Here is a 57,013-nt window from a genome sequence, read left to right as displayed (position 1 = left end):
GAACGCCCGGCAGCTGCCGAACGGCATACGGCTGTGCGACTTCATGAAAACAGTGGCAAAGCAACCGGTCTCGCCGAAGACGCGATCGATCCCAAACACCTGCTCAGCGGAAACCCTGCGGATGGTCTCCTCCGTCAGGAAGGGTGCGACGGCGGCCTGACCGCCTGCCGCCAACCCCGTCACCGCTGCAGCGTAGATCCTGGCCATCCCCTCAGCGCTGGAAACGCCCGCTACCGAACTCATACCCGCGGCGCGGACTTCGCGGATGTTCGGAAGATCCAGGATGTCGCCCTCTGCAGCATTGGCCGCCAAACCGAAGTGGCTGGCAGGGTCTACCCAAGGCAAGGCGGGGTCGGCCGCCCAGCGGAAAGGCGCGAAGCGTTCTTCCTCAGCATCCGGTAGGCCAAGGTAGAAGTGGGCACCCGTCACGGATCGGATCCGCTGTTCGAAGACCTCCTGGAGCGTGGAACCCGTGATTCGACGGCACAGCTCCTCCATGAAAACTCCGATTGTCAGTGCGTGGTAACCGAATGCCGCCCCGGGCTTCCACAGGGGCGGAAGTTTGGCGAGCTTCGCCGCCGCGAGCTCCGAATTGTTGACTTCCTCAAGGCTCACGCCTCCCTCGACGCCCAACAGTCCGGCCTGGTGCGAAAGGAGTTGGGAAACAGTGATGGAGGCCTTCCCCTCAACCCCGAACTCCGGCCAATATTTGCCCACTTCCGCGTCGAGATCCAGTTCGCCGTCTTGAACGAGCAGAGCCATCACAAGGCCTGCCATGCCTTTGGAGCACGAGAAAACACCTGTCACCGAATCGGGACGAATGTGGGGCCCACCGCTGATATCCAGCACCTTGACACCCCGATGGTACGCCGCCACCTGCGCAGAATAGTCCGGGTCCTGTTCAAGGAAACGGCCGAACAGTTCGGCTACGGATTCGAAACCTGGGGCGATCACCTGTGAATGCATCCAGACAGCCTACTTTGCCTGCACTCAGCCCCTGGGCGTTTTCCACACCCAGCGCTCCCTTGGAAGCCTTCGGGGGTCGAATTCCGGCACGGCATCCTGCAAGGAACCAGCCGGTAGTCCCAACGACTCAAGGAGGAGGTCGCGCACGCTCACCGCTGTTACTCCGAGGGCGGCGAGGTCGCCCAGGGTTACTGCACCGTCGCGCTTCGCCAGCCTCACGCCGTCGTGGTTTACAACCAGTGGAACGTGGGCATATTCCGGCACTGGCAAGCCCAACAGGGTGGCCAAGTACGCCTGCCGCGGAGTGGACGGAAGGAGGTCATCGCCCCTGACCACCTGGTCGATTCCCTGGGCGGCATCGTCCACTACGACTGCCAGGTTGTAGGCCGTGACGCCATCGTTGCGGCGCAGCACAAAGTCGTCCACCACACCGACATAGTTGCCGTGCAACTGGTCCTCAACAGCCCACTCAGCGACCTCCGATCGGAGGCGGATCGAGGCCGGACGCGACGCCCGGCGGATCTCGCGCTCGGCCTCGGACAGCGTGCGGCACGTACCCGGATACGCGCCTTGTGGAGAGTGCGGCGCAGACGGCGCTTCCTGGATTTCCCGGCGCGTGCAGAAGCATTCGTAGGTGCGGCCCTCGGCAGCCAGGCGCGCAATTGCGTCCTCGTACAGCGGCCCTCGTTCAGTCTGACGCACGACGGCGGCGTCCCAACTGACGCCGACGGCCTCCAGGTCGCGGAGCTGCTCAGCCTCCGCGCCGGACCGGGCCCGGTCCAGGTCCTCAACGCGGAGCAGGAAGTCGCGGCCAGTGGATTTAGCGAAGAGCCAGGCGAGGATCGCCGTCCGGAGATTGCCTACATGCAGTTCCCCGGAAGGACTCGGGGCGAAGCGGCCTGCAGACGTCATGATCCAAGCCTATGCGTCCGCGCACAACACAAGAGCCCCTCAGCTACCGCAACGATCCGGTGGCTCAGGGGCTCTTGCTGTGCTGCCCCTTAGGACAGGCGGGTGCAGAATGACAATGCTGTGAACAAGAGTCAATCAGCGGCTGCTTCCTTGCGGGAAACCTGTACAGGGGTCCGGGTGGTGTTCCAGGTGCCTGCTGCCTGCGGGATCCGGCGGTAGCCTCGCCCTGCTTCGTTGTCACCATTTCAGCAGTACGCATACAGTAGGTGCAATAGACATGGCATTGAGTAGTCGATCTGACTAATCAGAGTTGAAATCGCAGTCAGGAAGTGGTCATTTTGCAGGAACTCGACGCGACGGACCGCAGGATCATTGCCGCACTTGATGAGGATCCCCGCGTCCCCATCATGGTTCTGGCCCAGAAGCTGCACCTGGCACGCGGCACCGTCCAGTCCCGACTGGAGCGGATGACGGCATCGGGAGCATTGCGCCCCAACAGCAGCCGCGTGCTGCCCTCGGCACTTGGCCGGGGTGTGGCCGCTGCTGTCAGCGCCGAACTCGATCAAAGCCACCTCAATGAAGCCATTGCCGCGCTACGGGAGATCCCTGAGGTACTCGAATGCCACGCTCCCGCGGGCGATACCGACCTCATCATCAGGGTGGTAGCCAAGAGCCCGGATGACCTGTACCGCGTCTCTGAGGAAATCAGGCTCTGCCCGGGAATCGTGCGTACGTCCACCAGCATGTTCCTGCGCGAAGTGATTCCTTACCGGACTACCGGGCTGCTGAAGGAGGGCCCAGCGTAGGCCCCTGGACGTATCGAATTATGCACATAGGGAGCGCCTGCGGCACCCACCTCGTATGAGGGCAGATCAATGGGCTTACAACTTCTGGGGAACTGAGGCGGGCGCTTACTACGGCGCGGACGCCGCGACCGGTTCCGTCACGACTGGAACACCTGGCACCTGCGCGCGCTCCAATGCGCGGCTTCAGCTATGAGAGCCGCGCCCCAGGGACTGATGAAAAATGCGAGGAGCAGGATTGAGCAAGTTCGGGAATCGGCGGCGCGGGTGGCCCGGACTCCGGATGGCCACCATCCGGCCGCGGAGGACAGGCATTCCAGAACGCTGAACTTGGACGTTGACCATATCCGCTGCCTCATTGGCGGCTGGCAAGAGGACTTCCAGGCAGCTGGGAATCTGGTCCACCCCATCGCCTTCAACATGGCTGCCACGCACCTAGCAGCAGTGCATAACGTGATCATGCAGCAATTTCTCGACGTCGACGACGAAATCGGATTGTTCCGCGACATTACTCAGAAAGTAGTCGCGGGCTTTCGGGAGGTCGTCCTTATGGACACTCAAGAGGTCCTGGTCGTTAGTCGAGACCCTTGCATAACCGATTGAGATTCCAGTCACGCGGAACATGGTTGCAGTAATCCCCCGTCACCGTGCATTTCATCGTGCGGGTCTTACGTACATGCAGCGATTCAGATTCGACGCGGACCCAGATGCCGTATCGCTGATGTACGGTGAGGGACCGGCTAACGGCAAACTATCGACATATTCTTCGCAGCTAGTTCGAGGCTGCAAGCACGCCACGGTCAGACCGGGAACGGCGTCGCGATGTTCGTTTCCAGTTTGCGCCGCGTCGGCGGGTTGGCATATGATCAACTCAACATTCGGACCCACTCGGCGACAGCCGGGTGGGTTCTTCGTTTCTTTGGGGGCACCAATTGAAGGACTGGATCGACCTAAACGGTCAAGTGCAAAAGCACGTGGATCGAGGACTCGATCTCGGTGGCATTCAAAACAGCAAGTTCGCCATGTTCCTCTATTCGAGCAACTACTACCGCGTGAGCGGATACGGGCGTTGCTTCTACGAAGCCGGGGCGGAAAGATATGTCGCCGGGACGACTGCGGTGCAGCTCATGGATATCTACGATCTTGACCGCGTTCTCCGGAACCTCATACTCGATGGGGTCGGGGTGGTTGAACCGACTCTACGCAGCCGTGTCGCTTTCCATGTCGCGAAGGTCGTAGGTGGCGGAGACGCATACCTCAAGGAGGACCTTTACCTTCCGATCGGTCCGGAGCCAGCTGCTTCTGATGTGAATGGGCGAAAGCGCTGGCAGGCGGAGGTCAGGAACCGCGACAAGGTTCTGGAGAGTTTTCGAGAGATTCAAGCACGCGACGAGATCTTCATAAGGCACCACGTCAACAAGGGAGACCCCGTTCCGTTCTGGGCAGCCATCGAAGTGGTCTCGCTCGGGACTTTTTCCCGGTTCTTACGCGCGCTGCGCGACAAGAGCGTCCTCGAACCCGTTACTAAGTCGCTACAGCTTGAAGACGAGCCGAAGCTGCTCCAGGCTGTTCAGAACATCACCTTCCTGAGGAACATCGCCGCACATCATGGGAGGCTATGGAACCGACGTTTTGACGGTCACGTCACGCTTCCTGCGATCGCGCTCAAAGTGAAGAGACAATACCTCGCACCCAAGACCCCCGCCGCAGCACTAACGCTCCTTGCCGGCTTGGTCGACCAAATCGAAACAAGCACTGACTACTCGAAAGGCTTGCTCGATTTAGTTCACTCTGAGTCGGCGTTCGTCGACGGCTACTACCGTCCGATCCTCTGAGTCATCCTGTTCATAGGGGAACGACGGCCTCCTCAAGATGTGATCGCTGAGGACCACTTATCGAGAAGGCACCTTTATGTTCTCGCCGCCACGCGGACACGTCCGTAAGCCGGTGGATCACCGTGCCAACGAAACGTGTTGACGCGTTCCTTGCAGTTGCCGACTTGGAGGATGCGCGTATGACCCGCACGGTGGAATGCACGATGACGGCGGGGGATTACTGCAACCATATTCCTTAGAATCAGGGGGTCTCGGTGGGCCGCGTCCGGGCTCCAGACCCTGTCTGACCCTATTCTGGAGAGCATGGATAGTCCTCAGACACAGTCCCCGGTTCAACCCCTCAAGTCGCTGCTTTACTGGCGCAAGAGCAAAGTGAATGGGGCTGCGACAGTTCCCGTCATTTTGAGCCTGGATCCCTCCGGCGTCTTGAGTATGCAGAACGCTGAGCTGCGGACGATATTCGCTCTGCCGGTAAGCCATGCTTCGGTCCGCTTCACCAGTTGGGGAACCATGGTGGTGCAGGCTCATGGCCAACAACACGACATTGTCGGCGTTGGAGCATCAATGTCTCCCAGTCCTTCCAGGGCACAGTTGGCTGAACTTGGCACGGCCTCAGGCGGGAACTCCGGTAATGACAACCTGGGTCGGTTGGGTTCTGCTGGTGCGGCCATGAGCGCCGCGGACGGTATAGGAGCAGCCGCCGGCGTCGCTGGAGGTGTCGCCATGGAATACGCCTACTACCGGGGGCTCGAAGCAATCAAGGCTTGGCAGGAGACGTTGCCTTTGGCCGGCGCCACCGTGAAAAAGAGCTCCATGGAAGCGATGAAGTATTTCATGCTTGCTGTCATCGCAGCCTTGGCTATCGCCCTAGTAGCTGGTCTCCTTATCAGGTAGTTTTGGAAGTCATTTCTGCGGTGGGACGGAGAAATCCCAAGGCTGGACGACGATCAGCACCAGCAGAACCCAGCCTAAAAGCGCTACTGCGTTGAGGATCAAACCTGCGATGGGCATACCTTTAGCGGTCCGGGCAGACGTGATCCCTAAGAAGCCCAGCACCAGACCGACTAACGGAAACAGAACCGTCCAACCAAGAACGAGCGATGCCAAGCCTATGACCAGGCTGGCCACACCCATCCCCTTACCCGATGGACGGGCAGGCGACCATACCTCTTGGTGCGTTGAGGGCGGTGGCAATTGCCGCCGGTTCTCGTACCATTCCATGGCTCTAAAGCTACAGCCTTCGTTCAAGTGCAGCACCGACGCGAATGGCACCTCCTTCAAACACGTCCGTGGTCGATCCAGCCAAGATCGAGCATGCTGTCACGCTCCAGGACAAAGGGAGCAAGCATCCACGAAATCACGGAATAGACCGGCCTGAAGCGCACCACCCTGTCCAAGGCACCTGCCGCCTCGGCAAACAAAGCAGCATCCCCATTTCCTGCCGGTTCAGGTAATCTTGATTTAGTCAGGGTGCTTATTTAATGACTAGTCTGCTCGACAACGCGAAAGGAAAGAAATGATCGTCCTGGGACTTGTTCTTCTGATTGCCGGCTGGTTACTCAACATTGGCATCCTCGTCACCATAGGCTGGATTGTGCTGGCCATCGGCCTCATCCTGCTTATTCTCGGCGCGCTCAATCGCCCCATCTTGGCTGGGCGCCGGTACTGGTATTAGCTAGGACGCCCGCACGCGGGGCCTTACGAATACAGCGGAAACACCCGCTCCCCGGCCGTAGGTAGTGGAGAAGTCCAAGCGCGCCCAGCGACGGCGGCCAAGCTTACTTTGCGGAGTCGCCGCTCTGCCGGTTTCACAGGCAGTCCATCCGCTGTGTTGCCATCAGACCGGTGGACCTACGTTGGTTTTCAGATTCTTCATCACCAGGGTGGACGTGAGACGCTCAACAGCCGGAAGGGCCGCGAGTTCGTCGTCGTAGAAGCGCTGGTAGGCAGGAAGGTCCGCCGCGATGACCTTCAACAAATAGTCGGGAGAGCCGAACAGCCGCTGTGCCTCAACGATGTTGGGGCTTGAAGCCACACGTTCCTCGAACTCCGCCATGATGGTGCGTTCCACCTGACGGAGCGTGACGAACACGATTGCCTCGAAACCAAGCCCCACCGCTGCTGGATCAATGTCCGCACGGTAGCCCCGAATGACCCCGGAAGACTCCAGGTCCCGGAGTCTTCGATGGCACGGAGCCACTGTTAATCCGACCTTCGATGCCAAGGCAGTGGCGGTCATTCGACCATCCTCTTGGAGGTGGCGCAAAATACTTCTGTCAATGTGGTCAATCACGCAATGATCTTACCCAGATAACAAGTTTCTGGGATAAATCAGGGAACACTTATCAGGCGATTTTCCCTAGAGTTTTCCTACCAACGAAAACTCTGGAGAGACCGTGAACCCGCAATTGTTCTTCGCCTTCCTGCTTGTGTCAGTCACCTTGGCTTGCACCCCCGGCGTCGATTGGGCCTACTCGATTTCAGCTGGACTCAGGAAGCATAGTTTCGTGCCGGCCGTAGCGGGACTCTGCAGCGGATATGTGATTCACACGGCGCTGATGGCGGCCGGACTGGCAGCCCTGCTGGCGGGAGTACCCGGCCTGCTGGGCTGGCTCACGATTGCCGGTGCTGCATACCTGCTGTGGCTCGGCTTCACCACCATCCGGTCATGGCGAGGTGCGAGTTTTAGTGCGGAAGGCGCCGTCGTGCAGTCCGGAAACCAGGTCCGGACGTTCTTCCAAGGCATGGGCACCAGTGGCATCAACCCCAAAGGCCTGCTGTTCTTTGTGGCGCTGGTGCCGCAATTCGTCAGCCCCGAAGCCGCACTGCCTGTTCCTGTTCAGTCCGGGTTGCTGGGACTAACGTTCGTGATCCTCGCCGGCCTTGTGTACACCGGGGTCGCGTTGACCTCGCGGAGGCTGCTCGCTTCACGTCCAGGCGCCGCGCGCGTGGTGACGCTGGCCAGCGGGATCATCATGATTGGGCTGGGAGCAGTGTTGTTGACGGAGCAACTCCTTCCCCTCGTGGCGAGCCGGGCTTAGGCGGCAAGTACCTCATCCAGTCGCTCGTACCCTTCGATCACGCCGTAATTCATCCCTGTGGCGAGGGCCATGTCACGCGCTTCCACCGATGGGTAGACCTCGTGGGCGACGATCCTGGTGCGACCGTCAATTTCCTCGAACCTGGTGGTGCTGATGCCCACTTGGCCCGGGGCGCCGTCGAATTCGAAGGTCATGATGATCAGCTCGTCGGTGTCCACGGTGTGGAAGACCCCACGGAATCCGTACATCGCGTTTTCGTGGCCACTTTCGTAGTGCCAGCTACCGCCCGTGGTGGCGTTGTATTCGGTGACATTCAGTCTCGCGTCCCGCGGACCAAGCCACTTGGCCAGGAGATCCGGGTCCACGTGTGCCTTGAACACTGCACTGACTGGTGCATCGAATTCGCGGACAGTATCGACGAACGGAACGCCGTCATCAGCAGTGATTGCCGTTGGATTGCTCATTTCAATTCCTCTTCATCTTGTTGTTGTAGCCCTGGGAGGACCCCGGGGCGGGACTCAGCCAGGAGTTCGTCGAGCAGCCGGAAGCGACGCTCGGCGATCAGTCGATATTGGTCTATCCATGCCGTCAGCTCTTCGAGGGCGGCTGCATCCAGGTGCACCGGCCTGCGTTGGGCATCACGGGACCGGGTCACCAGCCCTGCGTGCTCCAGGACCTGGATGTGTTTTGAAACTGCCTGCTTGGTGATCGCAAAGGGCTCCGCCAGTTCATTGACCGTTGCGTCTCCCCGGGACAGCCGGGCAACAATTCCCCGTCTGACGGGATCAGCAAGGGCCATGAACGCCTTGTCCAGAGCGTCTGAATCCATAACCCTGCGCGACCTTTCCTTGTCAACCAAATGCTTTATCAATCACTTGGTTGATTACAAGGCTACGCTTGCATCAGCTCCTCCACAATGGTCTTTATTCCCCGCTGAGTTCCCTGAAGTCGTTCTCCCACAAACGACGCATCTCGGCGTCCTTGCGGATCACTTCCAAGGCTTCCAGCTCGGCTGGCGGGGCAGGGCGTTTGGATCGGGGAGTCAGCGTCCGCCGCCCCTGGTCCAAGGCGAGAAGGGCGCGATCGGTCAGGGCGTCATTTCGCAAGGCGAGGCTGGTCTTCCTCCGGCGAAGGACCTCCTTCAGCGCCGCCTGGGCCGATTCAAAATCGCCACGAGCCCGTTGCGACCTAGCCCGGATCAGAAGCAAGGCTGCCGAGAGATCATCCGTATTCAACAACCCCTCCGTGCACATCACTACGTCCCTGTGCCGGTCCAGCGCAAACGCTGCGGTGCAGCGTGCCAGGGCTGAAGGCAACGACGGCGGCAAACCCACCACTGCTTCCAGCGCCGACTCGATCATTCCCATCTCGCGAAGGCAATGGGCCAGCGCGAGGAACACAGACTCCTCGCTGAACAAGACCGGAACTTCAATGCGTTCGGCTACCTCAACCCGGGTGACCACCTGCCCAAGGTAGAGGGCCGAGAACTGGCTCGCGTCGTCGTCGATCCTTGTTGTTAAGCCGCGCCGCAGCAACTCGGAGGCCCGCAGATAACCGCCGTGCTTGTACGCCAATAGTCCCGCCATCACGTAACACAAGCCCGCCCACCCCGGGTAGACGCGACCCAGGGAGATAAGCCGATCAGGCTCGGTAGAAGTGAAGACGGCCTCATGCATTGCCTTGGCCTGCTTGGTGGACAGGCGCTTCAACCGGGGAACATCGCCCAGCACAGAAAGGCGGGCAGGATCCCGGCCAGTCAGGACACCGGACAGCACTTCACCCACGCCGTCGGCCAATCCGCGGACGGGTGTGCGAACGTATCCATCGCGGAAGGGAGTGAGATCCCGTGTGTCATGGAAGATCGATTGGAAATCGCCGTTGGGAGCCTGGCTCATGAACCCATGCTAACTGTCAGCTGACTGGCCATTCCCCTGCAATTGGAGGCATTTCAGGAGTATTATGGCGGCGTCGGCAAGGTTTTCCGACACCCCTTGCCGCGGGACGGTTCTCCATGAGAAGAGCCGTTTAACAGCGTGAAAGGGAGGACTTCATGACCACCGCTTCGCACCCCACCGAACACCATCATGCGATGGGGTTGACGCTTCACAACACCGCCATGGGCGTTGGCATTGTATTTCTGCTGGTGGGTGTCCTGGGCTTCATCCCGGGTATCACCACCAATTACGGCGCCATGACCTTCGCGGGACATGAATCCGGCGCCATGCTGCTTGGAGTATTCCAAGTATCCATTCTCCACAACATCGTCCATCTGCTGTTTGGCGTAGCCGGTTTGGCCATGGCCAGGACAGCTCGTATGGCTCGCCTGTTCCTCATTGGTGGCGGCGCCGTATATCTCGTTCTTTGGATCTACGGCCTGATCATCAACCAGGAAACGGGCGCCAACTTTGTTCCGTTCAACACCGCTGACAACTGGCTGCACTTTGTTCTTGGCGTGGCCATGATCGGCCTCGGTGCTTGGCTGGGCAGGGATGCCATGGACGAGACAACGACGGCACGGCGGAGGATGTAACCTCGCGGACGTCGGTTCAACGAACGACGGCGGTCGTCCCCTTCGCGGAGACGGTCGCCGTTCTGTTTCCGCGAGATGGCTCAGCGCGGGGGAGGCTCAGCGCGGGGCGCGGCCACCAAGGCGTGTGGTGACTTTGGCGGCGGCCTCGGCACAAGCTTCGCCGAGACTGGTAAGCGTGTCCTGCGAGACCCGGAACTTTGGTGCGGGGATGAGCACGGACGCCACAATGTTTCCCCTGTGGTCATAGACAGGCGAGGCCACGCCCACTTCCTCGATGGACGTCTCGCCAAAGTTCACTGCCCAGCCGCGCTTCGTGGAGTCCTCCAGTCGCTGCAAGTACGCCTCCATGGCTTCCTCGTCGAGGCCCGGAAGAGTGATCGTACCGCTCCGGAGCAGATTACGGACGCGATCCTTGTCCTCCGCGGCCAGGAAGACCTGAACAGAAGAGCTGAGTGCCTCGTTGTAGCGGACACCCAACGGGGCCAAATGTTTGACCTGGTGCCGGCTGGGAATCTGCTCCACACTCATGGATTCGGTGCCGTTCCAGACCATGAGCGCGCTGGTCTCCCCCGTCCGTTCGGTCAATTCGCGTAGCACCGGATACGCCACGCGCCGCTCTTCGAGTTCCGCCAGGAGTGGGCCCGCCATGGCGATCATTCCCAGCCCCAAGCGGAACCTGCGCGAATCGACGTCGCGCTCCACCAAGTGCTCCTGCTCCAACGTGGCCAGGATGCGGGAAACTGTGCTCTTGTGCAGGCCAATTCGCCCTGCGATTTCAGTGACCCCCAATAGCGGCTCTTCGGCACTGAAACTCCGCAGGACCGCGATGGCGTTGACAATGACCGAGGTACCTTTGGCTTCGCCGTTGCCTGAAACGTCGTTGGATTCCGTGGGAGTCATGGGTTCACTATATTTGGCCGAAGCTGGCGGACCGTTCCCGGGCGGGGCCGGTGGACGCCGTGCACTGCGTCCACCGGCCGCGCCACCTAGGCTCCGATGATGTTGTACTCGGGGCCGAAGGGGAACTTGGTGATGTTCTCCGCACCGTCTTCGCCCACCACAAGGATGTCGTGCTCGCGGTAGCCGCCGGCGCCTGGTTGGCCGTCCAGGACGGTGATCATCGGTTCCATGGAGACCACCATGCCCGGTTCCAGCACGGTGTCGATGTCTTCGCGAAGTTCAAGGCCTGCTTCGCGTCCGTAGTAGTGGCTCAAGACGCCGAACGAGTGGCCATAGCCGAACGTGCGGTTGGCCAGCAGCCCGTGACCAACGTAGATCTCGTTGAGCTCGGCGGCGATGTCCTTGCAGACTGCGCCGGGCTTGATGAGTTCCAGGCCGCGCTTGTGAACCTCCACGTTGATGTTCCACAGCTCCAATGAGCGCGCGTCCGGTTCGCCATAGAACAGGGTGCGCTCCAGTGCCGTGTAGTAACCGCTGGTCATCGGGAAGCAGTTCAATGACAGGATGTCGTGTTCCTGGATCTTGCGCGTGGTTGCCCAGTTGTGCGCGCCGTCGGTGTTGATGCCGGACTGGAACCAGACCCACGTGTCACGGATTTCTGAGTCCGGGAAGGTCCGGGCAATTTCGTGGACCATGGCTTCGGTGCCGATCAGGGCGACCTCGTACTCCGTGATTCCAGCCGTGATGGCGTTGCGGATGGCCTCGCCGCCAAGATCGCCGATGCGGGCGCCGTGCTTGATGACTGCGATTTCTTCGTCCGACTTGATCATTCGCTGGCGCATCGCAGCCTGGGCGACATCCACCAGCGTTGCTCCGGAGAATGCGGCCTGGATCTTGTTGCGGTTGTCCAGCGGCAGGGAGTCGTCTTCGACGCCGAGGCGGCGGGGGTTGATGCCGCGGGTGCGCAGGACTTCCTGGATGGCGTGGATGTAGTTGTCACGACGCCAGTCCGTGTACACGAGGTTGTCGCCGAAGCTGCGGCGCCAAGGCATACCGGCGTCGATATTTGCCGTAATGGTGACCGTGTCATCCTTGGTGACCACCATGCCGTAGGAGCGGCCGAAGTAGGTGAAGAGGAAATCGGAGTAGTACTTGATGGAGTGGTAGCTGGTGAGGATGACGGCGTCGAGGTCTTTCTCGGCCATGATCCTGCGAAGTCCGGCAAGGCGACGCTCAAACTCTGCGTCGGAGAAGGTCAGGGAGACCTTCTCGCCGTTGTTTAGGACCTTGAGACGCTCGAGCTTGGCTACGTCGTTGATGGGCTCGTTCTCGGTGATGGTCATGGTGGTTCCTTTCAATGGGTGGTTGGTTTCAGTCCTGCTGCAGTGGCTTCTTGGAAGTCTCGGCGGCGAACAGGACTGCGATGAGGGAAACAAGGGCGGCAGCCACGAGGTACCAGCCTGGGGCCAGTTGGTTGTGGGTCATGCCGATGAGGAGGGTTGCCATGAACGGAGCAGTGCCGCCGAACAACGCGTTGGAAAGATTGAAGCTAACGGCGAATCCCGTGTAGCGGACCTTCGTTGGGAAGAGTTCGGCCAGGAAGCTCGGCAGGGTGCCGTCGTTGAGGGTGAGCATTCCGCCCAGCAGGATCTGGACGAGGACGATGACCAGGAAGTTACGCGTATCCAGGAGCATGAACGCAGGGACGGTCAGCACCACAAACAGAACAGATGCCGTGATAAGCATGCGCTTGCGGCCGAATTTGTCCGACGCGATACCGGTCAGGAAGATGAAGCCGATGTAACTGGCCAGGGCGATCGTTGTAGCGAGGAACGATTCCGCCGCCCCAAAGCCCAGTTCAACCGACAGGTAAGTTGGCATGTAACTGAGGATCACGTAGAAGCCCACCGCGTTCAGCAGCACTGCGCCCGTAGCGATCACGAGCTGTTTCCGGTAGGTCTTGAACATCGCCAGCGCCGGCGCCTTCACAGTCTCCTTCTCGGACAGTTCACGGAAGGCAGGGGTGTCCTCGAGCTTGGTCCGGATGTATCTGCCTATTAAGCCCATAGGCGCCGCCAACAGGAATGGCAGGCGCCAACCCCATTCGTTGAGCTGCTCTGCGGTCAGGACTGAACTCAGCAGGGCGGCCAGCAAGGATCCCAGCAAGAGTCCCGCTGCGGTGCTGGCAGGTACGACGGCGGCATAGAGCCCGCGGCGATTCGACGGTGCGTACTCCACCAGGAAGGCGGACGCGCCGGCGTACTCGCCTGCAGCAGAGAAGCCTTGGACAACCCTGACGAGCAATAGCAGGATCGGCGCCATGACGCCGATAGTGGCGTACCCGGGGATCAGTGCGATGCAGAATGTGGCCACGGACATCAAGACGATCGAGAGCGACAACGCCTGCTTCCGGCCCAGCCTGTCTCCGATATGGCCCCAGATGAATCCGCCAAGCGGCCTTACGAAGAAACTGACGGCGAAAACACCGAACGTTGCAAGCAGAGCCGTTTGACGATCGGATTCGGGAAAGAAGACCGTGGAGATGATACCGGCCAGGTATCCATAGACGGCGTAGTCGAACCACTCGACGAAGTTACCGATGAAGCTTGCAGTGACGACGCGTCGGCGCGTGTCCTTGCTGACTGTGTGATTGGGGCCTGACTCGGGAGAGGTACTGCGTCCGCCATTGGACCGGTCTCCCGCGGCTGCCACAGAGGAAAGTTCATTACTCATGTGTCCACCAAGAAAATTGGGGTTGCATTAGAAGCAACGCTGTTGCATCAGACTACGTGTGTGCCGCATCACGGTCAAGAGTGTTTTTGAAACTAATTCGACGGCTTCTGGGCGGCTACGGTGGGCGCGACTCTGATTACACTTGTTGCAATGGGCGATACACGGTTGCACTGAGCGCCGAAATGCCGCGATCCTCTCTCATATCCAAACCCTTTTCCCCGGATCTTCTCTCACATCGTGCGGCCCATGTCGGAACGCTCTCTCACTTTCACGAAGAAAGGCCCGACGTCGGCACCCGGGGTGGGTGCCGACGTCGAGCCTTTAGTACGGGACAGCTATTCAGCCGGCGCGACGGGACGTGAGAGGGGACCGCGCCAAACGCGACGGGACGTGAGAGAGGACCGCGCCAAACGCGACGGGATGTGAGAGAACGTCAGCCGAAAGGCCGTTGGATGTGAGAGAACGTCAGGCGAAAGGCCATTGGATGTGAGAGAACGTCAGGCGAAAGGCCGTTGGATGTGAGAGAGGACCGTGCCAAACGCGGCAGGACGTGAGAGAGGACCGCCCAAACGCGACGGGATGTGAGAGAACGTCAGGCGAAAGGCCGTTGGATGTGAGAGGGGACCGCGCCAAACGCGGCAGGACGTGAGAGAACGTCAGCCGAAAGGGCGTTGGATGTGAGAGAGGACCGCGCCGAACGCGGCAGGACGTGAGGGAGGGCCGCGCCTAGAGGACCTTGCGGATCGTCTCCTCGAAGCTGACTACGTGGTGCAGGGCGAGCTCGGAGGCGCGGTCTTCGTCGCCGTCGGCAATGGCTGTCAGCAATTCTGCGTGCTCGGAGATGTGGCCGGAGACGGAGGGCATTCTTTCCAGCATGTAGCACCAGATGCGGGTGGCGAGATTGTCGTACCGGATCAGGACGTCTTCCAGGTGCGCATTCGCCGAGGCCTTGTAGATGAGGCGGTGAACCTGGATGTCGTAGCGCATGAGTTCCTGGGAGGAATTGTCCTGGCCTTCAAGATCACGAATTGCACCGGCGACAGCGCGAAGCTCTGAACGCATGGCAGGGCTGGCCATGCGGGCAGCCTTCCTGGAGGCGAGTGGCTCCAGTAGCTCGCGGATCTCGGAGACCTCAGCGAGCTGGGTAATGTCCACGCCGGTGGCGAACGTCCCACGCCGTGGATAGGAAACCACTAGATGATCGCTTTCGAGGCGCTTGATGGCCTCGCGGACGGGCGTACGTCCAATGCCGAGTTCCGCAGCAATCTGACCGTCGTTGATGGGGTCACCGGGCTTGATGTCCAGCATGATGAGCCTGTCGCGGAGGAGCAGGTAGGCGTTCTCCGCCAGGGACGAACCCTGCGGAGCTGATTCCAGTGCTTCCAATGCTGCGCTCATTGCTCTCTCCCGTTGTCGCCAATCCAGTTTGCTGAATGGATTGCCGCAGACCTGTTGACGACCTTGTGATCTTCAACATACTATGGCAATAGTTCTAATATATCAGTTGCCTAACAGTCGGCCACTAGACAAGCTTTCGAAGGAGAACACCATGGTTGAACCGCTGATCCGCCCGCTCGCACAGGCGGACCCGGAGGTCGATCAGGCGATCGCCCTGGAACTCATCCGCCAGCAGTCCACGCTGGAAATGATCGCCTCTGAGAACTTCGCCCCCACGGCCGTCATGGAAGCACAGGGCTCGGTCCTTACCAACAAGTACGCCGAGGGTTACCCGGGCAAGCGCTACTACGGCGGCTGCGAACACGTTGATGTGATCGAGCAGCTGGCCATCGACCGCCTGAAGTCCCTGTTTGGCGCAGAATTCGCCAACGTCCAGCCGCACTCCGGCGCCCAGGCAAACGCCTCGGCCATGCACGCACTGATCACCCCTGGCGACACCATCATGGGTCTGAACCTGGCCCACGGCGGCCACCTGACCCACGGCATGCGCATCAACTTCTCCGGAAAGCTGTACAAGGTTGTTCCCTACGGCGTCCGCGAAGACACCCACACCGTAGACATGGCAGAGGTGGAGCGCCTCGCCATTGAAAACAAGCCGCAGCTGATCGTCGCTGGCTGGTCCGCTTACTCCCGTCAGTTGGACTTCGCAGAATTCCGCCGCATCGCGGACCTCGTGGGCGCCTACCTGATGGTGGACATGGCCCACTTCGCCGGCCTGGTTGCAGCTGGACTGCACCCGAGCCCGGTCCCGCACGCCCACATCGTCACGAGCACCACGCACAAGACCCTTGGCGGTCCCCGCGGTGGCGTGATCCTCACCAACGACGCCGAGATCGCCAAGAAAGTGAACTCCGCCGTATTCCCCGGCCAGCAGGGTGGTCCACTGGAGCACGTCATCGCCGCCAAGGCTGTGGCCTTCAAGATGGCCGCCGAACCGGAGTTCCAGGAACGCCAGCGCCGTGTACTTGAGGGTTCCAAGATCCTGGCCGATCGCCTCCTCCAGGAAGACGTGGCCGCAGCCGGCATTTCCGTGGTCAGCGGTGGGACCGATGTCCACCTGGTGCTCGCCGATCTCCGCCACTCCGTCCTTAACGGCCAGCAGGCCGAGGACACGCTGCACCACATCGGCATCACGGTCAACCGCAACGCCGTCCCCTTCGACCCCCGCCCGCCGATGGTTTCCTCGGGCCTGCGCATCGGCACCCCCGCCCTCGCCGCCCGCGGCTTCGGCGCTGAGGACTTCACGGAAGTCTCGGACATCATTGCGACGGCGTTGATCGCCGCAGCGAATAGCGGCGGCACCGCAGCAGGCACCGAAGGTGACGTCACCCTGGACGAAGCCACCGCCGTCGAACTCCGCCGCCGCGTGACCGCGCTGGCCGACAAATTCCCGCTTTACCCCCACCTCAGTAACGGCAACGACGCCGCAACTGAACTCGAAGAAATGATTGGAGCAGCCCAGTGAGCGCGGACCACCTCCCCGAACACCCCGACTTCCTCTGGCGCAACCCGGAACCAAAGAAGAGCTACGACGCCGTTATTGTCGGCGGCGGCGGGCACGGCCTGGCAACGGCCTACTTCCTGGCCAAGAACCACGGCATGACCAACATCGCCATCCTTGAAAAGGGCTGGCTGGCCGGTGGCAACATGGCCCGTAACACCACCATCATCCGGTCCAATTACCTCTGGGACGAGAGTGCTGCGATTTACGAGCACGCCCTCAAGCTGTGGGAAATCCTGCCGGAAGAGCTGGAGTACGACTTCCTGTTCAGCCAGCGCGGCGTGATGAACCTCGCCCACACCCTGGGTGACGTCCGCGAAAGCATGCGCCGCGTAGGCGCCAACCGGCTAAACGGTGTGGACGCTGAGTGGCTGGAACCGGATCAGATCAAGGAACTCTGCCCCATCCTGAACACCAGCGACAACATCCGCTACCCCGTCATGGGTGCTACTTACCAGCCACGTGCCGGCATCGCCAAGCACGACCACGTGGCCTGGGCCTTCGCCCGCAAGTGCGATGAACTCGGCGTGGATATCATCCAGAACTGCGAAGTCACCGGCTTCATCAAGGACGGAAACCGGGTTACCGGCGTCAAGACAACCCGTGGCAACATCAACACCGAAAAGGTAGGCCTCTGCGCCGCCGGCCACAGCTCGGTCCTCGCAGAGATGGCCGGCTTCCGCCTCCCGATCCAGTCCCACCCGCTCCAGGCGCTCGTGTCTGAACTGCACGAGCCGGTCCACCCCACGGTGGTCATGTCCAACCACGTCCACGTGTATGTGTCCCAGGCACACAAGGGTGAACTGGTGATGGGCGCTGGCGTGGACTCCTACAACGGTTACGGCCAGCGCGGATCGTTCCACGTGATCGAGGAGCAGATGGCAGCCGCCGTGGAGCTCTTCCCGATCTTCGCCCGGGCCCACGTGCTCCGGACCTGGGGCGGCATCGTGGATACCACGCTGGATGCCTCGCCGATTGTTGGCCTCACCCCGGTGGAGAACATGTTCGTCAACTGCGGTTGGGGAACGGGTGGCTTCAAGGGCACTCCTGCCGCTGGTTTGACCTTCGCGCACACCATCGCAACCGGTGCCCCGCACAAGCTCAACAAGCCTTTCGCCCTGGAACGCTTCGAGACCGGCGCCCTGATCGATGAACACGGCGCCGCAGCCGTGGCCCACTAGTAAGGACGGGAAAAGACATGCTTCTCATTTCATGCCCCAACTGCGGGCCACGCGACGAAACCGAATTCCACTATGGCGGCCAGGCACACATCGCCTACCCGGAGAACCCCAACGACCTCACGGACCGCGAATGGGCTGAATACCTGTTCTACCGCGAGAACACCAAGGGCACCTTTGCCGAACGCTGGGTACACAGCACCGGTTGCCGCCAGTGGTTCAACATGCTGCGCGACACCGTGAGCTACGACATCCACTCCATCTACGCCATGGGCCAGCCCCGCCCGGATACAACCGGCGAGTACGGCCAGGCCGGCGGAGCAGGCCTCGCTCCCGGCGCACCCACAACCTCGACGGCCGCTGCCGCCCCCACCTCCTCGGAAGGAGTCTAGAAGTGACCAGCAAGAACGCACGCCTCGCCACCGGCGGACGCATTGACCGCAGCATCGCTTGGCGCTTCACTGTGGACGGCCAGGAATTCACCGGCCACCCAGGCGACACCATCGCCTCCGCGCTGCTGGCCAACGGCCACATCAACGCCGGCAACTCCCTCTACGAGGACCGCCCCCGCGGCATCATGGCCGCCGGCGTGGAAGAGTCCAACGCCCTGGTCAAGATCGCTCCCCGCTTCCCGGGCCACGTTGCCGAATCCATGCTCCCCGCCACCGCCGTTTCACTCGTGGACGGCATGAACGTTGAGCTGCTGAATGGTTTGGGCAAGCTTGACCCTGCCGAGGACAAGGCTGAGTACGACAAGAAGTACGTCCACACGGACGTCCTGGTGGTCGGCGGCGGTGTTGCAGGCCTTGCAGCCGCCCGTGAAGCAGTCCGCACCGGCGCCCGCGTCATCCTGATCGACGACCAGCCCGAACTGGGTGGTGCACTGCTCTCCGGCTCCACGGCCCAAGACCTGCAGGAAACCATCGAGGGCAAGCCTGCCCTGGAATGGGTTGCCGATGTGGAAGCCGAGTTGGTCTCCGCCGAAGAATGCACCGTGCTGAACCGCACCACCGCCTTCGGTTCCTACGATTCCAACTACTTCATCGCAGCGCAGAACCGCACAGATCACCTGACCGTTCCGGCCGCTCCGGGCGTTTCGCGTCAGCGTATCTGGCACATCCGCGCACAGCAGGTTGTCCTGGCACCGGGTGCCCACGAGCGTCCGCTGGTCTTTGAGAACAACGACCGCCCGGGCATCATGCTCGCCTCGGCCGTCCGCACGTACCTGAACCGCTACGCGGTCGCAGCCGGTTCACGCGTCGTCATCACCACCACCAACGACTCCGCTTACTTGCTCGCCGCGGACTTGAAGGCAGCAGGCGTGGCGATTGCCGCCGTCGTCGATGCCCGTCCGCAGATCAACGCGAAGGCCGCGGCCGCCGTCGAGTCCGGTATCCGGGTCCTCATTGGCAGCGCGGTTGCCGACACGAGCGCCGATGACAATGGCCGTCTCAGCGGGGTCACCGTCCGCAGCATCAACGACGACGGCGAACTCACCTCGGGCGTCGAGCACATCGCGGCCGATCTGCTTGCTGTTTCCGGTGGCTGGAGCCCTGTGGTGCACCTCCACAGCCAGCGCCAGGGCAAGCTGCGCTGGGACGATGAACTCGCCGCGTTTGTTCCTTCCACGGTGGTTCGGGACCAGCAGGTTGTTGGCGCAGGCCGCGGCAGCTACGAACTCCAGGACTGCCTGGCAGAGGGCATCTCGGCCGGAGCGGCAGCATCCATCGCTGCTGGTTTTGAGTCTGCAACCACCCCGGTGGACCTGCAGGCACCCGTGGCGAGCGCCCCGACCCGCCAGCTGTGGCTTGTCCCGGGCCAGACCGGCGAACCGGGCGAGTGGCACCACCACTTCGTCGACTTCCAGCGTGACCAGTCCGTGGCTGACGTCCTGCGCTCCACCGGTGCCGGCATGCGTTCAGTGGAACACGTGAAGCGGTACACCTCCATCAGCACCGCCAACGATCAAGGCAAGACCTCCGGCGTCAACGCAATCGGCGTGATCGCTGCTGCGTTGAAGTTCGGCGGCGCGGAAAGCGTTCCCGGCGTCGGCGAGATCGGCACCACCGCCTACCGCGCACCGTTCACCCCGGTGGCGTTCGCCGCTTTGGCTGGCCGCCAGCGCGGTGAGCTGTTCGACCCCGCCCGCGTGACCTCCATCCACCCGTGGCACGTCGCCCAGGGTGCCCTGTTCGAAGATGTTGGACAGTGGAAGCGCCCTTGGTACTACCCGCAGTCCGGTGAGGACATGGACACGGCAGTCCTGCGTGAGTGCGCAGCGGTTCGCGATTCCGTGGGCTTCATGGACGCAACCACCTTGGGCAAGATCGAAATCCGTGGCACGGACGCCGGCGAATTCCTGAACCGCGTTTACACCAACGCCTTCAAGAAGCTCGCTCCGGGATCCGCCCGCTACGGCGTAATGTGCACCCCGGATGGCATGATCTTCGACGACGGCGTGACCCTGCGCCTGGACGAGGACCGCTACTTCATGACCACTACCACCGGCGGCGCTGCCAAGGTGCTGGATTGGCTGGAAGAGTGGCACCAGACGGAGTGGCCGGAACTCGATGTGGTCTTCACGTCCGTCACGGAGCAGTGGAGCACCATCGCCGTCGTCGGTCCAAAGTCCCGTGCAGTGATCGCGAAGGTTGCCCCGGAACTTGCCGAAAACGGCGGCCTGGACGCTGAAGCCTTCCCGTTCATGACCTTCCGTGAAACCACGCTGGCGTCCGGAGTGCAGGCACGCGTTTGCCGTATCTCCTTCTCCGGTGAACTGGCCTACGAAATCAACGTTCCGTCCTGGTACGGGCTGAACACCTGGGAAGCCGTTGCCGCTGCGGGTGCTGAGTTCAACATCACCCCCTACGGCACGGAAACCATGCACGTGCTGCGCGCTGAGAAGGGCTACCCGATCGTCGGGCAGGACACCGACGGCACGGTCACCCCCCAGGACGCTGGCATGGACTGGATTGTTTCCAAGGCCAAGGACTTCATCGGCAAGCGCTCCTACCTCCGTGCGGACGCCAAACGCGAGGACCGCAAGCACCTGGTGAGCGTCCTTCCCGTGGATCACTCGCTGAGGCTGCCGGAAGGCACTCAGCTTGTGGAGAAGGGCATCCCCGTCAACCCGGCGTACGGACCCGTCCCCATGGAAGGCTTCGTCACCTCGAGCTACCACAGTGCCGCATTGGGCCGTTCCTTCGGCCTGGCCCTGATCCAAAACGGCCGCAACCGCATCGGCGAGACCCTCGTGGCCTCGGTGGGAGACCAATTGGTGGACGTGGTTGTCGGCGAAACCGTACTTTTCGATGCTGAAGGGACCCGCAAAGATGGCTGAAACAGCAACACCAGCAGAAACCGCACACGTCGACCGCGTACGGGGTGCCCGCCGCAGCCCGGCCGAACACCTGGCTGACGCCTTCACCTCCGGCTCAGTGCCGGGCACGGTGACGCTCAAGGAGATTCCCTACCAGGCCATGGTGGGTATCCGGGTTGAGCGAACGTCCGACGCCGGCGCCCGCGTTGCGTCCATCACCGGCGGCTTGCCGGCCACTTGCGGTGAAGTGACGGGGGCAGGCGCAGTCAACGCACTCTGGCTCGGCCCCACCGAGTTCCTCGTGGTTGCTCCGGAGGAGTCCCACGACTCACTGGGCGGTTCCTTGGTCAGCGACCTGACCACGGCACTTGGCAGCGATGAAGGTCAGGTAGTGGACCTGTCCGCCAACCGCACCACGTTCGAGCTCAACGGCAGCCACGCCCGCGCTGTGCTCGAAAAGACGTGCTCGTTGGACCTTCACCCCCGTGTCTTCAAGGCCGGCACAGCCGTCTCGACGGAGCTCGCACACATCCCCGTGATGCTGTGGAAGACCTCAGAGGAGAACTACCGGATCTTTCCCCGGGCCTCGTTTGCCGATTTCCTGGGACGCTGGCTCCTTGACGCCATGAGGGAGTACGCCTCCCCTGAGGTCCCCTAATGGCACTGAGTGTGCTTGATCTGTTTTCTGTTGGCATCGGGCCGTCGTCTTCACACACGGTCGGCCCGATGCGGGCGGCAAAGCAGTTCACGGACGGTCTTGAATCGTCCGGCCAGCTTCCGGCCACGGTGCGCGTCCAGGCAGAGCTCTTTGGCTCCTTGGGTGCCACCGGCCGGGGCCACGGCTCCGACAAAGCCGTGGTGCTGGGGCTGCAGGGCCACTCACCCGAAACCGTCGACACCAAAACGGCTGACGACCAGGTGGCAGCAGCAGCCCTCGACGCCGAACTGCGCTTGGGCGGCGACCACCGGGTGGACTTCAACTGGGACGAGGACGTGGTCCTCCACCGCCGCAAGTCCCTTCCGGCACACCCCAACGGCATGACGTTCCGGGCCCTTGACCACACCGGGGCAGTACTGCGTGAGCGCAGCTACTACTCGATCGGTGGCGGCTTTGTGGTGGATGGGGATGCCACGGGCACGGACAAAGTAGTAGCCGATGACACCGTGCTCCCCTACCCGTTCACCACTGCTGACGAGTTGCTGGCCATTTGTTCACGCGAGGGCATGTCGATTTCCGATGTCATGCTGGCCAACGAACTCGTATGGCGGTCTGAGGAGGAGCTCCGCGAGCGCCTCCTCAGGATCTGGGCTGTCATGCGTGAATGCGTTGACAACGGCTGCTCGGCCGAGGGGATCCTGCCCGGAGGTTTGAAAGTCAGGCGACGGGCGCCGTCGTTGTTTAAGAAGCTTTCCGAGACCGACGCCCAGCTGAACGGCGAATCCTCAGCGGACCCCTTGCTCGCCATGGAATGGGTGAACCTGTTTGCGTTGGCGGTCAATGAGGAGAACGCGGCCGGCGGCAGGATTGTCACTGCACCGACCAACGGTGCCGCAGGAATTGTGCCTGCGGTGCTGCACTATTACACAAAGTTTGTTCCCGGAGCCAACGACGACGGCGTCGTGCGCTTCCTGCTCGCGGCGGCCGCCGTCGGGATTCTCTTCAAGATCAACGCCTCCATTTCCGGTGCAGAGGTGGGCTGCCAAGGCGAAGTGGGTTCGGCCTGCTCCATGGCCGCCGCTGGTCTTTGCGAGGTTCTGGGCGGGACGCCGGAGCAAGTGGAGAATGCCGCCGAGGTGGGCATCGAGCACAACCTGGGCCTCACCTGCGATCCCGTAGGCGGACTGGTGCAGATCCCGTGCATCGAACGCAATGCAATCGCCAGCGTCAAGGCGATCAACGCTGCCCGTCTGGCACTGCATGGCGATGGCAGCCACAAAGTGTCCTTGGACAAAGCCATCAAGACCATGCGCGAGACAGGCGCCGACATGAAATCCAAATACAAGGAGACCTCCCGTGGAGGACTCGCCGTCAACGTAGTGGAGTGCTAGCCATGACTGCCATCCAAACCGAATCGTCTACTGATTCCTCTGCCGGAACCACCGTGGAGCACGTCCTTACCTTGGACTGCCCTGAAGGTCCCGGAATCGTCCATGCTGTGTCCGGCTTCCTGCTGGAGCATGGCTGCGACATCATCGACAACAAGCAGTTCGGTGACCGCGCCGAGGGCCACTTCTTCATGCGGGTTCACTTCGCGTCCTCCGGCGACGAGACCACAGTGGATGCTTTGCGTGCAGCGTTTGCCCCTGTGGGCGAGAAGTACAACATGAACTGGCAGCTGGAACGTCAGGGGTCCAAGCGACGCGTGTTGATCATGGTCTCCAAGTTTGGGCACTGCCTCAATGACCTGCTGTTCCGTGCGCGGATCGGTGAGCTGCCGATCGATGTGGTGGGTGTCGTGTCCAACCACACGGACCACCAGGGCTTGGCGGAGTGGCACGGGATTCCCTTCTTCCACGTCCCTGTCACCGCTGCTACCAAACCTGCGGCGGAAGCGCGTTTGCTGGACATCATCGACGAGCTGGACGTGGAACTCGTTGTGCTGGCCCGGTACATGCAGGTGCTCAGCGACGACCTCGCCCGGAAGCTCGACGGGCGCGCCATCAATATCCACCACTCGTTCCTGCCGAGCTTCAAGGGTGCCAAGCCGTACCACCAGGCTTACGCCCGCGGAGTGAAGACCGTGGGCGCCACCGCCCACTACGTCAACGGCGAGCTGGACGAGGGCCCGATCATCTCCCAGCAGGTGGTTGAGGTGGATCACACGTTCGGACCGGAAGATCTCGTAGCCGCCGGTCGGGACACGGAGTGCAAGGCCCTCAGCAACGCCGTTCGTTGGCACTGCGAAGGGCGGATCATCCTGAATGGGAACAGGACGATTGTGCTGAAATAACGCCTTGCGCGCCCCATTTCGATGGTCCGCTACGCAGTCGACGTTTTAAAACGTCGTGTGCGCAGCGGGCCGTCGTTTTGGCGTTTAAGGGTTCTGCAGCCGAGCCAGCCTCGAAGCCAGGTGCAACGCGGCGAGCCTTCCCGTTCCCCGGGGATCTCCCCCGCACAGCTCGAAGATCCGCTGCAACCGGTGGTGCATGGACTGCCGTTCCAAGTGCAGTTCGCGTGCGGCCTGGGCTGTGTTGCAGCCGGTGTCCAGCCACACGGTGAGGGTCCGTAACAGCTCGGATCGCCGCAGTTGGTCATGCTCGACGACGGCACCCAACTGCCGCTGCACGAACCCTTCGCGGGTTGCTGGGTCCAGATGTTCCTCGGCGAGGCGCTCCACGGCGAATGCCTCCGCATCCACCACGCCACCTCCCACCAGATCCAGGTCCAACGTCCGGCGCGCCTCGGCCAAGGACCACGGGGCTTCATCGATCCCCCTGCCCACCGGGCCAAGCGCTATCGCGGATCCGGCCGGCGTTTCCAATGCCCTGAGCGCGTCCATCAGGGCCACTCGGGTAGCAGCGCCATCGCCAACGGAAGCGAGCGCGATCAGCTCCGCGTTATCTGCATAGCTTGCGCTGTGCGGCACGTTCGCACGCAGCACTGCATCCAAGGCCGAGCGGAGATGCCCTGCACCTGTGGAGCGGATCACCAGCGCAGCAACCTGGCCGTTGGCGGGAAAACCCGACGCCGGCCCGAGCTGCTGGAGCTGCCACGATTGGCTGCCGGAATTGATGGCCCGCATCAGTTCAATGCCCGCCAACTCCTTCAATCCTGGCGGCATCCGCTGCAACAGGGCCAGGCCAAGGATGTCCACCGACCGCTCGCCCGCCACGCGCGCAAGGCCACTGTCGCCGTCGTCGGGCACTCGCAGCTCCAAGCGGGCGGCAAGGACGCCACGCACGGGCACATCAACAGTGATGAGCCCGCCGTCCTCCTCCGGCGACGCTGTGCCTGGGGCCGAAGCCGCTGCGGAACCCGCTGCCGAACCCAGGGTAAGGCCCGACGGCGATACCAACCGCGCGCTGGCACCTGTCCTTTCTGCCAAGACAGCCAGAAGTTGGTCAAGTCCGCCGCCATGGGCGAGTTCGGCTGCCATCGCGTGGCTGGCTTGGTCGCCGCGTTGAAGCTGTTCGACGGACTCGCTGACCAGGAGTGAGTTGATCTCCTGCATGACGGCCACGAACGGAACAACGTGGCGCAATTCAATAACGGGCAGGCCAGCGGCTTCGGCGGCTTCCAGCATGGGACCCGGAACTTCGGGCAGTGTCGGTCCGGTTTCCAGGGCCAGTGCGGCTATGCCACGGGCCGCCAGCTCCCGGACGTATTCGGCTTGCCGCCCGGGCCTCTCAAGGGCCAGCGCCTGGCCTCCGCTGAGGAGCAGTTCGCCGCCGCTGAGGAGGGGAGCGATGTCTAGAACCTCGCTGGAGTGCACCCAACGGACGGGGCGGCTCAGGGCGTCAGCCACCGAATTAAGCAGGCGCGGTTCGGCGGCTTTGAGGCTTTCACGTTCCAAAGCCTGACCGAGAAGGATGGACATGACACTCCGTACTATCGAATACAGTTTCTTTAGACACATCGTATCTTGTTGCTGTGATCTGTGGCACATACGCTGAAAGAGTCCCTTTCACACACGGAGGCTCTCCCTCATGCAAGACAACCTCTCCCCTGCCTCACAGCAGTCAGGCTCAGCGCAGTCAGACCCGGCAACGGCGCCGGCCCATGACAGCGAAGCCTGGCTGCAGCCCATCCCCGAGTCAGACCGCACGCGCAAGGTCTCAGGCCAGTTCTGGATCTGGGCCGGCGCCAACCTTGCTCCTATCAACTGGGTACTGGGCGCACTCGGAATCCACCTCGGCCTCGGCTTCGCCGACACCGTCTTTGTCCTGGTCCTGGGCAACCTGATCGGCATGTTGCTGTTTGGCTGTTTCGTCCTCCTTGGCCAAAGGACCGGCGCTACAGGCATGGTCCTCGCCCGGGCCGCGTTCGGTCGCCGTGGTAACTACCTCCCCGCCGCCATCCAGGCCCTCCTGGTCATCGGATGGTGCGCGGTCAATACGTGGATCATCCTGGACCTGGTCATGGCGCTCTTCGGAACGCTGGGCTGGGTGGACCCCACCGCAAAGAACTACGCCTGGAAGATCGGCGTGGCCACTCTCATCATGACCGCCCAGGTTGCCATCGCCTGGTTCGGCTACAAGGCGATCGCCGCTTTCGAAAAGTGGACTGTCCCGCCCACCATCATCATCCTGGCCGTCATGTCCGCAGTGGCCTGGTTCGGCATGAAGATCGACTGGGGCTATGCAGGTCCGGCCGGCAACATTCTTGAAGGATCCGAACGGATCGCGGCCATGAGTGCAGTCATGACCGCCATCGGCATCGGCTGGGGCATCACCTGGTTCACGTACGCCGCGGACTACTCGCGCTTCGTCAGCACCTCGGTTCCCAAGCGCAAGGTCTACCTGGCTTCGGTCCTTGGCCAGTTCATTCCCGTGGTCTGGCTCGGTGTCCTCGGTGCGAGCCTTGCCACGAACAGCGGCGAGATCGACCCCGGCAAGCTGATCGTGCAGAACTTCGGCGTCCTTGCCCTCCCCGTCCTCCTCATGGTGTTGCATGGCCCCATCGCCACCAACATCCTGAACATCTACACCTTCTCAGTGGCTACGCAGGCCTTGGACATCAAGATCAATCGTCGCAAGCTCAACCTGTTCGTCGGCGTCTTCTCGCTGCTCGCCGTCGTGTTTTTCATCTTCCAGGAGGACTTCGCCTCGGTACTGGACGCCTGGTTGATCGGCCTGGTGGCATGGGTAGCTGCTTGGGGCGGCGTCATGTTGGTGCACTACTTCTGGCTGGAGAAGCGCTGGCCCGGAAAGGTTGAACGGCTCTTCGACGGCGTCGGCACCAACCGCCTCCCAGTGATCAACTGGGCCGGCATCGTCTCCCTGCTGGCTGGCATCTTCTCCACCTGGCTGTTCATGTACGGCCTGATCCCAGTAATGCAAGGCCCCATCGCCGTGGCACTTGGCGGCTGGGATCTCTCGTGGCTGGCCGGCGGACTGACCAGCGCGGCAGCCTACGCAATCCTCGGGCCCCGGGCGCACCGAAAGTATATCCTTGCCGATTCGAACCACGTGTCCGTTACCCAACCCGCAACCGCCCCGGCCGTTGAAAGGACCACAGCATGAGCCAGCCCGCCTTTGCGGACTCCCTCCACCCGATCACCTGGCCGGAAGGTTTCAAAGCCGCAGCGACCTTCACCTTCGACGTTGACGCTGAGTCCTGCACCATCGCCCAAGATCCGTCCAGCACCCGGCGCATGTCCCTCATGAGCCACCAGTCGTATGGCCCCAAGATTGCCGTCCCGCGGCTCCTTCGAATCCTGGATCGCCAGGACGTCAAGGGAACGTTCTTCATCCCTGGATTCACTGCGGAGAGTTACCCCGATGTGGTGCGCAGGATCGCTGACGGTGGGCACGAAATAGCCCACCACGGCTACCTTCACGAGCCAATGCAGGGCATCGACGCCGCAACCGAAGCCAGCTACCTGGACCGTGGATTGGAAGCCCTGGCTAACGTCGCCGGTGTTCGGCCCGTGGGCTACCGGGCTCCGTGGTGGGAGTTGAACTGGCAGTCGCCCGCACTGCTGGCGGACCGCGGCTTCCTTTACGACTCAAGCCTGCTCGACGGCGATGCCCCCTACCGCATGTCAGTGGCCGAGGACGATCCGCGGGACATCGTGGAAATTCCCGTTGACTGGGCCCTGGATGATTGGGAGCAGTACGCATTCTACCCCGGCATCACGGGCAGCGGGGTCATCGAAAGTCCGGCCAAGGCTTTGGAAATGTGGACTCTTGAGGCCCAGGCGCACCACGCCCAAGGCAGCTGCTTCGTCCTGACCAACCACCCGTTCATCTCCGGCAGGCCATCCAGGGCTGTCGCATTGGAGCAGCTGATCGAACGGGTGAAAGACCTCGATGGGATGTGGGTCACCACTCTTGCCGAGATCGCGCAGCACACGAAGGATACGGTTCAGGAAATCCATACCCACGCGCGGATCGACGTCCCCTTGTTCCCGGGAGCCGGCGCTTCATTCCGCCCGGCCCAGGTGCGGGTACCCACCCTCCGCTAGCGCTTCGCTGAGATGGCAAAAGATGACAATCCCACGGCCCGGGATTGTCATCTTTTGCCATCCCAGCGCCGGAGTTTAACCATTCACCGCGTTGATCCAAACTCCGATGACCCACGTGCTCGCAGCCGCACATGCGAGCCCGAACTCCACAAGAATGCCTATGCCCGTGGCCTTGAGCGCGGCGCCGCTTGAGCGGACAGCTGTACGGAAGTCACGGGTCCGCTGGACCTCGCTCAGCAGGAGCCCGACGGCGAACCCCACCACCAGCCCAACCACCGGAATCACGAACATTCCCACCACGCCAAGAACTATCCCAACCACAACAGACCTGTTGGGAATCCCATGCTGTTTGAGTTTTCGCCCCGTGAATACGGCGCTGGCAGCCATCCCGGCCACCACAAACACCATGCCGATCGCGAAGATCACCCAGCCGAGGGTTCCCACACCGCCCCAAATGGCCCAAGCGAGCAGGCTCGCACCAATGAGGATGCTGCCCGGGAGGACAGGCATGATGGTCCCGGCGACCCCAACCGCAATGGCCAGGCCGCACAGAATGGTCACAACGAGTTCGGCGTTCATGGCCCCAGTCTAGGTGCGGCCCCTCCGCCGCCACTTGCAACGCGGGGTCACTTGCGGCCCATCCCACGGGGCAACATGGGCCGCAGGTGACCCCGCGTTGCTCCTTAACGAACAGCGACGGCGACGCTCCCCGGCATGGGAGGCGTCGCCGTCGTCGTTGTTCTTGCGTCAGTAACCGCTACTCAGCCACTGCTGCGGCAACAGCCGCGGTGACAGCCGGTGCCACGCGGGCATCCAGCGGGCTCGGAACGATGTAATCCGCGGAAAGGTCTTCCGCCGCCAGTTCAGCGATGGCGTTGGCAGCAGCGATCTTCATGGCGGGCGTGATGCGGCGGGCCTTGGCGTCGAGTGCGCCGCGGAAGATGCCGGGGAAGGCCAGCACGTTGTTGATCTGGTTCGGGAAGTCGCTCCGGCCGGTGGCGACAACAGCCGCGTACTTCTGGGCAACCTCGGGGAGAACTTCCGGGTCCGGGTTGGACAGGGCGAACACGATCGACTGATCGTTCATGAGCTTCAGGTGTTCTTCGTCCAGCTTGGAGGAGGACACGCCGACGAAGACATCGGCACCCGTCAGACCCTCGCCCGGACCACCGCTGATGCCGCGCGGGTTGGTCCGCTGGGCCATGCGGGCCTTGACGCTGCTGGGATCGGCCACGAGATCGGCACGCTCAGCGTTGACCACACCCTTGGAATCGAGCAGGATGACGTCCTTGATGCCAACGGCAAGAAGAATCTCGGCAATGGCGATGCCGGCGGCACCCGCGCCGGAGACAACCACTTTGAGGCCCGCGAGTTCGCGCTTGGTCACCTTGGCAGCGTTGGTCAGGGCTGCGAGAACCACGACGGCGGTGCCGTGCTGGTCATCGTGCATGACCGGGCAGTCGAGTGCTTCGATGAGGCGCTCTTCGAGTTCGAAGCAACGGGGCGCTGAGATGTCTTCAAGGTTCACTGCACCGAAGCTCGGGCGGAGGCGGACCAGGGTCTCGATGATCTCGTCCACGTTGGTGGTGTTGAGGACCAGCGGGATGGAATCGAGGTCGCCGAAGGACTTGAAGAGGGCAGACTTACCCTCCATGACGGGCAGGGAGGCGCTGGCGCCAATGTTGCCCAGACCCAGGACGGCGGTGCCGTCGCTGACCACAACTACCAGGCGCTCAGCCCAGGTGTGGGTGCGGGCAAGCTCGGGGTTGGCGTGGATTGCGCGGCTGACCTGGGCGACGCCCGGGGTGTACGCGATGGAAAGGTCACGCTTGTTGTTCAGGGGAACGGTGCTGGAAATCGTCAGCTTGCCGCCCTCGTGTGCTGCGAAGATCTCTTCTTCGCTCAGTACCAAGGCGTCGTTGTCAGTAGCGATTGTCTCAATGGACACGTCTTTGTCTCCTCAGGCTAGCCGTGGACCCACGGCATGGTTCGGGCAGGAACAGAACTGCTGGTTCGGACCAAGGGTGGCTGGCCCGGAAGGTGCATCTGCAGGTATGGGCTGCTAGCCGCTTCGGTGTTTCCAGCGTAAGGAAGCGCGCAGGGTACAAGATTCAATACCAAGAGAGACGATTCGAGAGTAAAACGTTTAGGCAGCTCAAAAAGTGACCCAGTTCACGCGAAAAAACGCATTCTCAAGGGTCGGTGGTCTAGACCGGAAGACCTATATCGTCATTCCCCGGTCACGAGGCTGCACGCCTTCTTGAGGTCCTTCTCTGCCTCAAAGAGCGACAAGCGACGACACCGGACGGCCTGGACCAGACCACTGACCAGATGCAACAGAATCCTGGCCTTCGGGGCATCGTTTCCGGGCTCTTTGCTCAAGGAACCCACGACTTCTTCGGACAAGAGGTCGATCTCCCGCAGCAACTGGGCAGTATCGCTGTCTTTGCCGGCAGGCCGGATGAGGCAGTGCTCCACCCCGGGCTGCATAACCCTCAGGTGGAAGATCTCCATCATCAATCCTGCAAGTGCATGGCCCTTGCCTTTCCTCTGGCGCACGCCATCCCGAAGCTCGCGCAATTGCTGCCGGTACACGGCCAACATCAGGTGCGCTGTGGAGGGGAAGTAGCGATACAGGGTGCCCAGCGGCACGTCCGCTTTAGCGGCAATGTCGGACAAACTCAACGTGTCGAATTGACGTTGGGCAAAGCCCGCCGCGGTCTTCAGGATGCGGGCATAGCGCAGCAGCTGCCGCGGCGTGGTGGGTGCGGCAGCCATACGGGGCAACCCCGTCGTCAGATCAAGGGAGTACGGTTCCAGGGAAAACGGTTCGGGCATTTCCGGCGATCTCTTGGCAGGCTGGCAAGGAAACGGCCGGCTCAGGTCAAAGGACCCGCGGCAGGCCGATCGCACCAATGATACGTGAGCAAAATGACCGTTTCCTGAGAGCGCCCTTCTTCGAACGCATCCATGCCGTTCCCGGGAAAGGGCGGTTGCCGCACATACACTGCAGGAAGATTTGGGTGAGCACACGGGAGGAAGACCACCATGGGGAATTTTCGACGCCGGATGGCAGCAGCGCTGCTGACCGCCGCTGTGGCGGTCGTGGCGCTTAGCCCCCTGCCGGCGTCGGGCGCGTCCAGCAACGGGCCGGACCCCGTTGTCATTGGTGACGCGTTTGTCGGCAAGACGCTAACAACCGAAATCGGCCCATATACCTTCTACGGCTGCGGCGGCGGAAAGGGCCCTGATTTCACCGTCTACTGGACAAGAGATGGCTTCCTGGTGGCGGGCGAAACCGGGCGCAGCTATCTCCTGCAGCAGGATGACACGGGCGCCCGGATGGCCGCGCACCTGACAGCCAGCAAAACCGCATGCGGAGGCGAAACCCTCCACAGCGACGAGACCGGCCCCGTCGCTGCGCCCAACCGGGCCAACGGATTCACGGGCCGCAGCTTCGAACTCCTGGCGCGCGGAAGTGACGGCTCATTGATGCTGTATGGGCGGACAGGCGCCGCTTGGGATGCCGCCCGCACCGTGGGCTGGGGGTGGAACGTCTTCAACCTTGTCCTTTCCCCCGGCGACTTCAACGGTGACGGCAAGGGCGACGTGATCGCACGGGATTCAGCAGGCACGCTTTATCTCTATGCCGGCGACGGAACCGGTGGTTGGAAGCCGGCCCAGACCATCGGCAAGGGCTGGAACATTTTCGACTCAATCGTCAGCCCCGGTGACTTCAACGGGGACGGCAACAACGACATCCTGGCCAGGGAACCCGGCGGCGCCCTCTACTTGTACCCGGGCAATGGTTCCGGAGGCTGGCTGGCGAGGACCGCCGTCGGGCAGGGCTGGCAGGTTATGGACACCCTGCTGACGCCTGGCGACTTCAACGGCGATGGCAAGGTGGACGTGTTGGCCCGTGACCGCAGCGGCTACCTGTATTTCTACGGCGGCAACGGGGCCGGCGGCTGGACGCGGTCGTGGCTTATCGGTGTTGGTTGGAATGCCCTCAAAGCCGCGGGTGCGGCGGGTGACTTCGACAATGATGGCTTCCCGGACGTTTACGGCGTGGACCAGCAGGGCCGGCTAGTGATCTATTACAGCGATGGCCGGACGGGATGGCGCACATCCCAGGTGGTGGGTAACGGCTGGGGCGGCTTCACAGCAATCTTCTAGCTGAGTCCCAGCCGCGGTACCATTAACCGCATAAGTCTGGGGAGGACAAAATGAACGCTCTATCATGCCGTGCATCAGGCGTGCGCCGAGCGGTAGCCGGGATTGCGGCCGCGCTTATTGCCGCCGTCGCCTTCGCCCCGGCACCTGCCATGGCAACCACGGACCCCACAGATCCCGTGGTTCACGGTGCGCCATTTGTTGGCTCCACGCTAACCGTGGAGATCGATCCTGACTCTTACCGTGGCTGCGGCGCGGCCGCCGGACCCGATTACCACATCTACTGGACCCGTGACGGCGTGCATGCCGAGGACCACTGGGAGTGGTGGAACTACAAGCTCACCGAAGAGGACCGCGGCAAGACCATCGCCGCGTACGTCGCCTCGAACTATCCTTGTGATCCCATGGAAGTTGGCAGCGCCGAGACTGTAGAGATCTCCGCCTCCAACCGGGCCAACGGCTTCACCGGGCGTGGCACCTTCGAACTGCTTGCCCGCCGCACAGATGGCACCCTCATGATGTATCCCCGCGTTGGCGGCGCCTGGGAATCCGCCAGGACCGTAGGTCCCGGCTGGAATGGTTTCGGGACCGTGGTCTCGCCGGGCGACTTCAATGGGGATGGGACCAACGACATCCTCGCAAAGGACTCGGCCGGAAACCTCTTCCTCTACGCAGGAACCGGGGATGGCGGGTTCTTCGCCGGCCGCCAAGTAGGCGCGGGATGGAATGGCTTTAACTCGATAGTGTCCCCTGGCGACTTCGATGGGGACGGCAACAACGACATCCTCGCCCGCGACTCCGGTGGCTTGCTCTACCTCTATCCCGGAAACGGCGACGGCGGCTGGCTCAACCGGTCTGTTGTAGGCAGCGGCTGGAACGTGGTCAACAAGATCATCACACCCGGTGACTTCGACGGTGACCACAACGTGGACATCCTGGCCCGCGACACCTCAGGTGCCCTGCGCCTGTACAAGGGCAATGGAGCTGGCGGCTGGGCGGGCATGGCCGTGATCGGGCAAGGCTGGAACGGAATGGCGGCCATTGGCGCCGCCGGCGACATCGACGGTAACGGCAATGTAGACGTCTATGCAGTGGACGGATCCGGCCAGCTGCTGGCCTACTACGGCGACGGCGACGGCGGCTGGAACGGCGCCCAAACCATCGGCTGGGGCTGGGGCGGTTTTAACGCCTTGTTCTAGGGATAGGGGGATACCATGACGACTTTTTCTTCCGTGCGCCCAGCGGCTTTTGTGCATTCAGTACGGACGGGTTTTTACATCCTTCTAGCCATCCTCCTGTGCTCCGCGCTGGCCATCGCAGTCCCACCGCCCCGCGCTACAGCTGCAGGAACAACCGCCCCTCTTCCCACCGTGGTGGTCCGGACGTCAGCGGCAACGGTGGGTCCAGGGAGTGTTATCTCCTTGTCCTTCACACTGAGCGGTCCTGCGAAGGAAGTAGGTTTCACCTACGTCAACGAGGACACCTTGGAGCAGGCCACCCTCTACGGACCTACCAGCCAGCTGTCCGGGCCCTACAGCGCCCAAGCCAAAGTGCCGGTGGACGGAAGCGCCTTCCAGCGAACCGGGCGCTACAAACTCCTCAGCGTCAACATCATGCTCCCCTTGGGCCAGGGGGTTGTCCGCTACGGCCGCGACGGCAACATCCTCTTCCTCTCGCAAGGGCTGGAAGCACCGACGCAGCGGCCGGGAGCCTTGGACGGCGTCGACTTCGCCGTCAACAATCCCAACTTTCCGCTCGTGGACAATCCAAATATCAAACCCCCAAGCATCACAGGCGTGGCACGCTACGACCAAGTGCTGACCACGGACAACGGATCTTGGACCCAGCCGCCCACTGGCTTCGCCTACCAGTGGCTGCGCAACGGCCAGCCGATCCCTGGAGCCACGCAAAACACTTACCGCATCGCAGAAGCAGACCTAGACCAGACGCTGTCAGTACGGGTCACGGCCACGCGGTCAGGCTACCGGGCTGTGTCGGCATCGTCGCTCCCGCTGACGCCCACGTCACCCATCACAGCTACCGCTCCTACACTCCAAGGCAAGTTGATCGTCGGCGAGAAGCTCACCGGCGTCTTTAACGAGGGCAGTGTTTCCAGCGGGACACTCGCGGGACCCGTAAGCGTCAGGTACGAATGGGTGCGCAAAGGTACGGTGATCAGCGGTGCCACGACGAAGACTTACACTCTTCAGGCAGCGGACCGCGGCGCCGTCGTTGGTTTCCGGGCAGTAGTCCAAGTGGGCAATCCTGTGACGGCCACGCGTCCGTTTACGGTCTTCGGCCGCACCGTGGTTCGGAACAAACCGCACACAACAGGTTTCGACGCCGGGGCCTCCATGGACCTGTTCGCGCGGAATGCTGCGGCGAACCTGCTCCTGTACCCCACTGATGGCGCAGGCCACTGGCAAGCTGCCCGGACCATCGGCTTTGGTTGGGACGTGTTCGATATCGTCTTCAACGCCGGCGACTTTGACGGAGACGGTTTCAATGACGTCATCGCAAGGGACCACGATGGCTCCTTGTTCCTGTACCCCGGCAATGGGACTGGCGGCTGGCTTCCGCGCAAGCAGATCGGCTGGCGTTGGGACGTCTTCGATTCGATCATCGCCGCAGGCGACTTCTCGGGCGATGGCACCAACGATGTCCTCGCCCGCACGCCTTTAGGCGCCTTGGTGCTCTACCCCGGCAACGGGACGGGCGGCTTTAAATCCCCCGGCGCCGTAGGCCAGGGGTGGAACGCCCTCAGCCAGGTCTTCTCGCCCGGCGACTTCGACGGCGACGGCAACCCCGATGTCCTGGGCCGTGACAGCGGTGGAAACCTGCGGCTCTACGGCGGCAACGGCAACGGCGGATGGACAACTGCCCGAGCTATTGGCACTGGCTGGAACGTCATGTCCCGCATTGGTGGGGCCGGCGACTTCAACGGAGACGGCTTCAACGACGTCTGGGCCATCGACGCCGCCGGCCAACTGAACATGTACTACGGCAGCGGCATCGGAGGCTGGAAAGGCGCCGGAGTTGTTGGCTGGGGCTGGGGTGGGTTCACGGCGGTTTTCTAAGCCGATTTTGGTTGCGTTTTCGGCTTGACTTGTCTTTTGCGCGAATTTTTGTCAGCAAATTCCCAGACTGTCGGCGACTCCATGTACTCTCAAGTCACTTACACCCGCCGGCCATCTGCGACCGGCCTAATTTGGGGGAACCATGGGGAGCACTCCTCTGCGCCGCGTGCGCAGCTGGCTGGCCGCATTTATGGGCAGCGCTATTTTGGTCGGCGGGCTGGGTTTGGCACCTGCAGCCCACGCCGATGACGCCTTCGCACCGGTACCTGTAGCGGTCTCTACGACGCCAGACGCGATCAGCGCTGGAGGGCAGGCAACATCACGTGTCACCCTTCAGGCATCCGGTCCAATCACTGACGTCTACGTCCTGTTCCGGAATACTGCAACGGGCAAATTGCACACGACGATGACGCAGGGCTCTTACAGCTCCGCTGATTCGACGTACTCGTTCGACCTCTTCTTTGCACAGGGGACCCCGCCGGGAACGTACCTTGCCCAGTACATGCAGATTCAAACCGCAGCTGGTCAGGAAGTTGGTTACTGGCGCGATGGTTCCTTGATCCACAATCCCGGCAACCTCCCCGCCTCCGGAACTGCGGCTGTGGCCTTGGACGCTCTGGACTTCAACTACGTGACTCCCGTAGACATCGATCGTCCCCACACGTCCGGCTTCTACCGTGCCGAGTATTGGGATCAGTACACCATGAGCCTGTACGTCCGGGACTCCTGGGGACGCCTCGGATTGTTCCCTACCGGCGGAAATGGCACGTGGCAACAGGCATATGAAGTCGGCTCGGGGTGGAACATCTTCAACACTATGTTCGCTGCCGGCGACTTCAACAACGACGGCGAAAATGACGTCATCGCCCGTGACAGCGCCGGCTCGCTCTTCCTTTATCCGGCCGGCTGGCATGGCGGTTGGTATCCGAGGCAGCAGATCGGTTGGGGCTGGGGAATCTTCAGCAGCATCTTCGCCGCGGGCGACTTTAGTGGAGACGGCAACAACGACCTCCTTGCCCGCAAGTCTTCCGGTGAGCTCGTGCTGTACCCGGGCAATGGCCAAGGCGGATTCCTGGCTGCTTCAACCATCGGCTGGGGATGGGGCGGCATGACTTCCGTGTTCTCCCCTGGCGATTTCGACGGCGACCACAAGCCTGATGTCCTGGCCCGCGACGGCGCCGGAAACCTTGTCTTCTACGGTGGCAATGGTCATGCCGGGTGGACCACCAGCCGTGTGATCGGCCAGGGCTGGAACGCCATCACCAAGCTCGGCGGTGCCGGCGACTTCGACGGCGATGGCGCCAACGACGTCTGGGGCATCGACACCTCCGGCCAGATGCGCATGTACTACGGCAATGGCTCAGGCGGGTGGAAGGGCTCCGCTGTAGTCGGCTGGGGCTGGGGCGGCTTCAACGCTGTTTTCTAGAGTCCGGCGTTAGGCGTAGGGCGAGGGCCTCGTCCGAATGATTTTCAGGCCTAACTGCCTGCGTGATGCCTTACCCGACCGTGCAACATCCCTTCATATTGTTCATGCTGGCCGTATTGGCCAGCCTCTTCCTTGGAGGAATCCTTTGGAGCCTGGCACTCGATCCCGTATTACCGCATCCAAGCGGCGGCTTCTTTCGGCCTTGGCGGCGTCCATTATTGCTGGCCTTGTGGCGGCTCCGGCGCTGCCGGCTGATGCTGTTGTTTCTTCGGCGGTCCGAACTGGTGACGTGTTCACCAACTACACTCCGCAATTGGGTGGTGACCCGAGCGTTGGCGGGCTACTGAAGGTCGAACATGCTCCCATGATAACTTTCGGTCCAGGAGGCCCTCCGACGTACTCTTATTCCTGGACCCGTGATGGCACGCCTATTGCTGGTGTTAACGGTCCTTCATATCGTGCCGCACAGTCGGACCTTGGACATGTGATCGCCGCAGCGGTCACAATTACATATGACGCTGACTCAGAGTTGACCATAAAGGCACAGAACCCGCTAAGAATCGCGGCAGCAGCCCGGGCGCGCGGATTCAACAGCGATGGCACTCTTGATGTCTTTGCCCGAGACTCCGCAGGTAGGCTCCTGCTCTACCCCACGGATGGCCACGGCAACTGGCAGCCAACCCAAGTAATTGGATGGGGCTGGAATGTGTTCAATCTTCTCGTTTCACCTGGTGATTTCGATGGCGATGGAACCGTCGATGTCCTTGCCCGCGATGGACAAGGACGGTTGTTCCTCTACCAGGGAAATGGCGCTGGAGGCTGGAAGGCATCGTTCCAGATTGGGCAAGGCTGGCAAGGGTTCAACGAACTAATAGCCCCTGGAGACTTCAACGGCGACGGGTCAAACGATATCCTCGCGAAAGATGCGGCGGGAAATATGTTTCTTTATCCAGGTAGCGGTCGTGGTGGATGGCTTACACCTCGCAAGATCGGTCAGGGATGGAATGGTTTGAATTCGGTTGGAGCGGGGCACTTCTTGGGTTCGTCCGACCTGGTGGTTCTCAGCCGCTCATCCTGGGGTGATCTACAAGTCCGCACCACAAATCGCAACGGGTGGTTTGACGAGTACGGGATGCCAGGCGGCTTTGCCGGCTCCATTGGTTGGGGTTGGGATTCCATGGCGCGTTTTGGCATGCCCGGCGACTTCAACGGGGATGGCTATTCCGATGTATACGGGATAGATGGAGGCGGACGCCTAACAATGTACTTGGGTGACACATACTTTTACTGGTGGCAGGGCATCTCCGGCTTCCGCTGGAAGGAGTCACCTGTCGTCGGCTGGGGCTGGGGAGGCTTGACCGCCGTCTTCTAGGCCTATGCCACACTCTTGATCTTGACCACGAACACGGCCCCAAGGAGTCCGATGACGGCGGCGGCTACGTACAGCGAGACGTAGCCGCCCCAGTACGTGACGAACGGGAAAGCGATGAGCGGGGCAACCACCTGCGGCAGCGAGTTCGCCACATTGATCACACCCAGATCCCTGCCACGGTCCAGCGCCGTTGGCAGGACCTGGGTGATCAGTGCAAAGTCCACGGCCAGATATGCTCCAAAGCCGACGCCGAGGACGATCGCGCCCGTGATGGCGCCGGCCCACGTCGGCGCAAACCCGAGAATCAACGACGCAATAGCGATGATGACGGACGAGGCGATGACCAAAGGCTTCCGCTTGCCCATCCGATCGCTCAATGTTCCGCCAATCACGCTGGTGATAATCACCATGACCGCATACAGGCCAGTCAGGATAAGCACTCCGAACGCTGGTTCGATGCCCTCGGTTTCCTTCACATGCACGGCATCGCTGAGGAAGAACAGTAGATAGAGCGTGACCATGTGGTTGCCAATGTTCACCAGCAACCGCGTGAGCCATGCCCACGCGAAATCGGGATAGAGCGCCGGCGAAATCCAAAAACCTTGGAAAAACCGCACAAGACTGAACGGTGGACGCGCCTGGATTGGAAGCGGCTGGTCGTCATTCTTGAACAGATACAACACGACGCCGGCAAGCAGCGCCGCTGCACACACCAGGTAGCCGGCAGCAAAGTTTCCAGCTACGACGGCGGCAATCACCGCGCCCGCCAGGATGCCAACTGTCTGTCCCATGGCTGCCAAACCACCGACGGTGCCGCGTTGCGGCACTGGAACGCGGTCTGGAATCGCAGCGGTGATTGCCGCATAGGCGCCGTTGCATCCGGCCTGCACCAAGCACCACAGCACCGTCATGACGGCGACGTTCGGTGCTCCCGCCAGTCCTACGAGTGCTACCGCGCCCAGGATTGCTCCCACGAGGACCCACGGAACGCGACGTCCGAAGCGGGAGACGGTACGGTCGCTGAACGCCCCGAACAAGGGATTGGCCACCAAGGAAACGGCGGCGCCGCAGCCCGTGACAAGAGCCAGAATCGCTTCCTTTTGTTCTTCATCAAAGTGAGCCGCCTGCTGGCCCAACAGCACCTGAATGGGGCCGAAGAACGCCGCGTTGATGCCCACATTGATGAGTACAACGCCTGTAATCCATAGTGCCCGGACACGGTCCACAGGCTCGGCCAGGGCGGTGGCCGTACCGCCCCGCACAACGGCAGGATCCGGAATTGGACCGGGCAGGTCGGACAGGCTCATGGCAGGTTCCCCCTAGTTTCAACGTCTGGATTCAGATTAGCGCGCGTGAAGGGCATGGGATCTAAGTTGTTGTCAGTTATCCACATAGCCCACGACGTGCCGTGCCGCTCACGTGCCGTACGCGTTAGTGTGGCCTCAAACGTATGGAGGAGAAGGACATGAGCGAGCAGATTAATACGGCTGATCTCTATGACGATCGCGGCGAGGAATTGGAATCGGTAGCAGTCCAGTTCCAGAACCTTGGCGGTCACACGCACTTCAGCGGACAGGTACGTACCATCAGGTGTTTCGAGGACAACGCCCTGGTGAAGACAGTCCTTGGGACGCCCGGCGAAGGAGCCGTTCTGGTTGTTGACGGTCAGGGATCATTGAGGACTGCCCTCATGGGAGACATGATCGCCGAAAGTGCCGTAGCCAATGGTTGGGCAGGCGTGATCATTAACGGAGCAGTCCGGGATCGAGAAGCCCTTGCGCGCCTGCCGCTGGGCATCAAGGCGCTGGGCAGCAACCCGAAGAAAAGCGCAAAGACGGGTGTAGGTGAGGTTGATGTCCAGCTGGTGATTGACCGCGTGAGGATCCAACCCGGCGTAATGATCTACAGCGATCCCGATGGCATTCTCGTGGAACGCTGACGCCCCGGACTGGCCGTCTTACGAGGGTTGTTCAAGAAACATTCTTCTTCCGGGAATCAAACAGGCATTAGGATAGTTACTGAAAGCAACTATCCTGCTTAAAATCTACTTTTCTGCCACCTCTGGAGAAGATATGTCCAAATCTGCGCCCGTCCGGGCCGCCGGCGAGGTCCTGACGCATCGTCAGACGCTCACCGTCATGGTGGGACTCATGCTCGGCATGTTCCTGTCCTCACTGGACCAGACCATTGTGTCGACGTCCATCTACACCATCGCCAACGACCTCGACGGCTTGTCACTCCAGGCATGGGCCACTACCGCGTACCTCATCACGTCTACTGTAAGTACGCCGCTCTACGGCAAGCTCAGTGACATCTTCGGGCGCCGTCCGCTGTACTTGGCAGCCATCCTGATCTTCCTGGCCGGTTCCCTCTATGCCGGGTCCGTCCATTCCATGACGGAGCTTGCCATCGCCCGTGGCGTGCAGGGCCTGGGCGCAGGTGGCCTTTTAGCGCTGGCACTGACAATCATCGGCGACATCGTTGCTTTGAAGGACCGGGCCAAATACCAGGGCTACTTCATGTCCGTATTCGGTATCTCCTCCGTTCTCGGTCCTGTCATCGGCGGCGCTTTCGCGGGAACATCGAGCATCCTGGGCTTCGACGGCTGGCGCTGGGTATTCTTCATCAACCTTCCCATTGGCCTGGCCGCACTCACGGTGGTCTTTATGTTCCTTCACCTGCCAGCACGGCACGTGAAGCAGAAGATCGACTATTGGGGCGCCGCAGCCATCACACTGGCAATCGTTCCGCTCCTTCTTGTGGCTGAGCAGGGCCGGTCCTGGGGTTGGGCATCGGGCGCATCCTGGATCTGCTACGGCCTTGGCGTCATCGGTATCGTTGCCTTCCTGCTCGCCGAGATGCGGGCCGGGGACTACGCGCTGATCCCCTTGCGTCTCTTTAAGAACGCAACCTTCGGTTTGTCATCCTTGCTGAACTTCATCATCGGCATCGGCATGTTCGGCGCCATCGCTATGCTGCCCATGTACTTGCAGTTGGTGAAAGGCCTCACCCCCACCGAAGCGGGTCTGATGATGATCACCTTCACCGTGGGCATCCTGTTTGGTTCCATCAGCGCCGGGCGTACCATCTCGTCGTCGGGCGTTTACAGGATCTTCCCCATCCTGGGTACGGCAATCCTGGCCGGCGCCGCCACTGTCATGGGCCTTGTGCTCGGCGTGGACACAGGCCTTTGGGTTCCCGGACTCATTGCCGTGTTCTTCGGAGTCGGCTTGGGCTTCTGCATGCAGCCGCTGACACTTGCCATGCAGGTATCGGTACCGCCGAAGGACATGGGCGTCGGAACCTCCACGGCGGCATTCTTCCGTTCCATGGGTGGGGCCGTGGGCACGGCCGTGTTCATCTCCATGCTGTTCAGCCTGGCCGCGGACAAGATCGCCGATGGCATGAAGTCCGCTGCTTCCAGCCCGGACTACCAAGCGGTCATGAAGGATCCGGCCGTGGCGGCAGACCCTGCGAACGCCAAGCTCTTCGACTTCTTCAAGAATGGCGCCAACAACGATTCCCTGAACGACACCAGCTGGCTGCACGCAGCCAACAGCACGCTCACTAGGCCCATCACCGAGGGCTTCGCACAGGCAATTGACACTGTGATGCTCACGGCAGCTGGCCTCATGCTCATCGCCTTCCTCATCAGCTTCGCGTTGCCGAATAAGAAGCTCATGGACCCCAAGGCGGCAGCCAAGGAATCCGTCCCCGCCCACTAGGCGGTACCGGCTCCTCGAATACCAGAAACGGCAGGCGGTCATCGGACCGCCTGCCGTTATTGTTTTTGGAGCCATGGTCGTTCGAAGTCGGTGTCCTTCACTGCTTGGAGATCAGTAAGACTCCTGGACAAGGCGCTGGGCCTGCTCAAGGTCGTCCCGCAAGTCGCGGTCCTGAACGTCGGACGGCAAGGTGAAGCCTACCTCCATCATGGCCCGCAGCCTGGGGCTGCTGAATTCCTCCGGATGCCTGCTTTGCGCGCGGAGCGCCCGGGACGCACAAACAAGCTCGACGCCGGCGACGGTTGCCAACGCGTGCGCAGTGGACTCCAACTGTGCAGAACCGAGAGTCGCGAAGCTTGCATCTTCCTCGGCGCCCAGGGAAAGGTTCACGGTTTGCAGGCTTACCGGCTGGGCGTTGGCGCGAATACGGCCCACCGCTGCAGCGGCGACGTACTCCAGCATCATGACGCCGGACTGGCCTGCGTCATCGCCTGCAAGGAATCGGTGGAGACCTGTGAAAGCGGGATCGCTGAGACGGCTGACTCTGCCAAGCGTCGTTGTACATGCAGCACCAAGTGCCACCTGCAGGCCGTCGATACGCCGGGCGAGCGTGGACATATGGAACAGGCCGTGGTGTGCCACGCCGTTGGTGCCGTCTTCCACGGAGCCAAAGACCATAGGATTCTCATGGCCCGCTACAGCCAAGCGCTCCAGTGTGATCCTTAGCGACTCCAGTTCCTCCCGTACCGCACCCAGCGAGTGCGGCAGCATGCGCAGACAATACGGATCCTGAATCCTTGCAGGCTTGCCTGATCCAGCTACCAATTCCCGCAGAATAGCAGCCACGTCCGCTGTTGCGTCCGATTCACTGGCCTTTGCTACCTCCGGGGCAAATGCCTCCAGATTCCCTGACATGGCCGTGAAGGAGAGCGCGCTGATCGTGGTCAGGTTCTCCATCAGGGTGGCCAGTTTCTGGTGGGCAAGGATGGCCTGCCCGATGGTCAGGGCACTGGAACTTATGAAGGGAAGCGCATCTTCTGTGGGCCAGGAAGCCAATGGCACAGGCACCGGCTTGCCATCCATCGCGGGACGCTCACCCAAGAGTGTTAGCGCAGTTCCGGCCAGCGCAGGAAGATCTGCCGTGCCAATACCGCCGAACTCCCGCACTTCCGGCAAAGTATCTGCGTTCAGCATCTCCACGACCGCTTCGGACAGAGCGGGGTTGATCCCGGAAGCGCCCGCGGCCAGTTGCGATGCTCTGACCACGAGCATGGCCCTCACCGTTTCCCGGTCAAGGGCACGTCCGGCGTCCACGGCATGGCTCCGAAGCAAGTTGAGTCCGTGCTGGTCGGCGGACGCATCCGATGTATCCAGGGTCACGGAGCGGTTGGCTCCAACACCCGTGGACCGCCCGTACACAGGCCGTGCCTGTGCCGTTGCGCGGGCTGAGCGCTGTGAGGCAGCCATGCGTTCGATCGCCGAAGGAGCTAGAACCACCTTCTGGCCGCCAACTGCAATTGCCACGACGTCAGCCAACTCTAATTGCACTCCATCGATCACGATCATGAACCGATCCTTTCATTCGCGACCAGGTGCCAGCACCCAACTGACTGGCAGTTGTGGTTGTTGTGAAGGCTCGTGGCAACCACTATTGCCAGTCAGTTGGGTTACTAGGCTTCGTTCATGGGGATGCGGACGCCGCGTTCGTTGGCGACTTCGACGGCGCGGTCGTAGCCGGCGTCGACGTGGCGGATGACGCCCATGCCGGGGTCGTTGGTCAGGAGCCGTTCGAGTTTCTCCGCGGCGAGGTCGGTGCCGTCGGCGACGGAAACCTGCCCGGCGTGCAGGGACCGGCCGATCCCGACACCGCCGCCGTGGTGGATCGACACCCACGTAGCGCCCGAGGAGGTGTTGATCAGGGCGTTCAGCAGCGGCCAGTCAGCAATCGCGTCGGACCCGTCGGCCATGGCCTCGGTCTCACGGTACGGAGACGCCACGGAACCGGAATCCAGGTGGTCACGGCCGATCACGATCGGGGCCTTGACCTTGCCCTCGGCGACGAGCTGGTTGAACAACAACCCGGCCTTGGCCCGTTCGCCATACCCGAGCCAGCAAATACGTGCCGGCAGGCCCTCGAACTCCACCCGGTCCGCAGCAGCGTCAAGCCACTTGTGCAGGTGCGTGTTCTCCGGGAACAGTTCCTTGATCGCCGCATCCGTCACGGCAATGTCTTCCGGGTCCCCGGACAGGGCAACCCAACGGAACGGGCCCAGACCCTCGCAGAACAACGGACGGATATAGGCCGGGACAAAGCCGGGGAACTCGAACGCCCGCTCATACCCGCCCTTGCGTGCCTCATCACGGATCGAGTTGCCATAATCGAACACCTCGGCACCGGCGTCCTGGAACTCCACCATCGCCTGGACGTGGCGGGCCATGGACGCCTGGGCCTTCTTGGTGAACCCTTCCGGATCCGCCTCAGCCTCCGTGTGCCACTCCGCCACGGTGATGCCCTCCGGCAGGTAGGACAGCGGATCATGCGCGGAGGTCTGATCGGTGACGACATCGATCGTCAATTCGCCGGCCTTGTGGCGGCGGAGCAGTTCCGGGAACACCTCCGCGGCGTTGCCCACGTACCCAACGGACCAGCCGCGGCGCTCGGCCTTGGCCTTCTGGACCTTCGCGATCGCAGCATCCAGATCCGTTTCCACCTCATCCAGGTAGCGTTTGCCCGCACGCCGGCGCAGACGGGTCTCGTCCACGTCCACAATCAGGCACGCGCCGTCGTTCAACGTCACCGCCAGCGGCTGGGCACCGCCCATCCCGCCACACCCACCAGTCAACGTCAGCGTCCCCGCGAGCGGGCCTTCGACCGAACCAGCAGCCGCCGAGCCTTCCGCGGCCGGTGCCGGATGCCTGCCCTCCGCAGCGAGCTTGTTCCCAACCGCAGCGAACGTCTCATACGTGCCCTGCAGGATGCCCTGCGTGCCGATGTAGATCCAGGACCCTGCAGTCATCTGCCCGTACATCATCAGGCCCTCGGCCTCGAGACGGCGGAACTCAGGCCACGTCGCCCAGTCCCCCACCAGGTTCGAGTTCGCCAACAACACACGCGGAGCCCACTCGTGGGTGCGGAACACACCCACCGGCTTACCCGACTGCACCAGCAGCGTCTCGTCCTTCTCCATGGTCTCCAGGGTCCGGGTGATCGCATCGAACGCAGCCCAGGAACGCACGGCACGGCCCGTACCGCCGTAAACCACCAAATCATCCGGGCGCTCAGCAACCTCGGGATCCAGGTTGTTCATCAACATGCGCAACGGCGCCTCGGTCTGCCACGACTTGGCAGTAAGCTCAGTACCCCGCGCGGCCTTAACCGGACGGGCACCAGTAGTGAAATCGGCAGTCATTCTTTACTCCTATGAATCCTGGAAAATCAGCGCAAAGTCAGTGGGATTAGCCCAGGTTCTTGTTCTTAAGCCATTCCTTGGCGATCTCGCCGATGTCCTCGAACTTCGCCACGCGGCCGTTCATCTTGATGAGGTCCTCTGTGGTGAGTGCAGCCGAGACCTTATCCAGGGTTGCCTTCACTGTATCCGTGGACTTCTTCTGGTTGATGACCGGCAGGATGTTCTCTGAGAGGAAGAGGTTCTTGTTGTCCTCGAGCGCCACCAGGTTGTTCTCCGCCAGGGCCGGATCGGTGCTGAAGAGGTCCGCGACCTGTATCTGGCCAGAAAGGAGGGCGTTCAGCGTCAGCGGCCCACCGGCGTCGAGCGCTGAAAATTCCTTGAACTCAAGGTTGTACACGGACTTCAGTCCGGCAACGCCGTTGAGGCGTGTCTTCCACTCCGGCGGCCCGCCCAGGACGAGTTCCTTGGCAACCGGCTGGAGGTCCTCGATGGTCTTGAGCTTGTATTGGTCCGCGATGTCCTTCTTTACGGTGAGGACGTCCTTATCCTGCGCTTCAGAAGCAGTCAGAACAGTCAGCCCAGAGGGGATCTTGGTGGCCAGTTCTTTGGTGACTTCCTCGGACGAGACTGCCTTGGTGGCGGAATCCAGGTACTGGAGGAGCGCACCGCCGTACTCCGGCATGAGGTCGATGGAGCCGTCCTTTAGTGCGGGGATAGTGACCTCGCGGCTGCCAATACTTGGCTTTTCCGTGACGTTGACGCCCTTGGCCTTCAGGGCCTCGGCGTAGATCTTGGCGATCAGCTGACTTTCGGGGAAGTCAGCCGAACCGACAATGATGCTGTCGCCGGAGCCTCCTGCTGCCGCAGTGTTGGACGTGCTCATAGGGTCCCCGCCGCCGCAGGCACTCAAGGTGATGGCCGCAACGGCGGCAAGGGTGAAACCGGTCAAGTACTTCTTCATGTCAGCTCTCCTGAGATGGCGCTTACAAGGCATGCAGCAGCCAGGTGGGGTGGATGGAGGTGAAACTTACGCGCCGAATCCAGCGCCGGGTGTTGGTTAGACCGTGACGGGGGTCTTCACGGGTTCGGCTACAGGAGCCGATTTGATGGTTCGCCGTGTCAGTCCTGGTGAGACGACCCGGCGGGTGATGAAGGCGAGGAGCTGGTCGAAGAACAGTGCCAGCAAAGCAACGAGGACGGCGCCGGCGACCATTTGGCTGTAATCATTTTGGGCCTTGCCGTCGATCAGGAGCCGGCCCAGGCCGCCGAGCGAAATGTATGCTGCGATGGTCGCAGTCGAGATGATCTGCAGCAGTGCGCTTCGGACACCAGATAAAACCAGCGGAAGTGCGCAGGGCAGCTGGACATCCGTAAGGATCTTCATGGTGCGGAAGCCCATGCCCCGGGCGGCGTCGACGGCGGCAGCATCCACTGCGCGCACACCGGCATAAGTGTTGGTCAGGATAGGCGGCACTGCAAGGAGTACCAGCACGATAAGGCTTGGCAGGATGTAGCCCATTCTCGATGGGAAGGCCGGTGAGATCAGCAGGACCAAAAGGATCAGCAGGCCGACGCTCGGCAGGGCGCGCAGGGCGTTGGCCAAGCCAGCAATCATGAACACGCCTTTGCCCGTTACTCCGATGTAGATGCCCAGCGGCACTGCGATAACCGCAGCGATGGCCAGTGCGATCAGGGAATACAGGAGGTGCTCACCAATCAAGGTCGGGATGCCGTCTGCGCCGCTCCAGTGCGCGGGGTCGAACAAGTAGTTCACGATGCCACCACCTTGGGGGTCCACGGTGTCAGCCACCGGTTGAGAAGGATGATCAGCCCGTCCAGGATCATGGCCAGAATCACGCAGAGGACGATGCCCACGATGATCGGAGTAAAGAAGCGGAGTTGGAAGCCCTGCGTGAACAGGGACCCGAGCTGCGGGATACCCAACAGCGCGGCAACGGAGACCAGGCTGACGTTGGATACAGCGGCCACGCGAAGGCCTGCCGATATGACCGGAACGCCCACTGGCAGCTCCACCTTCATGAGGCTCTGATAACCGCGGTAGCCCATCGCCTTGGCAGCTTGGACGGTGTCTTCAGGCACGGAGTCCAGGGCATCTGCCACTACTCGCACCAGCAGCGCCACCGTGTAGATGGTCAACGCCGCCACGATGTTCAGCGGGTCCAGGATCTTGGTGCCAAGGACAAGTGGCAGCAGGACGAAGAGTGCCAGGGACGGGACGGTGTAAAGAAGTCCTGCAACTCCCACCAGCAGCGGATAGATCCGACGGCTCCGGTGCGCCCACCAGCCCAGGGGCAAGGCGATCAGTAGACCAAGGACCAAGGGGATGACGGCCAGCAGGACATGCCAGCCGAGCAGGAAAACGATGTTGTCGAACTGGCGGCCCAGCCACTCAAAGTTCATCGGGCCGTCTCCAGGTGTGGTTCGGCCTCGATGGCCTTTACGACGTCTGTGGCCGTCACGGTTCCGAGCAGCTCACCATGCTCGTTGACAACCACACCGCGGCGGCTGGGCGAGGAAAGTGCGGCGTCCAGCAGTTGGCGCATCGTTCCCGAGGCAGCTGCCGGGATGCCGCTGAGATTCAGGTTTTCGCGCTTGAGCTCACCGTTAAGAAGCTCGGGTTGGACCCACCCGAGTGGTTTCCGGCCGCCGTCGACTACCAACACCCAAGCCCCCGAAGCCTTGGCGCGGGCCTCCTCTCCGGAAGCGCCGAGCTGAACCACAGCTTCTTCACCGATCGCAACGCTGCCCGCGGTCTTCGTAAAGCCCAGGGAGCGATAACCACGGTCCCTGCCCACGAAGTCCGCAACGAACTCATCCGCCGGCGAGGTGAGTAGCTCTGACGGCGTTGCCATCTGTGCGAGCTTGCCGCCGACCCGCATCACGGCAACTTGGTCGCCGAGCTTGAGGGCTTCATCGATGTCGTGGGTGACCATGATGATGGTCTTGCCGATCTCACGCTGGAGCCGGAGGAACTCCTCCTGCAGCTGCCCGCGCACCACAGGATCCACGGCACTGAACGGCTCGTCCATGAGCATGAACGCCGGGTCCGATGCCAGTGCTCGGGCCACGCCCACACGTTGCTGCTGGCCGCCGGAAAGCTGCCAGGGATAGCGCTTGGCGAAGCTCGCGGGCAAACCCACTCGCTCCATGAGTTCCAGGGCCTTGGTGCGCGCCTTCTGGCGGCTCTCGCCCAAGAGGACCGGCATGGTGGAGACGTTGTCCACGATGGTCTTATGCGGGAAGAGCCCTGCGTGCTGGATTACGTATCCGATCCTGCGCCGGAGCAACGCTGCGTCCATGCCGGAAGTGGGCTCGTCATCAAGGTAGATGGTGCCGCTGGTGGGTTCGATGAGGCGGTTGATCATCCTCAGCGAGGTGGTCTTGCCGCAGCCGGACGGGCCCACCAGAATGGTCAGCTTTCCGGTCGGAGCCTCCAGGTTGAGGCCATCGACGGCGACAGTACCGTCAGGGTACGCCTTGGTGACATTTTCAAATTTGATCATTTCTCTTCCATGCTTTCCTGGGGCACTTCATGGTTTCCGTCGGGTTCCACGAGGATGTTGTCCGCTACCTTCACCAGTTCCTCGCCAAATGTCTGGGCTTTAGCCTCATCCAGGCGGTAGCTGGGAACGACGATGCTGAGGGCTGCCACTGTTCGGCCACCGATCACGATGGGCGCGGCAACCGCCGTAATGTCGTCTTCAACGCCGCTGCGCACGATGGCGTAACCGCGGCCATTCTGTCCGCCAGTCAGTACCTTGCCGGCAGCGGACCCTTCCAAGGGGATGCTCCGGCCGACCCAACTGGTGTGCCGGACAGAGCGCGTACCTTCGACGATGGCAATGTAGATCCCGGTTTCCCCAGGACCGGGAATACTCAAATAGCAGGACTCGCCGGTTTCGGCGACGAGCCGCTTCATGTGCGGCGTGCAAAGTGACACCAAGGATTCCTGCCCTAAGGCGAGGGCTCCCAACTGGATGACGCTGGCTCCCGGACGGAAATTACCGCCCGGATCCCGCGTCACGAAGCCGCTGCCTTCCAGTGTGCGAAGGAGGCGGAGCGCGGTGCTGGCAGAAAGGTCAACCACCCGCGCGGCGTCACTCAGGCTGATGGAGCCATCAGTGCAGACTGCGCTAAGGAGAGCCAACGCCCTTTCGACTGTCCGGGTGGAGGAATCTGCTGCCACTGCATGACCTGCTTTCAAGTGGTCTAAATCACCATGTCTTGCCACTTAGTAAAAATCAATTTTCATCAAATGGCAAGACTTCACGGGAGATTACTTGACAATCCGGGAGATGAGACGTCATTTGCCCCAATGGGGCCTCCGCATGCTTCCGGCCTGTTAATAGTCGCCCAATCCCTTGCCATGTGGTGGCATCTGGTTTTTACTTGGTGGCAGTCTTCATCAATCGGAGGAACACGTGGAAACCGTCAATCAGCTCCTTGCCTCAATACAGGATGTGGGCCGCGATGCGGTGCGCGGAGGCTACTCCAGGGCCGTTTACTCAACGCCCGAACTGGATCTCAGGCAGTGGTTCATCGAGCAGGCCAAACAACGCGGCCTGGACGTTGAGACAGATCGCAACGGGATCATCTGGGCCTGGTGGGGCAAGCCCCAGAATGGCGCCCTAGTCACCGGTAGCCACCTCGACTCCGTCCCCGGCGGAGGTGCCTTCGATGGACCCCTTGGCGTCGCTTCCGCGCTGGCCGCCGTCGACATCCTCAAATCCCGCGGAGTTCAGCCGCCGCGTTCACTGGCCATAACGGTCTTCCCGGAAGAAGAAGGGTCCCGCTTTGGCGTGGCCTGTTTGGGTTCCCGACTCCTCACCGGCGCCATCGACGTCGACAAGGCATTGAACCTGCGCGACGCGGACGGAAACACCTTCGGCGACGTTGCCAGAGCCAACGACTTGGACCCCCGGCACATTGGCCCCGACTCTGAGGCCTTGGCCCGGATCGGCGATTTCGTTGAGTTACATGTGGAGCAAGGCAAGGGACTGGGGCAAGGCGGCCCGGCTATTGCGGTTGGAAGTTCGATCCTGGGTCACGGGCGCTGGAAGATCAGCGTCAGCGGCCAAGGAAACCACGCCGGCACCACCCTCATGGCAGACCGCGCCGATCCTATGGTCGCTGCCGCCCAGATCGTTCTGGCTGTCCGCGACACCGCCGCCAAGCAACCGGATGCCCGGGCCACGGTCGGCCGCTTGTCGCCCGTTCCCGGCGGCACCAACGTGATCGCCTCGCGCGTCGATCTTTGGCTTGATGCCCGCCATCCCGACGACGCCGTTACAGCCCGCCTGATCGAAGCCATCTACGGCGCGGCAGAGGAAGTCGCCGCAGCTGAAGGATGCACGGCAACTCTCACCGAAGAGTCCTACAGCGACACCGTGCACTTTGACCCGGGGCTGAGCCGACGCATCGGCGGGCTCCTGCCCGGAGCCCCCGTGCTGGCAACCGGCGCAGGGCACGACGCCGGGGTGTTGGCCGGATACGTTCCCTCGGCCATGCTCTTCGTCCGCAATCCCAGCGGAATCTCGCATTCACCCGAAGAATACGTGGCCGACAAAGATGCTTCGGCAGGAACCGTTGCCCTCGCGGATGTACTGGAAGGACTCCTATGAACGCGTTCTGGTGCGAAACCGCCATCGTCAGGGCAGACCACCCGGAAGAAGGCTATCCGGCCTTGGCCGCTGCCTCAGGCGTGCGGATCGAAACGCACAACGGTCGGATCTCCAGCATTACGACTGATACTGAAGCACAACCCAATGACATGAGACTGAGCGGGATCACCTTCCCGGCCGCTGCCAACGCCCACTCCCACGCCTTCCACAGAGTCCTGCGCGGCCGAACCCATGAAGGCCGCGGAGATTTCTGGGTGTGGCGGGAGCAGATGTACCGGAGCGCATCCGAGCTGACTCCGGAGAAATACGAGAAACTCGCCACTGCTGTCTTTGCTGAAATGGTGGTCACGGGCTTCAGCAGCGTGGCCGAATTCCACTACGTCCACCATCAACCAGACGGCACGCCCTACGCGGAACCCCATGCCATGGAGCTGGCGCTGGCCCGTGCGGCCATGTCCAGCGGGATCCGCGTCACGCTCTTGGACACCTTGTATCTGGCCGGAGGAATCGGTACGCCCCTCAATCCCGAACAGGCAAGGTTCGGGGACGCGGATGTGCACGCCTGGCTCGATCGGTTAAACTCCCTCCGGGCGGTTGTTGCCGAGCAATTTCCTAAGGAACTCGTCAGCGTCGGAGCTGCACTTCACTCCGTCCGGGCTGTCCCCGAGGAGGACCTGAAAGTTGTGGCCAGGCAGCTGCCCGAAGACATCCCCCTTCACATCCACCTCAGTGAACAACCTGCCGAGAACCAGGCATGCCTGGAGGCCTACGGCACCACGCCAGCGGGTCTGTTGGAACGCCACGGACTCCTCTCCAGCAGGCTGTCCGCCGTCCATTCCACGCACCTGACGCAGGAAGACATCGCCCTGCTCGGAAACGCAGGCACCACTGTGGTCATGTGCCCCAGTACGGAAGCCGACCTCGCAGACGGGATCGGTCCCGCGCGTGAGCTTGCCGGCGCCGGGGCAGCCATTGCTCTGGGCACGGACCAGCATGCGGTGATCGACCCATGGACTGAAATGCGTACGTTGGAACACGGCGAGCGGTTGGGCACAGGACAGCGGGGCAGGTTCTCACCTCAGGAACTCCTGCGGGCCGCAACCGAAGGGGCTGCCCGGTCCATGGCTACGCCCATTGCCGCATCAGGCCTTGAAGTCGGCGCAGTATGCGATCTCATGGTTATTGATCCGGCATCCACCCGCACCGCCGGGTCCCGACCTTTGCAGATGGCATTCAGCGCAACTTCCAGCGACGTCACCGAAGTCATCATCGCCGGAGAACTGGTGGCCTCCCACGGCGCTCACACGCGGCTCGGCAGGCCGGGCAGCCTTCTGACGGAGGCACTGAAAGAGCTCTCCTAACGTCTTACGCCCACTCCCTAAGGGACTGACGACGGAACGCGCGTTTGACTCGCGACGCACCTGCCGCCGTCGTGCTTTGCGTTCAAGTAGTGGCCCCAAAGGCCGCCTTTCCCGCCCTAAACAGGCACTCAGCTGACTCCCAGCCTCCAAACAGGGCACGTGCGTTAATTTAGTGAATCCACGTCATCTGAATCTCCTTGACTGGAACTTGGCGGATGGGGCGTGCCACACTGTGTAGCGCGTGTGCACCGGCGTCCCCGTCGGAACAGCCGACGACGTCCCGCACCGTGAATCCCACACCACCATTCCCAAGGGAGACCCATGTCCAATCCCAGCACCGAAGGCGTGCCCCCAGTGTCCAGGAAAGTGATCGGCCTGGCCGTCGCTGGAGCGGTGGGCGGCTTCCTGTTCGGCTTCGATTCTTCGGTGGTTAACGGTGCCGTGGACGCCATGAAGGACGAATTCCTGATGAGCGAAGCCGTCACTGGTTTTGCTGTCGCCGTCGCCTTGCTGGGATGCGCGCTGGGGGCCTACCTGGCCGGCAAAGTCGCAGACCGTTACGGCCGAATTCCGGCCATGAAGATCGGCGCCCTCCTTTTCCTGGTGAGCTCCGTAGGTACAGGACTGGCTTTTGGTGTGTGGGACCTGATCTTCTGGCGCTTGGTTGGAGGCTTGGGCATCGGCCTTGCTTCGGTCATCGCCCCGGCCTACATATCCGAGATTTCCCCTCGGCACGTGCGTGGTCGCTTGGCGTCACTTCAGCAGCTCGCCATCACTACCGGTATCTTCGCGGCACTGTTGTCCGACGCCGTCCTGGCCAATTCCGCTGGCAGCGCCGGCAGCACGTTCTGGCTCGGCATGGAAGCTTGGCGCTGGATGTTCATCGCTTGCGCCGTGCCGGCCGCCGTGTACGGCTGGATCGCTTTCCGTTTGCCGGAGTCGCCACACTTCCTGGTGCTCAACGGCAAGGAAGACCAGGCTAGAAACATCTTCGATACCCTCATCCCCAACGACGATACCGAGCGACACATCCGCGACATCCGCGAGTCCATCCAGCAGGATCAGCTGTCCACCAAGAAGGGCTCGCTGCGCGGAAAGAGATTCGGCCTGCAGGCAGTAGTGTGGATCGGCATCATCCTGTCGGTGCTGCAGCAATTCGTTGGCATCAACGTGATCTTCTACTACTCCACCACGCTGTGGAAAGCGGTTGGATTTCAGGAGAAGGACTCCCTGGCCATCTCGGTTGCCACCTCGGTGACCAACATTTTGGTGACTCTGGTAGCCATCGCGCTGGTGGACCGCATTGGCCGCCGCCCCATCCTGCTGACCGGCTCCATCGGCATGGCCGTTTCGCTCGGCGTCATGGCGTTGGCCTTCTCTTCCGCTGTTGGCACGGGCTCCGAGATCAGTCTCCCGGGCGCTTGGGGGCCAGTTGCCTTGGTTGCGGCCAACGTCTTCGTGATCAGCTTCGGTGCTTCCTGGGGTCCACTCGTCTGGGTGCTGCTTGGCGAGATCTTCCCATCCCGCATCCGGGCCCGCGCGCTCGGACTGGCGGCAGCTGCGCAGTGGATCGCCAACTTTGCCATCACGCTCAGCTTCCCCATCATGGCGGCCGGTTCGCTGCCACTGACGTACGCCTTGTACGCGGCGTTCGCTGCGGCGTCGTTCTTCTTTGTGATGTTCAAGGTTCCCGAGACGAACGGCATGTCGCTGGAGCAGGCTGAGACGCTCTTCGTTCCCAAGGGCGCGCCGGTGGCACCGCTGTCACCTCAGCCCAAGTAAGTCGCATTAGTGCGCGTTTTGAACGCTCAAAACGCGCACTAATGCTACGTAGTTGGGTGTCTACACCAAGTGAGGTTCGTGCGACTTCAGGTACCCGCGCCCTCCGAAGGCAACGAGAATCGCGATCACCATGGCAACAGCACCGGCAAAGAAGGGCACCTGCGGCCCAAAGTGCTCGCCCAGCTGGGCGGCGGCGAACGGGGCCAGCGCACCACCCATCCACCGCACAAAGTTATAGCCTGCGGATGCGACGGGTCGCGGTGAATCGGAGACGCCCATGGCCAGTTCGGTGTAAATCGTGTTGTTGATGCCCAGCAGGGCACCGGCCACGATCACAAGCACGACGACGGCAGTCACCGAGTGCCCCGCGGCAAGTCCCAGTCCAACCAGATCCAACATGAGCACGAGCAGCGTTCCGGTCAGGACCTTTACAGCGCCAAAACGCTTCTGCAGCACGGGAGCTACGAACACCGAGAACACGGCCACGGCAACGCCCCAACCGAAGAACACTCCCCCGATACCGTATGCGTCCATGCCGAGGATGAATGGCGTGAAGGCGAGGATGGTGAAGAAGCCGTAGTTGTAGAAAAGGGCGCTTGCTGCGGTTGTGCTGAGGCCCTTGTGTCCCAGCGCGAGAAGCGGATCCCGCAGGCGGGACTTCTTTGCCGGGGCGGGTGTTTTGGGAAGCAGGGCCAGCAGGGCGATAAAAGCGGCAGCCATGAGGACCGCGGTTCCAAAGAACGGTGCGCGCCACTGCCACCCACCCAACAATGCCCCAAGGAGCGGGCCCAGCGAGATACCCAGGCCGAGCGCCGCTTCGTAGAGAATGATGGCCGTTCCGGTACCACCACTGGCCACACCAACGATCACGGCAAGCGCGGTGGCGACAAACAGGGCGTTACCCAATCCCCAACCAGCACGGAAACCAACCAACTGCTCAACGCTGCCGGACAGGCCGGACAAGGATGCGAACACCACGATTACGGCCAGCCCGATCAGCAGCGTCTTCTTGCCACCGATGCGCGAGGAAACGAAGCCGCTGATCAGCATGGCGATCGCCGTCACCAGGAAGTAGCTGGTGAAGAGCAGGGAAACTTCGCTGGTGGACGCGTCCAGGTTCTTGGCGATCGCAGGAAGAATGGGGTCCACGAGCCCGATGCCCATGAACGCGAACACGGCTGCGAGCGCCGTGGCCCACACGGCCTTCGGCTGCTTGAGGAATGAAGCCTTCTCGGCTTCGAGGGTGGTTTCGATGCTTGTTTCGGCGCTTTCTGAAGCGTCAGCCAGCTGGCGTGACATTCAAGGGCTCCTTGTCGGTGCGTTTGGTTTTGGTTAGTTCTGGAATGAGCTGTTGATCTTGCTGATGATGGGCAGAGCCGCGGCGAGTTGCTCGATTTCGGCGGTGCTCAGCTCTTGGAGCATCCCGGCCACCATGGCGTTGCGCCGCTGGTTGGCAGATTCGACGGCGGCGGTCCCGGCTTTGGTGATGACCACCTGGACTGCGCGCGAATCGTCGGGGTCAGCCTGCCGGGTGACCAGGCCGGCGCGCTCGAGCTTGATGATTTGCTCGGTGGCACTCGGCACCTTGATCCCCAGGTTCTTGGCGATGTCACCCACGCGGAGTCCGCCGTCGGAAATCATGGAGAGCAGGCTGAGCTGCGCTGCGGTGAGTTCACCTTCTGGATCCAGGCGGCGGAACAGGTACACGCCCAAGCGCAATGACTCGCGGAATTGCTGCGCGAGCTCGGTGAGGTTGGGATCGGATGCACGATTCATATTTAGGTAGCCTAATAGTTAGGGTACCTAAGTGTCAAGCGATGCAGCACCCAAGTGAGTCGCAGGTGAGCGCGTTTAGAGCCCTGAAAACGCGCACAGATGCGACTCAGTTGGGTTAAAGCGTGAGCTTCATACCCTCATGGCTTGCAACAAAGCCCAATCGCTCATAGAAGCGATGGGCAGCCGCGCGGGACTTGTCGGTGGTCAACTGCACCAGGGAGCATCCCCGCCCACGCGCCTGGTCGATGGCCCACTGGATCATGAGCGCACCCACCCCCTGCCCGCGGAGCGCATCGTCCACGCGGACGGCTTCGATCTGGGCGCGCAAGGATCCCCTGCGCGACAGGCCCGGGAGATAGCTGAGCTGGAAAGTGGCAACAACCTCCCCGTCGAGTTCGCCCACCACTAAAAGGTGGGCGGGGTCGCCGTCGATCATTTCAAAAGCACGCTCGTACGGCGCAAGGTCGTCCAGATTTTCGCGGGTAGCGCCCAACTGGTCATCCATCAACAACGCAAGGATTCGCGGCAAATCAGCCTTGGTAGCGCGCCGAAGACTGAAGGTTCCAGAGTCGACGTCGGCAGTCATCAAAGCGGGCGCGGCGGCAGGGTCTGTGGTCACCACCCCAGCATGCCACTTGGACTGGAACTCAGTATTGCTAAGTACCGGTACCTAGTTCTACTATGTAGTGGTAGCTAGTAATACTGAGTAGTGAAGGAGGTGTTCGATGGGTAAGCAAATGACGGAGATGCTCAAAGGCACATTGGAGGGCATCGTCCTGGCGCTCCTCACCGGAAAGGCGGCCTACGGGTATGAGATCACCACGCTGCTCCGGGCGCAGGGATTTACCGACATCGCCGAGGGCACTGTGTACGCGCTGCTAGTCAGGATCGAACAAAAGGGGCTGGTGGACGTCGAAAAGCGGCCATCGGAAAAGGGACCACCCCGCAAGGTGTACACGCTCAACG

At 61.9% G+C, this 57,013-nt stretch carries 54 protein-coding genes (2 of these 54 cut by a window edge); 26 read left to right on the top strand and 28 right to left on the bottom strand.

Annotated features, from left to right (window positions below; genetic code table 11):
- Together KSW38_RS18180 and gluQRS are read right to left on the bottom strand one after the other, a co-directional pair.
- On the bottom strand, positions 1–966 hold the 5' portion of the coding sequence (locus tag KSW38_RS18180) for a serine hydrolase domain-containing protein (protein WP_216926339.1). It extends 156 nt beyond the left edge of the window; only the first 966 of its 1,122 coding nucleotides appear in the window; the start codon lies at positions 964–966; its stop codon lies off the left edge, out of view.
- Between the two features lie 24 nt (positions 967–990).
- On the bottom strand, positions 991–1,878 hold the full coding sequence (gluQRS, locus tag KSW38_RS18175) for a tRNA glutamyl-Q(34) synthetase GluQRS (protein ID WP_216926338.1): 888 nt from the start codon (positions 1,876–1,878) through the stop codon (positions 991–993).
- A 338-nt stretch (positions 1,879–2,216) separates the two neighbouring features.
- Here gluQRS and KSW38_RS18170 point away from each other — a divergent pair, with 338 nt between their 5' ends.
- Positions 2,217–2,684, top strand: a complete 468-nt coding sequence (locus KSW38_RS18170; RefSeq protein ID WP_216926352.1) for an Lrp/AsnC family transcriptional regulator — start codon at positions 2,217–2,219, stop codon at positions 2,682–2,684.
- Positions 2,685–3,116: 432 nt separating this feature from the next.
- On the opposite strand, the gene KSW38_RS18165 is transcribed toward KSW38_RS18170, so the two are convergent.
- The gene (locus KSW38_RS18165; protein WP_216926337.1) at positions 3,117–3,296 is read right to left on the bottom strand and encodes a hypothetical protein; all 180 of its coding nucleotides are present in this window, start codon (positions 3,294–3,296) and stop codon (positions 3,117–3,119) included.
- 317 nt (positions 3,297–3,613) lie between these two features.
- Here KSW38_RS18165 and KSW38_RS18160 point away from each other — a divergent pair, with 317 nt between their 5' ends.
- Together KSW38_RS18160 and KSW38_RS18155 are read left to right on the top strand one after the other, a co-directional pair.
- On the top strand, positions 3,614–4,516 hold the full coding sequence (locus KSW38_RS18160) for an Abi family protein (protein ID WP_216926336.1): 903 nt from the start codon (positions 3,614–3,616) through the stop codon (positions 4,514–4,516).
- Between the two features lie 303 nt (positions 4,517–4,819).
- The gene (locus tag KSW38_RS18155) at positions 4,820–5,410 is read left to right on the top strand and encodes a hypothetical protein (RefSeq protein ID WP_254186658.1); all 591 of its coding nucleotides are present in this window, start codon (positions 4,820–4,822) and stop codon (positions 5,408–5,410) included.
- Positions 5,411–5,419: 9 nt separating this feature from the next.
- Here KSW38_RS18155 and KSW38_RS18150 read toward each other — a convergent pair whose 3' ends face one another.
- The gene (locus KSW38_RS18150; protein ID WP_216926335.1) at positions 5,420–5,644 is read right to left on the bottom strand and encodes a hypothetical protein; all 225 of its coding nucleotides are present in this window, start codon (positions 5,642–5,644) and stop codon (positions 5,420–5,422) included.
- A gap of 149 nt (positions 5,645–5,793) precedes the next feature.
- Entirely contained in the window at positions 5,794–5,937 is a 144-nt protein-coding gene (locus KSW38_RS18145; protein WP_216926334.1) for a hypothetical protein, read from the bottom strand.
- Between the two features lie 95 nt (positions 5,938–6,032).
- On the opposite strand from KSW38_RS18145, the gene KSW38_RS18140 reads away from it, so the two are divergent.
- Complete coding sequence (locus tag KSW38_RS18140) at positions 6,033–6,191, top strand: hypothetical protein (RefSeq protein ID WP_216926333.1); 159 nt, start codon at positions 6,033–6,035, stop codon at positions 6,189–6,191.
- A 162-nt stretch (positions 6,192–6,353) separates the two neighbouring features.
- Here the strand turns inward: KSW38_RS18140 and KSW38_RS18135 are convergent, their stop codons facing one another.
- Complete coding sequence (locus KSW38_RS18135; RefSeq protein ID WP_216926332.1) at positions 6,354–6,809, bottom strand: Lrp/AsnC family transcriptional regulator; 456 nt, start codon at positions 6,807–6,809, stop codon at positions 6,354–6,356.
- Between the two features lie 103 nt (positions 6,810–6,912).
- Between KSW38_RS18135 and KSW38_RS18130 the strand changes: the two genes are divergently transcribed.
- A complete protein-coding gene (locus KSW38_RS18130) occupies positions 6,913–7,557 on the top strand; it encodes a LysE family translocator (RefSeq protein ID WP_216926331.1) in 645 nt (214 codons plus the stop codon).
- Here KSW38_RS18130 and KSW38_RS18125 read toward each other — a convergent pair.
- The 3 genes from KSW38_RS18125 to KSW38_RS18115 all read right to left on the bottom strand — a co-directional run bounded on the left by KSW38_RS18125 (position 7,554) and on the right by KSW38_RS18115 (position 9,452).
- On the bottom strand, positions 7,554–8,021 hold the full coding sequence (locus KSW38_RS18125; RefSeq protein WP_216926330.1) for an SRPBCC family protein: 468 nt from the start codon (positions 8,019–8,021) through the stop codon (positions 7,554–7,556). The two genes, KSW38_RS18130 and KSW38_RS18125, sit on opposite strands and share 4 nt — an antisense overlap.
- Complete coding sequence (locus tag KSW38_RS18120) at positions 8,018–8,386, bottom strand: ArsR/SmtB family transcription factor (RefSeq protein ID WP_216926329.1); 369 nt, start codon at positions 8,384–8,386, stop codon at positions 8,018–8,020. The genes KSW38_RS18125 and KSW38_RS18120 overlap by 4 nt, the downstream gene beginning before the upstream one ends.
- A 94-nt stretch (positions 8,387–8,480) precedes the next feature.
- Positions 8,481–9,452 carry a hypothetical protein gene (locus KSW38_RS18115; RefSeq protein WP_216926328.1) on the bottom strand — a complete coding sequence of 324 codons (972 nt, stop codon included), beginning with the start codon at positions 9,450–9,452 and terminating at the stop codon, positions 8,481–8,483.
- A 155-nt stretch (positions 9,453–9,607) separates the two neighbouring features.
- Here KSW38_RS18115 and KSW38_RS18110 point away from each other — a divergent pair, with 155 nt between their 5' ends.
- Complete coding sequence (locus KSW38_RS18110; protein WP_216926327.1) at positions 9,608–10,087, top strand: DUF4383 domain-containing protein; 480 nt, start codon at positions 9,608–9,610, stop codon at positions 10,085–10,087.
- Between the two features lie 96 nt (positions 10,088–10,183).
- Here KSW38_RS18110 and KSW38_RS18105 read toward each other — a convergent pair whose 3' ends face one another.
- From KSW38_RS18105 to KSW38_RS18090, 4 genes are all read right to left on the bottom strand, one after another.
- On the bottom strand, positions 10,184–10,987 hold the full coding sequence (locus KSW38_RS18105; protein ID WP_216926326.1) for an IclR family transcriptional regulator: 804 nt from the start codon (positions 10,985–10,987) through the stop codon (positions 10,184–10,186).
- A gap of 86 nt (positions 10,988–11,073) precedes the next feature.
- A complete protein-coding gene (locus tag KSW38_RS18100; RefSeq protein WP_216926325.1) occupies positions 11,074–12,330 on the bottom strand; it encodes an aminopeptidase P family protein in 1,257 nt (418 codons plus the stop codon).
- Positions 12,331–12,358: 28 nt separating this feature from the next.
- Positions 12,359–13,720 (bottom strand): MFS transporter, encoded by a 1,362-nt coding sequence (locus tag KSW38_RS18095; protein WP_216926324.1) that lies wholly within the window; start codon positions 13,718–13,720, stop codon positions 12,359–12,361.
- A 726-nt stretch (positions 13,721–14,446) separates the two neighbouring features.
- On the bottom strand, positions 14,447–15,118 hold the full coding sequence (locus KSW38_RS18090; RefSeq protein ID WP_216926323.1) for a GntR family transcriptional regulator: 672 nt from the start codon (positions 15,116–15,118) through the stop codon (positions 14,447–14,449).
- A gap of 151 nt (positions 15,119–15,269) precedes the next feature.
- Here KSW38_RS18090 and glyA point away from each other — a divergent pair, with 151 nt between their 5' ends.
- The 7 genes from glyA to purU are packed head-to-tail and all read left to right on the top strand — an operon-like array spanning position 15,270 to position 24,127.
- Complete coding sequence (gene glyA, locus KSW38_RS18085; RefSeq protein ID WP_216926322.1) at positions 15,270–16,643, top strand: serine hydroxymethyltransferase; 1,374 nt, start codon at positions 15,270–15,272, stop codon at positions 16,641–16,643.
- The gene (locus KSW38_RS18080; protein WP_216926321.1) at positions 16,640–17,860 is read left to right on the top strand and encodes a sarcosine oxidase subunit beta family protein; all 1,221 of its coding nucleotides are present in this window, start codon (positions 16,640–16,642) and stop codon (positions 17,858–17,860) included. The genes glyA and KSW38_RS18080 overlap by 4 nt, the downstream gene beginning before the upstream one ends.
- 17 nt (positions 17,861–17,877) lie before the next feature.
- Positions 17,878–18,249, top strand: coding sequence for a sarcosine oxidase subunit delta (locus KSW38_RS18075; protein WP_216926320.1), 372 nt, complete (start codon positions 17,878–17,880; stop codon positions 18,247–18,249).
- A 2-nt stretch (positions 18,250–18,251) separates the two neighbouring features.
- Positions 18,252–21,197, top strand: a complete 2,946-nt coding sequence (locus tag KSW38_RS18070) for a 2Fe-2S iron-sulfur cluster-binding protein (RefSeq protein ID WP_216926319.1) — start codon at positions 18,252–18,254, stop codon at positions 21,195–21,197.
- Complete coding sequence (locus KSW38_RS18065) at positions 21,190–21,834, top strand: sarcosine oxidase subunit gamma (RefSeq protein ID WP_216926318.1); 645 nt, start codon at positions 21,190–21,192, stop codon at positions 21,832–21,834. Before KSW38_RS18070 ends, KSW38_RS18065 begins: the two co-directional genes overlap by 8 nt.
- Positions 21,834–23,225: an L-serine ammonia-lyase gene (locus KSW38_RS18060; protein ID WP_216926317.1), complete on the top strand. Its 1,392-nt coding sequence runs from the start codon at positions 21,834–21,836 to the stop codon at positions 23,223–23,225. Before KSW38_RS18065 ends, KSW38_RS18060 begins: the two co-directional genes overlap by 1 nt.
- A gap of 2 nt (positions 23,226–23,227) precedes the next feature.
- The gene (purU, locus tag KSW38_RS18055) at positions 23,228–24,127 is read left to right on the top strand and encodes a formyltetrahydrofolate deformylase (RefSeq protein WP_216926316.1); all 900 of its coding nucleotides are present in this window, start codon (positions 23,228–23,230) and stop codon (positions 24,125–24,127) included.
- Positions 24,128–24,211: 84 nt separating this feature from the next.
- Here purU and KSW38_RS18050 read toward each other — a convergent pair whose 3' ends face one another.
- Positions 24,212–25,714 (bottom strand): PucR family transcriptional regulator, encoded by a 1,503-nt coding sequence (locus tag KSW38_RS18050; protein ID WP_216926315.1) that lies wholly within the window; start codon positions 25,712–25,714, stop codon positions 24,212–24,214.
- Between the two features lie 109 nt (positions 25,715–25,823).
- On the opposite strand from KSW38_RS18050, the gene KSW38_RS18045 reads away from it, so the two are divergent.
- Positions 25,824–27,359: a purine-cytosine permease family protein gene (locus tag KSW38_RS18045; RefSeq protein WP_216926314.1), complete on the top strand. Its 1,536-nt coding sequence runs from the start codon at positions 25,824–25,826 to the stop codon at positions 27,357–27,359.
- Positions 27,356–28,303: a polysaccharide deacetylase family protein gene (locus KSW38_RS18040; RefSeq protein WP_216926313.1), complete on the top strand. Its 948-nt coding sequence runs from the start codon at positions 27,356–27,358 to the stop codon at positions 28,301–28,303. The genes KSW38_RS18045 and KSW38_RS18040 overlap by 4 nt, the downstream gene beginning before the upstream one ends.
- Positions 28,304–28,378: 75 nt before the next feature.
- Here KSW38_RS18040 and KSW38_RS18035 read toward each other — a convergent pair whose 3' ends face one another.
- The 3 genes from KSW38_RS18035 to KSW38_RS18025 form a co-directional block, all read right to left on the bottom strand.
- Complete coding sequence (locus KSW38_RS18035) at positions 28,379–28,882, bottom strand: DUF456 domain-containing protein (protein WP_216926312.1); 504 nt, start codon at positions 28,880–28,882, stop codon at positions 28,379–28,381.
- A 178-nt stretch (positions 28,883–29,060) separates the two neighbouring features.
- A complete protein-coding gene (locus KSW38_RS18030; RefSeq protein ID WP_216926311.1) occupies positions 29,061–30,251 on the bottom strand; it encodes an NAD(P)-dependent malic enzyme in 1,191 nt (396 codons plus the stop codon).
- A gap of 281 nt (positions 30,252–30,532) precedes the next feature.
- Positions 30,533–31,141, bottom strand: a complete 609-nt coding sequence (locus KSW38_RS18025) for a TetR/AcrR family transcriptional regulator (RefSeq protein ID WP_216926310.1) — start codon at positions 31,139–31,141, stop codon at positions 30,533–30,535.
- Between the two features lie 210 nt (positions 31,142–31,351).
- Between KSW38_RS18025 and KSW38_RS18020 the strand changes: the two genes are divergently transcribed.
- The 5 genes from KSW38_RS18020 (at position 31,352) to KSW38_RS18000 (ending at position 38,351) form a co-directional block, all read left to right on the top strand.
- Positions 31,352–32,479: an FG-GAP repeat domain-containing protein gene (locus KSW38_RS18020; protein ID WP_216926309.1), complete on the top strand. Its 1,128-nt coding sequence runs from the start codon at positions 31,352–31,354 to the stop codon at positions 32,477–32,479.
- 50 nt (positions 32,480–32,529) lie between these two features.
- Entirely contained in the window at positions 32,530–33,675 is a 1,146-nt protein-coding gene (locus KSW38_RS18015; RefSeq protein ID WP_216926308.1) for an FG-GAP repeat domain-containing protein, read from the top strand.
- Between the two features lie 15 nt (positions 33,676–33,690).
- On the top strand, positions 33,691–35,553 hold the full coding sequence (locus KSW38_RS18010; RefSeq protein WP_216926307.1) for an FG-GAP-like repeat-containing protein: 1,863 nt from the start codon (positions 33,691–33,693) through the stop codon (positions 35,551–35,553).
- 142 nt (positions 35,554–35,695) lie between these two features.
- Positions 35,696–36,979, top strand: coding sequence for an FG-GAP repeat domain-containing protein (locus tag KSW38_RS18005; RefSeq protein ID WP_216926306.1), 1,284 nt, complete (start codon positions 35,696–35,698; stop codon positions 36,977–36,979).
- Between the two features lie 145 nt (positions 36,980–37,124).
- A complete protein-coding gene (locus KSW38_RS18000) occupies positions 37,125–38,351 on the top strand; it encodes an FG-GAP repeat domain-containing protein (RefSeq protein WP_254186656.1) in 1,227 nt (408 codons plus the stop codon).
- Between the two features lie 2 nt (positions 38,352–38,353).
- On the opposite strand, the gene KSW38_RS17995 is transcribed toward KSW38_RS18000, so the two are convergent.
- Positions 38,354–39,658, bottom strand: coding sequence for an MFS transporter (locus KSW38_RS17995; protein WP_216926305.1), 1,305 nt, complete (start codon positions 39,656–39,658; stop codon positions 38,354–38,356).
- A gap of 158 nt (positions 39,659–39,816) precedes the next feature.
- Between KSW38_RS17995 and rraA the strand changes: the two genes are divergently transcribed.
- Both rraA and KSW38_RS17985 read left to right on the top strand, forming a co-directional pair.
- Positions 39,817–40,290 carry a ribonuclease E activity regulator RraA gene (gene rraA / locus KSW38_RS17990; protein WP_216926304.1) on the top strand — a complete coding sequence of 158 codons (474 nt, stop codon included), beginning with the start codon at positions 39,817–39,819 and terminating at the stop codon, positions 40,288–40,290.
- A gap of 133 nt (positions 40,291–40,423) precedes the next feature.
- Complete coding sequence (locus KSW38_RS17985; RefSeq protein WP_216926303.1) at positions 40,424–42,076, top strand: MDR family MFS transporter; 1,653 nt, start codon at positions 40,424–40,426, stop codon at positions 42,074–42,076.
- Between the two features lie 111 nt (positions 42,077–42,187).
- Here KSW38_RS17985 and KSW38_RS17980 read toward each other — a convergent pair whose 3' ends face one another.
- From KSW38_RS17980 to KSW38_RS17950, 7 genes are all read right to left on the bottom strand, one after another.
- Positions 42,188–43,642, bottom strand: coding sequence for an aromatic amino acid ammonia-lyase (locus KSW38_RS17980; protein WP_216926302.1), 1,455 nt, complete (start codon positions 43,640–43,642; stop codon positions 42,188–42,190).
- Positions 43,643–43,746: 104 nt separating this feature from the next.
- On the bottom strand, positions 43,747–45,486 hold the full coding sequence (gene hutU / locus KSW38_RS17975) for a urocanate hydratase (protein WP_216926301.1): 1,740 nt from the start codon (positions 45,484–45,486) through the stop codon (positions 43,747–43,749).
- Between the two features lie 46 nt (positions 45,487–45,532).
- Positions 45,533–46,447 carry an ABC transporter substrate-binding protein gene (locus tag KSW38_RS17970; protein WP_216926300.1) on the bottom strand — a complete coding sequence of 305 codons (915 nt, stop codon included), beginning with the start codon at positions 46,445–46,447 and terminating at the stop codon, positions 45,533–45,535.
- Positions 46,448–46,543: 96 nt separating this feature from the next.
- Positions 46,544–47,296, bottom strand: coding sequence for an ABC transporter permease (locus KSW38_RS17965; RefSeq protein WP_223947200.1), 753 nt, complete (start codon positions 47,294–47,296; stop codon positions 46,544–46,546).
- On the bottom strand, positions 47,257–47,907 hold the full coding sequence (locus KSW38_RS17960; RefSeq protein ID WP_216926299.1) for an ABC transporter permease: 651 nt from the start codon (positions 47,905–47,907) through the stop codon (positions 47,257–47,259). The genes KSW38_RS17965 and KSW38_RS17960 overlap by 40 nt, the downstream gene beginning before the upstream one ends.
- Complete coding sequence (locus KSW38_RS17955) at positions 47,904–49,010, bottom strand: ATP-binding cassette domain-containing protein (RefSeq protein WP_216926298.1); 1,107 nt, start codon at positions 49,008–49,010, stop codon at positions 47,904–47,906. Before KSW38_RS17955 ends, KSW38_RS17960 begins: the two co-directional genes overlap by 4 nt.
- Complete coding sequence (locus tag KSW38_RS17950; RefSeq protein WP_216926297.1) at positions 49,007–49,738, bottom strand: IclR family transcriptional regulator; 732 nt, start codon at positions 49,736–49,738, stop codon at positions 49,007–49,009. The genes KSW38_RS17955 and KSW38_RS17950 overlap by 4 nt, the downstream gene beginning before the upstream one ends.
- 190 nt (positions 49,739–49,928) lie before the next feature.
- Between KSW38_RS17950 and KSW38_RS17945 the strand changes: the two genes are divergently transcribed.
- The 3 genes from KSW38_RS17945 to KSW38_RS17935 all read left to right on the top strand — a co-directional run bounded on the left by KSW38_RS17945 (position 49,929) and on the right by KSW38_RS17935 (position 54,271).
- Positions 49,929–51,128 carry an allantoate amidohydrolase gene (locus tag KSW38_RS17945; protein WP_216926296.1) on the top strand — a complete coding sequence of 400 codons (1,200 nt, stop codon included), beginning with the start codon at positions 49,929–49,931 and terminating at the stop codon, positions 51,126–51,128.
- Complete coding sequence (locus tag KSW38_RS17940) at positions 51,125–52,489, top strand: formimidoylglutamate deiminase (protein WP_216926295.1); 1,365 nt, start codon at positions 51,125–51,127, stop codon at positions 52,487–52,489. The genes KSW38_RS17945 and KSW38_RS17940 overlap by 4 nt, the downstream gene beginning before the upstream one ends.
- A 321-nt stretch (positions 52,490–52,810) precedes the next feature.
- Complete coding sequence (locus tag KSW38_RS17935; RefSeq protein ID WP_216926294.1) at positions 52,811–54,271, top strand: sugar porter family MFS transporter; 1,461 nt, start codon at positions 52,811–52,813, stop codon at positions 54,269–54,271.
- A 60-nt stretch (positions 54,272–54,331) separates the two neighbouring features.
- Here the strand turns inward: KSW38_RS17935 and KSW38_RS17930 are convergent, their stop codons facing one another.
- The 3 genes from KSW38_RS17930 to KSW38_RS17920 all read right to left on the bottom strand — a co-directional run bounded on the left by KSW38_RS17930 (position 54,332) and on the right by KSW38_RS17920 (position 56,633).
- Entirely contained in the window at positions 54,332–55,570 is a 1,239-nt protein-coding gene (locus KSW38_RS17930; RefSeq protein WP_216926293.1) for an MFS transporter, read from the bottom strand.
- A gap of 33 nt (positions 55,571–55,603) precedes the next feature.
- The gene (locus KSW38_RS17925; RefSeq protein ID WP_216926292.1) at positions 55,604–56,047 is read right to left on the bottom strand and encodes a MarR family winged helix-turn-helix transcriptional regulator; all 444 of its coding nucleotides are present in this window, start codon (positions 56,045–56,047) and stop codon (positions 55,604–55,606) included.
- A gap of 115 nt (positions 56,048–56,162) precedes the next feature.
- Positions 56,163–56,633, bottom strand: coding sequence for a GNAT family N-acetyltransferase (locus KSW38_RS17920; protein ID WP_216926348.1), 471 nt, complete (start codon positions 56,631–56,633; stop codon positions 56,163–56,165).
- Between the two features lie 139 nt (positions 56,634–56,772).
- Between KSW38_RS17920 and KSW38_RS17915 the strand changes: the two genes are divergently transcribed.
- Positions 56,773–57,013, top strand: the 5' portion of a protein-coding gene (locus KSW38_RS17915; RefSeq protein ID WP_216926291.1) for a PadR family transcriptional regulator. 89 nt of this gene lie beyond the right edge of the window; 241 of the gene's 330 nt are visible here — the first part of the coding sequence; the start codon lies at positions 56,773–56,775; its stop codon lies beyond the right edge, outside the window.

Source organism: Paenarthrobacter aromaticivorans (genome assembly GCF_019038615.1).
Taxonomy (GTDB): domain Bacteria; phylum Actinomycetota; class Actinomycetes; order Actinomycetales; family Micrococcaceae; genus Arthrobacter; species Arthrobacter aromaticivorans.
Note: the sequence above shows the minus strand (reverse complement) of the source record. Positions and strands in the feature narration are given on the sequence as shown.

What these genes read in the sequence shown, in the direction of transcription:
- glyA (WP_216926322.1), top strand. Translation starts at nt 15,270, where the DNA reads ATGGTTGAACCGCTGATCCGCCCGCTCGCACAGGCGGACCCGGAGGTC.
- KSW38_RS18020 (WP_216926309.1), top strand. Translation starts at nt 31,352, where the DNA reads ATGGGGAATTTTCGACGCCGGATGGCAGCAGCGCTGCTGACCGCCGCT.
- KSW38_RS18125 (WP_216926330.1), bottom strand. Translation starts at nt 8,021, where the DNA reads ATGAGCAATCCAACGGCAATCACTGCTGATGACGGCGTTCCGTTCGTC.
- KSW38_RS18095 (WP_216926324.1), bottom strand. Translation starts at nt 13,720, where the DNA reads ATGAGTAATGAACTTTCCTCTGTGGCAGCCGCGGGAGACCGGTCCAAT.
- gluQRS (WP_216926338.1), bottom strand. Translation starts at nt 1,878, where the DNA reads ATGACGTCTGCAGGCCGCTTCGCCCCGAGTCCTTCCGGGGAACTGCAT.
- KSW38_RS18015 (WP_216926308.1), top strand. Translation starts at nt 32,530, where the DNA reads ATGAACGCTCTATCATGCCGTGCATCAGGCGTGCGCCGAGCGGTAGCC.
- KSW38_RS18025 (WP_216926310.1), bottom strand. Translation starts at nt 31,141, where the DNA reads ATGCCCGAACCGTTTTCCCTGGAACCGTACTCCCTTGATCTGACGACG.
- KSW38_RS17925 (WP_216926292.1), bottom strand. Translation starts at nt 56,047, where the DNA reads ATGAATCGTGCATCCGATCCCAACCTCACCGAGCTCGCGCAGCAATTC.
- KSW38_RS17985 (WP_216926303.1), top strand. Translation starts at nt 40,424, where the DNA reads ATGTCCAAATCTGCGCCCGTCCGGGCCGCCGGCGAGGTCCTGACGCAT.
- KSW38_RS18100 (WP_216926325.1), bottom strand. Translation starts at nt 12,330, where the DNA reads ATGACCATCACCGAGAACGAGCCCATCAACGACGTAGCCAAGCTCGAG.
- KSW38_RS18115 (WP_216926328.1), bottom strand. Translation starts at nt 9,452, where the DNA reads ATGAGCCAGGCTCCCAACGGCGATTTCCAATCGATCTTCCATGACACA.
- KSW38_RS18075 (WP_216926320.1), top strand. Translation starts at nt 17,878, where the DNA reads ATGCTTCTCATTTCATGCCCCAACTGCGGGCCACGCGACGAAACCGAA.
- hutU (WP_216926301.1), bottom strand. Translation starts at nt 45,486, where the DNA reads ATGACTGCCGATTTCACTACTGGTGCCCGTCCGGTTAAGGCCGCGCGG.
- purU (WP_216926316.1), top strand. Translation starts at nt 23,228, where the DNA reads ATGACTGCCATCCAAACCGAATCGTCTACTGATTCCTCTGCCGGAACC.
- KSW38_RS17995 (WP_216926305.1), bottom strand. Translation starts at nt 39,658, where the DNA reads ATGAGCCTGTCCGACCTGCCCGGTCCAATTCCGGATCCTGCCGTTGTG.
- KSW38_RS18140 (WP_216926333.1), top strand. Translation starts at nt 6,033, where the DNA reads ATGATCGTCCTGGGACTTGTTCTTCTGATTGCCGGCTGGTTACTCAAC.
- KSW38_RS18155 (WP_254186658.1), top strand. Translation starts at nt 4,820, where the DNA reads ATGGATAGTCCTCAGACACAGTCCCCGGTTCAACCCCTCAAGTCGCTG.
- KSW38_RS18040 (WP_216926313.1), top strand. Translation starts at nt 27,356, where the DNA reads ATGAGCCAGCCCGCCTTTGCGGACTCCCTCCACCCGATCACCTGGCCG.
- KSW38_RS18050 (WP_216926315.1), bottom strand. Translation starts at nt 25,714, where the DNA reads ATGTCCATCCTTCTCGGTCAGGCTTTGGAACGTGAAAGCCTCAAAGCC.
- KSW38_RS18005 (WP_216926306.1), top strand. Translation starts at nt 35,696, where the DNA reads ATGGGGAGCACTCCTCTGCGCCGCGTGCGCAGCTGGCTGGCCGCATTT.
- KSW38_RS18035 (WP_216926312.1), bottom strand. Translation starts at nt 28,882, where the DNA reads ATGAACGCCGAACTCGTTGTGACCATTCTGTGCGGCCTGGCCATTGCG.
- rraA (WP_216926304.1), top strand. Translation starts at nt 39,817, where the DNA reads ATGAGCGAGCAGATTAATACGGCTGATCTCTATGACGATCGCGGCGAG.
- KSW38_RS17980 (WP_216926302.1), bottom strand. Translation starts at nt 43,642, where the DNA reads ATGATCGTGATCGATGGAGTGCAATTAGAGTTGGCTGACGTCGTGGCA.
- KSW38_RS18110 (WP_216926327.1), top strand. Translation starts at nt 9,608, where the DNA reads ATGACCACCGCTTCGCACCCCACCGAACACCATCATGCGATGGGGTTG.
- KSW38_RS18060 (WP_216926317.1), top strand. Translation starts at nt 21,834, where the DNA reads ATGGCACTGAGTGTGCTTGATCTGTTTTCTGTTGGCATCGGGCCGTCG.
- KSW38_RS17970 (WP_216926300.1), bottom strand. Translation starts at nt 46,447, where the DNA reads ATGAAGAAGTACTTGACCGGTTTCACCCTTGCCGCCGTTGCGGCCATC.
- KSW38_RS17955 (WP_216926298.1), bottom strand. Translation starts at nt 49,010, where the DNA reads ATGATCAAATTTGAAAATGTCACCAAGGCGTACCCTGACGGTACTGTC.
- KSW38_RS18105 (WP_216926326.1), bottom strand. Translation starts at nt 10,987, where the DNA reads ATGACTCCCACGGAATCCAACGACGTTTCAGGCAACGGCGAAGCCAAA.
- KSW38_RS17935 (WP_216926294.1), top strand. Translation starts at nt 52,811, where the DNA reads ATGTCCAATCCCAGCACCGAAGGCGTGCCCCCAGTGTCCAGGAAAGTG.
- KSW38_RS18045 (WP_216926314.1), top strand. Translation starts at nt 25,824, where the DNA reads ATGCAAGACAACCTCTCCCCTGCCTCACAGCAGTCAGGCTCAGCGCAG.
- KSW38_RS17960 (WP_216926299.1), bottom strand. Translation starts at nt 47,907, where the DNA reads ATGAACTTTGAGTGGCTGGGCCGCCAGTTCGACAACATCGTTTTCCTG.
- KSW38_RS18065 (WP_216926318.1), top strand. Translation starts at nt 21,190, where the DNA reads ATGGCTGAAACAGCAACACCAGCAGAAACCGCACACGTCGACCGCGTA.
- KSW38_RS18090 (WP_216926323.1), bottom strand. Translation starts at nt 15,118, where the DNA reads ATGAGCGCAGCATTGGAAGCACTGGAATCAGCTCCGCAGGGTTCGTCC.
- KSW38_RS17930 (WP_216926293.1), bottom strand. Translation starts at nt 55,570, where the DNA reads ATGTCACGCCAGCTGGCTGACGCTTCAGAAAGCGCCGAAACAAGCATC.
- KSW38_RS17920 (WP_216926348.1), bottom strand. Translation starts at nt 56,633, where the DNA reads ATGACTGCCGACGTCGACTCTGGAACCTTCAGTCTTCGGCGCGCTACC.
- KSW38_RS17940 (WP_216926295.1), top strand. Translation starts at nt 51,125, where the DNA reads ATGAACGCGTTCTGGTGCGAAACCGCCATCGTCAGGGCAGACCACCCG.
- KSW38_RS18120 (WP_216926329.1), bottom strand. Translation starts at nt 8,386, where the DNA reads ATGGATTCAGACGCTCTGGACAAGGCGTTCATGGCCCTTGCTGATCCC.
- KSW38_RS18010 (WP_216926307.1), top strand. Translation starts at nt 33,691, where the DNA reads ATGACGACTTTTTCTTCCGTGCGCCCAGCGGCTTTTGTGCATTCAGTA.